General features: G+C 35.6%; 46 protein-coding genes, 2 tRNA genes, 1 pseudogene and 1 riboswitch (2 of these 50 cut by a window edge). Of the genes and pseudogenes, 23 read left to right on the forward strand and 26 right to left on the reverse strand.

What is annotated here, in order from left to right; all coding sequences use genetic code 11:
• Positions 1–1,048, reverse strand: partial view of a glycoside hydrolase family 2 TIM barrel-domain containing protein gene (locus PLJ10_01565; protein ID HOK08331.1) — the 5' portion only. It extends 2,159 nt beyond the left edge of the window; only the first 1,048 of its 3,207 coding nucleotides appear in the window; the start codon lies at positions 1,046–1,048; its stop codon lies beyond the left edge, outside the window.
• A 122-nt stretch (positions 1,049–1,170) separates the two neighbouring features.
• On the opposite strand from PLJ10_01565, the gene PLJ10_01570 reads away from it, so the two are divergent.
• The 3 genes from PLJ10_01570 to PLJ10_01580 all read left to right on the forward strand — a co-directional run bounded on the left by PLJ10_01570 (position 1,171) and on the right by PLJ10_01580 (position 4,315).
• Positions 1,171–2,184 carry a hypothetical protein gene (locus PLJ10_01570; GenBank protein ID HOK08332.1) on the forward strand — a complete coding sequence of 338 codons (1,014 nt, stop codon included), beginning with the start codon at positions 1,171–1,173 and terminating at the stop codon, positions 2,182–2,184.
• Between the two features lie 62 nt (positions 2,185–2,246).
• Positions 2,247–3,575 (forward strand): glycine--tRNA ligase, encoded by a 1,329-nt coding sequence (locus PLJ10_01575; protein ID HOK08333.1) that lies wholly within the window; start codon positions 2,247–2,249, stop codon positions 3,573–3,575.
• Positions 3,576–3,583: 8 nt separating this feature from the next.
• The gene (locus PLJ10_01580) at positions 3,584–4,315 is read left to right on the forward strand and encodes a methyltransferase domain-containing protein (protein HOK08334.1); all 732 of its coding nucleotides are present in this window, start codon (positions 3,584–3,586) and stop codon (positions 4,313–4,315) included.
• Between the two features lie 7 nt (positions 4,316–4,322).
• Here PLJ10_01580 and PLJ10_01585 read toward each other — a convergent pair whose 3' ends face one another.
• On the reverse strand, positions 4,323–5,258 hold the full coding sequence (locus PLJ10_01585; protein ID HOK08335.1) for a glutaminyl-peptide cyclotransferase: 936 nt from the start codon (positions 5,256–5,258) through the stop codon (positions 4,323–4,325).
• A gap of 76 nt (positions 5,259–5,334) precedes the next feature.
• Here PLJ10_01585 and PLJ10_01590 point away from each other — a divergent pair, with 76 nt between their 5' ends.
• Complete coding sequence (locus PLJ10_01590) at positions 5,335–6,267, forward strand: radical SAM protein (GenBank protein ID HOK08336.1); 933 nt, start codon at positions 5,335–5,337, stop codon at positions 6,265–6,267.
• Between the two features lie 21 nt (positions 6,268–6,288).
• On the opposite strand, the gene PLJ10_01595 is transcribed toward PLJ10_01590, so the two are convergent.
• Positions 6,289–8,439 carry a DUF5696 domain-containing protein gene (locus PLJ10_01595; GenBank protein HOK08337.1) on the reverse strand — a complete coding sequence of 717 codons (2,151 nt, stop codon included), beginning with the start codon at positions 8,437–8,439 and terminating at the stop codon, positions 6,289–6,291.
• A gap of 92 nt (positions 8,440–8,531) precedes the next feature.
• Here PLJ10_01595 and PLJ10_01600 point away from each other — a divergent pair, with 92 nt between their 5' ends.
• Positions 8,532–9,209: a hypothetical protein gene (locus PLJ10_01600; GenBank protein ID HOK08338.1), complete on the forward strand. Its 678-nt coding sequence runs from the start codon at positions 8,532–8,534 to the stop codon at positions 9,207–9,209.
• A complete protein-coding gene (locus PLJ10_01605) occupies positions 9,203–9,505 on the forward strand; it encodes a Dabb family protein (protein HOK08339.1) in 303 nt (100 codons plus the stop codon). The genes PLJ10_01600 and PLJ10_01605 overlap by 7 nt, the downstream gene beginning before the upstream one ends.
• 9 nt (positions 9,506–9,514) lie before the next feature.
• Here the strand turns inward: PLJ10_01605 and PLJ10_01610 are convergent, their stop codons facing one another.
• Positions 9,515–10,321 (reverse strand): SDR family oxidoreductase, encoded by an 807-nt coding sequence (locus PLJ10_01610; GenBank protein ID HOK08340.1) that lies wholly within the window; start codon positions 10,319–10,321, stop codon positions 9,515–9,517.
• A 148-nt stretch (positions 10,322–10,469) separates the two neighbouring features.
• Here PLJ10_01610 and PLJ10_01615 point away from each other — a divergent pair, with 148 nt between their 5' ends.
• Positions 10,470–13,355, forward strand: coding sequence for a hypothetical protein (locus PLJ10_01615; protein HOK08341.1), 2,886 nt, complete (start codon positions 10,470–10,472; stop codon positions 13,353–13,355).
• Between the two features lie 24 nt (positions 13,356–13,379).
• Here the strand turns inward: PLJ10_01615 and PLJ10_01620 are convergent, their stop codons facing one another.
• From PLJ10_01620 to pal, 12 genes are all read right to left on the reverse strand, one after another.
• Entirely contained in the window at positions 13,380–14,489 is a 1,110-nt protein-coding gene (locus PLJ10_01620; protein HOK08342.1) for a pyridoxal phosphate-dependent aminotransferase, read from the reverse strand.
• A gap of 17 nt (positions 14,490–14,506) precedes the next feature.
• A complete protein-coding gene (locus tag PLJ10_01625; GenBank protein ID HOK08343.1) occupies positions 14,507–16,645 on the reverse strand; it encodes a hypothetical protein in 2,139 nt (712 codons plus the stop codon).
• Between the two features lie 117 nt (positions 16,646–16,762).
• Positions 16,763–18,910 carry a ferrous iron transport protein B gene (gene feoB / locus PLJ10_01630; GenBank protein HOK08344.1) on the reverse strand — a complete coding sequence of 716 codons (2,148 nt, stop codon included), beginning with the start codon at positions 18,908–18,910 and terminating at the stop codon, positions 16,763–16,765.
• Positions 18,868–19,161: a FeoA family protein gene (locus tag PLJ10_01635; protein HOK08345.1), complete on the reverse strand. Its 294-nt coding sequence runs from the start codon at positions 19,159–19,161 to the stop codon at positions 18,868–18,870. Before PLJ10_01635 ends, feoB begins: the two co-directional genes overlap by 43 nt.
• A gap of 203 nt (positions 19,162–19,364) precedes the next feature.
• Positions 19,365–19,832 (reverse strand): metal-dependent transcriptional regulator, encoded by a 468-nt coding sequence (locus PLJ10_01640; GenBank protein ID HOK08346.1) that lies wholly within the window; start codon positions 19,830–19,832, stop codon positions 19,365–19,367.
• A gap of 72 nt (positions 19,833–19,904) precedes the next feature.
• Positions 19,905–19,981 (reverse strand) — tRNA-Asp (locus tag PLJ10_01645).
• A gap of 51 nt (positions 19,982–20,032) precedes the next feature.
• Entirely contained in the window at positions 20,033–21,502 is a 1,470-nt protein-coding gene (locus PLJ10_01650) for a UTP--glucose-1-phosphate uridylyltransferase (protein ID HOK08347.1), read from the reverse strand.
• Between the two features lies 1 nt (position 21,503).
• Positions 21,504–21,884, reverse strand: coding sequence for a hypothetical protein (locus tag PLJ10_01655; protein HOK08348.1), 381 nt, complete (start codon positions 21,882–21,884; stop codon positions 21,504–21,506).
• 4 nt (positions 21,885–21,888) lie between these two features.
• Complete coding sequence (locus PLJ10_01660; protein ID HOK08349.1) at positions 21,889–23,022, reverse strand: DUF1573 domain-containing protein; 1,134 nt, start codon at positions 23,020–23,022, stop codon at positions 21,889–21,891.
• A gap of 10 nt (positions 23,023–23,032) precedes the next feature.
• Entirely contained in the window at positions 23,033–24,043 is a 1,011-nt protein-coding gene (locus PLJ10_01665; GenBank protein HOK08350.1) for a BadF/BadG/BcrA/BcrD ATPase family protein, read from the reverse strand.
• A 95-nt stretch (positions 24,044–24,138) separates the two neighbouring features.
• Positions 24,139–25,056 (reverse strand): tol-pal system protein YbgF, encoded by a 918-nt coding sequence (gene ybgF / locus PLJ10_01670; protein HOK08351.1) that lies wholly within the window; start codon positions 25,054–25,056, stop codon positions 24,139–24,141.
• A 36-nt stretch (positions 25,057–25,092) separates the two neighbouring features.
• The gene (gene pal / locus PLJ10_01675; GenBank protein HOK08352.1) at positions 25,093–25,620 is read right to left on the reverse strand and encodes a peptidoglycan-associated lipoprotein Pal; all 528 of its coding nucleotides are present in this window, start codon (positions 25,618–25,620) and stop codon (positions 25,093–25,095) included.
• Positions 25,621–25,881: 261 nt separating this feature from the next.
• On the opposite strand from pal, the gene PLJ10_01680 reads away from it, so the two are divergent.
• Positions 25,882–26,616: an ABC transporter ATP-binding protein gene (locus PLJ10_01680; GenBank protein ID HOK08353.1), complete on the forward strand. Its 735-nt coding sequence runs from the start codon at positions 25,882–25,884 to the stop codon at positions 26,614–26,616.
• 36 nt (positions 26,617–26,652) lie between these two features.
• Positions 26,653–27,627 (forward strand): SufD family Fe-S cluster assembly protein, encoded by a 975-nt coding sequence (locus PLJ10_01685; protein HOK08354.1) that lies wholly within the window; start codon positions 26,653–26,655, stop codon positions 27,625–27,627.
• 47 nt (positions 27,628–27,674) lie between these two features.
• On the opposite strand, the gene PLJ10_01690 is transcribed toward PLJ10_01685, so the two are convergent.
• A tRNA-Leu gene (locus PLJ10_01690) sits at positions 27,675–27,760 on the reverse strand.
• A 265-nt stretch (positions 27,761–28,025) separates the two neighbouring features.
• A riboswitch (FMN riboswitch) is annotated at positions 28,026–28,141 on the forward strand.
• Positions 28,142–28,276: 135 nt separating this feature from the next.
• On the opposite strand from PLJ10_01690, the gene ribD reads away from it, so the two are divergent.
• Genes ribD through nusB form a run of 6 tightly spaced genes read left to right on the forward strand, consistent with a single transcriptional unit; the run spans position 28,277 to position 32,458 of the window.
• On the forward strand, positions 28,277–29,389 hold the full coding sequence (ribD, locus tag PLJ10_01695) for a bifunctional diaminohydroxyphosphoribosylaminopyrimidine deaminase/5-amino-6-(5-phosphoribosylamino)uracil reductase RibD (GenBank protein ID HOK08355.1): 1,113 nt from the start codon (positions 28,277–28,279) through the stop codon (positions 29,387–29,389).
• Positions 29,390–30,019 carry a riboflavin synthase gene (locus PLJ10_01700; protein ID HOK08356.1) on the forward strand — a complete coding sequence of 210 codons (630 nt, stop codon included), beginning with the start codon at positions 29,390–29,392 and terminating at the stop codon, positions 30,017–30,019.
• A gap of 30 nt (positions 30,020–30,049) precedes the next feature.
• Positions 30,050–31,240, forward strand: a complete 1,191-nt coding sequence (locus PLJ10_01705) for a bifunctional 3,4-dihydroxy-2-butanone-4-phosphate synthase/GTP cyclohydrolase II (GenBank protein ID HOK08357.1) — start codon at positions 30,050–30,052, stop codon at positions 31,238–31,240.
• Between the two features lie 32 nt (positions 31,241–31,272).
• Entirely contained in the window at positions 31,273–31,548 is a 276-nt protein-coding gene (locus PLJ10_01710) for a DUF2007 domain-containing protein (GenBank protein HOK08358.1), read from the forward strand.
• A gap of 2 nt (positions 31,549–31,550) precedes the next feature.
• Entirely contained in the window at positions 31,551–32,024 is a 474-nt protein-coding gene (gene ribE, locus PLJ10_01715; protein HOK08359.1) for a 6,7-dimethyl-8-ribityllumazine synthase, read from the forward strand.
• The gene (gene nusB / locus PLJ10_01720; GenBank protein ID HOK08360.1) at positions 32,018–32,458 is read left to right on the forward strand and encodes a transcription antitermination factor NusB; all 441 of its coding nucleotides are present in this window, start codon (positions 32,018–32,020) and stop codon (positions 32,456–32,458) included. The genes ribE and nusB overlap by 7 nt, the downstream gene beginning before the upstream one ends.
• Before the next feature lie 5 nt (positions 32,459–32,463).
• Here the strand turns inward: nusB and PLJ10_01725 are convergent, their stop codons facing one another.
• Positions 32,464–35,946 (reverse strand): hypothetical protein, encoded by a 3,483-nt coding sequence (locus PLJ10_01725; GenBank protein HOK08361.1) that lies wholly within the window; start codon positions 35,944–35,946, stop codon positions 32,464–32,466.
• Positions 35,947–36,157: 211 nt separating this feature from the next.
• Here PLJ10_01725 and PLJ10_01730 point away from each other — a divergent pair, with 211 nt between their 5' ends.
• Positions 36,158–37,702: an HDOD domain-containing protein gene (locus PLJ10_01730; GenBank protein ID HOK08362.1), complete on the forward strand. Its 1,545-nt coding sequence runs from the start codon at positions 36,158–36,160 to the stop codon at positions 37,700–37,702.
• A gap of 41 nt (positions 37,703–37,743) precedes the next feature.
• On the opposite strand, the gene PLJ10_01735 is transcribed toward PLJ10_01730, so the two are convergent.
• The gene (locus tag PLJ10_01735; protein HOK08363.1) at positions 37,744–38,502 is read right to left on the reverse strand and encodes an SPASM domain-containing protein; all 759 of its coding nucleotides are present in this window, start codon (positions 38,500–38,502) and stop codon (positions 37,744–37,746) included.
• 180 nt (positions 38,503–38,682) lie between these two features.
• Here PLJ10_01735 and carA point away from each other — a divergent pair, with 180 nt between their 5' ends.
• Entirely contained in the window at positions 38,683–39,837 is a 1,155-nt protein-coding gene (gene carA, locus PLJ10_01740; GenBank protein ID HOK08364.1) for a glutamine-hydrolyzing carbamoyl-phosphate synthase small subunit, read from the forward strand.
• A 13-nt stretch (positions 39,838–39,850) separates the two neighbouring features.
• Here the strand turns inward: carA and PLJ10_01745 are convergent, their stop codons facing one another.
• On the reverse strand, positions 39,851–42,979 hold the full coding sequence (locus PLJ10_01745) for a beta-propeller domain-containing protein (GenBank protein ID HOK08365.1): 3,129 nt from the start codon (positions 42,977–42,979) through the stop codon (positions 39,851–39,853).
• A gap of 218 nt (positions 42,980–43,197) precedes the next feature.
• Between PLJ10_01745 and PLJ10_01750 the strand changes: the two genes are divergently transcribed.
• Entirely contained in the window at positions 43,198–44,595 is a 1,398-nt protein-coding gene (locus PLJ10_01750; GenBank protein ID HOK08366.1) for a Gfo/Idh/MocA family oxidoreductase, read from the forward strand.
• A 67-nt stretch (positions 44,596–44,662) separates the two neighbouring features.
• On the opposite strand, the gene PLJ10_01755 is transcribed toward PLJ10_01750, so the two are convergent.
• The 5 genes and pseudogenes from PLJ10_01755 to PLJ10_01775 all read right to left on the reverse strand — a co-directional run bounded on the left by PLJ10_01755 (position 44,663) and on the right by PLJ10_01775 (position 49,699).
• Entirely contained in the window at positions 44,663–45,991 is a 1,329-nt protein-coding gene (locus PLJ10_01755; protein ID HOK08367.1) for a dihydroorotase, read from the reverse strand.
• A 14-nt stretch (positions 45,992–46,005) separates the two neighbouring features.
• Positions 46,006–46,959: an aspartate carbamoyltransferase catalytic subunit gene (locus PLJ10_01760; protein HOK08368.1), complete on the reverse strand. Its 954-nt coding sequence runs from the start codon at positions 46,957–46,959 to the stop codon at positions 46,006–46,008.
• Between the two features lie 93 nt (positions 46,960–47,052).
• Positions 47,053–47,601 (reverse strand): annotated as a pseudogene (gene pyrR, locus PLJ10_01765) (bifunctional pyr operon transcriptional regulator/uracil phosphoribosyltransferase PyrR).
• 88 nt (positions 47,602–47,689) lie between these two features.
• Entirely contained in the window at positions 47,690–49,123 is a 1,434-nt protein-coding gene (locus PLJ10_01770; GenBank protein ID HOK08369.1) for an RtcB family protein, read from the reverse strand.
• 57 nt (positions 49,124–49,180) lie between these two features.
• On the reverse strand, positions 49,181–49,699 hold the full coding sequence (locus PLJ10_01775; GenBank protein ID HOK08370.1) for an NUDIX domain-containing protein: 519 nt from the start codon (positions 49,697–49,699) through the stop codon (positions 49,181–49,183).
• A 114-nt stretch (positions 49,700–49,813) separates the two neighbouring features.
• Here PLJ10_01775 and PLJ10_01780 point away from each other — a divergent pair, with 114 nt between their 5' ends.
• Complete coding sequence (locus tag PLJ10_01780) at positions 49,814–51,850, forward strand: prolyl oligopeptidase family serine peptidase (GenBank protein ID HOK08371.1); 2,037 nt, start codon at positions 49,814–49,816, stop codon at positions 51,848–51,850.
• A 14-nt stretch (positions 51,851–51,864) separates the two neighbouring features.
• Positions 51,865–52,704, forward strand: coding sequence for a hypothetical protein (locus tag PLJ10_01785; protein ID HOK08372.1), 840 nt, complete (start codon positions 51,865–51,867; stop codon positions 52,702–52,704).
• 136 nt (positions 52,705–52,840) lie between these two features.
• Here PLJ10_01785 and PLJ10_01790 read toward each other — a convergent pair whose 3' ends face one another.
• Entirely contained in the window at positions 52,841–55,573 is a 2,733-nt protein-coding gene (locus tag PLJ10_01790) for a bifunctional acetate--CoA ligase family protein/GNAT family N-acetyltransferase (protein HOK08373.1), read from the reverse strand.
• Positions 55,574–55,856: 283 nt separating this feature from the next.
• On the opposite strand from PLJ10_01790, the gene PLJ10_01795 reads away from it, so the two are divergent.
• From PLJ10_01795 to PLJ10_01805, 3 genes are all read left to right on the forward strand, one after another.
• Positions 55,857–56,180, forward strand: coding sequence for an SCP2 sterol-binding domain-containing protein (locus PLJ10_01795; GenBank protein ID HOK08374.1), 324 nt, complete (start codon positions 55,857–55,859; stop codon positions 56,178–56,180).
• 62 nt (positions 56,181–56,242) lie between these two features.
• Entirely contained in the window at positions 56,243–56,974 is a 732-nt protein-coding gene (locus tag PLJ10_01800; GenBank protein ID HOK08375.1) for a hypothetical protein, read from the forward strand.
• A 191-nt stretch (positions 56,975–57,165) separates the two neighbouring features.
• Positions 57,166–57,671 carry the 5' portion of a hypothetical protein gene (locus PLJ10_01805; GenBank protein HOK08376.1) on the forward strand. The gene runs 442 nt beyond the window's last position, so only the first 506 of its 948 coding nucleotides appear in the window; it begins with the start codon at positions 57,166–57,168; the stop codon falls past the right edge of the window.

Raw genomic sequence — 57,671 nt, forward strand, 5'->3', positions numbered from 1 at the left:
CACGTTCTACTACTTTTTGCCATTTATGGTGGTTTTGAGAATATTTTAACGAGGGTGTTTCTGAAACTAAAATGCCAATCTCATCACAGAGAGTTAAGACCTTATTAGGTAGAGGTTTGCCATGGGTGAATAGAAAATTATATCCCAATTTCTTAACGATTAATAGATTCTCTCTGATTATTTTTTCTGACAATGAGTCTGTGTTTATATCTTTATAGTTCCAATCAAAGTCTAAGGCTTTTACAAAAAATGGCTTGAAGTTAAAAATGAAATAATTTTGACGAACACTAAAATCCCTCATTCCGAATTTAACCTTGGCTAAATCAGAGTTATTTTCATTTTGGTATTCTACAGTTATGTCATACAAAATCGGTGAATCTGGATCCCATAAGTCAAATTTTTTTAAGGGTATTACAATCTTTGGGAGATGATGTTTAATATCGACGCCTAATTCTGGAATTTTAACTGTGTAAGTACCTCCTTTTTGATTTGTATGGGCATTTATGATTAGCATTTTGCCCATAATATCTGACCTGACACAGACCTTTTGAATATAGAACAAATCTCTTTGCTCTAAATAGACATCCCCCCAAATCCCAGGATAATTCAACCATGAAGAATCATAGATGAATTTATGGTACGTTTCTTCAATTTTTGAAAAAGGAGACAATTTAATAGCAAGAAAATTCTTTCCTGGCTTTATATATTTTGTAATATGTATTTGAAAAGGTGAAAATGCTCCGCCTAAATGTTTACCAATATAATTGTTATTAAGCCACAGAGATGCTGAGAAGTTAACATTACTTAAATAAAGGAAAAGTAGTTTATTATCTGGTATTTCTTGAATTTCAAATTCTCTAAAGTACCATAAGGTTGTTGTTATAGGATTAAATTGAGGTGGGATAGGTTCTATTTGTGGAACTTGGATTTCTATACCGTGTCCCAAAGGTGGGGTATTAAACCATTCTTCTGCCTCACCCTGTTGATTAGGGTCAGGAACAACAGTCCAGATACCATCAAGATTAAATTTTTGTCGATTCGGAAACATCTATTATCCTCAATGATTCTCGAGAGGAATAAGAATTTTACTTTTATTTTTAGTCCCAGTTCAAATTATACTACTATCTCGAGTTAATTATATGAAGAAATGATGAACATGAAAGGAATTGTATGATTGTAGTTATGTTAACTATGATATCAATTATTAATAAAATTGCTACTGATAATTTTCAACTTCCTGAACCTGCAGATATATTTAAAAATTTTACACAAAAAAATTCAAATTACGATGTAATACTTCGCCCTGATAAAGATGAACCTGAGTGGTGGGCTGGTGCTCCATCAGTAGTTCGAGATTCCAATGGTATTTTTTGGCTTGCATGTAGAATGAGAACCGCCGAAGGACAAAGAGGTTTAAGGGGTTATGAGATTAGAATATTAAAAAGTGAAGATGGAATTCATTTCAAGACTGTTAAAAATATTTTGCGTGAACAGGTACCCGTTTCTGGTTTTGAGCGTCCAGCCATTGTGATTGATAAAAAGACAAGCAAATATAAATTATATGCATGTTCGCCTGATGAACATGGGGTATGGTCAATAATTAAGTTTGATGATGCAGATACCCCCGAGGAGTTTAAGCCTGATACAGCAAAAAAGGTAATTCAGCCTCCTGAAAAGAGATTTGAACGAGATATTCAACCTCGAGGATATAAAGACCCTTTTATTTTTATCCATGATAATTTATATCACTGTTATGTAATAGGGTATATCCGAGAAAATGAATGGATATTCCACTTTACAAGTGAGGATGGTGAAACATGGAAACCAATAGGAAATAGTATCGAGCCGATAATGAACTTGAATGGATGGCATAACTTTTTTGTGCGTCCCTCATCTATTTTACCTTTAGGAGTTGGATTCGTGTTTGTTTATGAAGGTTCAAATATGAATTGGTATGACCCTGTTTACAATATAGCAACAGGTTTAGGTTTTACTTTTGACCTTCATAATATAATAGATTTAACGCCAAACTCTCCGTTTTTGGTAAGTTTAACACCTGGGGATAAATTTGCTACATTTAGGTATTCTCATTGGTTATGGGTTAATGATGAGGTGTGGATTTATGCAGAAGTTGTTTGCCCAAATCGTACCCATGAGATAAGGCTATACAGAGTAAAGAGGTAAACATTAGAACGCAAGTTTAAAATATTATCCTGTTTATTTTAAAATATTCTTCCATTATTGTGATGATTACCCACCTACATGAAAGGAATGCGAAAGTGGAAAAAATTGTAAATCTTTGTAAAAGAAGAGGTTTAATTTTTCAGTCCAGTGAGATTTATGGAGGTATCAATGGATTTTGGGATTATGGTCCATTAGGGGTTGAACTGAAAAAGAACTTAAAAGATGATTGGTGGTATGTGTTTGTTCAAACAAGAGAAGACATGCTTGGCTTGGATGCCAGTATTATAATGCACCCAGATACTTGGGTAGCCAGTGGTCATGTTGCTGAGTTTCATGACATGTTGGTTGATTGTAAATCATGCAAGAAACGATTCCGTGCTGACCATATTGAAGGTGACCGTTGTCCAGAATGTGGTGGAGAATTAACAGAACCACGTGCATTTAACAGTATGTTAAGAACACGGATTGGGGTGAGTGATGATACCGCTGTGGATACTTATCTTCGACCTGAGACCTGCCAATCTATTTTTGTGGATTTTAAGCAAATATATAGTACCAGCCGTGTTAAAGTCCCATTTGGTATTGCACAAATAGGTAAAAGCTTTAGAAATGAAGTAAATCCACGAAACTTTATTTTTAGGAGCCGTGAATTTGAACAGATGGAAATTGAATTTTTCTGCAGGGAAGAGGAAGAAGAAAAGTGGTTTGAACGTTGGCAGGAATGGATTTGGCAATGGTATTTGGATATTGGTATTCGAGAGAATAAACTCCGCTGGTATGAACATCCAAAGGAGTCTTTAGCACATTACTCTAAGAGAACAGTTGATATCGAATATGAATTCCCATTTGGATGGGGTGAACTCCAAGGGTTAGCTAATCGTGGCAAATTTGATTTAACACAGCACTCAAACTATTCAAAAAAAGACCTTTCATATTTCGACCCTGAAAAAAATGAGAGATATATTCCCACAGTGATAGAGCCATCAGCTGGTGTGGATAGAACTATATTGGCAGTGTTGTGTGATGCTTACGATGAAGAAATGGTAGAAGGAGAATTACGTATAGTACTTCGACTCCATCCACGTCTGGCTCCTATTAAGGCAGGTATTTTTCCATTAGTTAAAAAACATGGACTGGCTGAAATTGCTACAGACCTTGAGAAAAAATTGCGTAAAAAGTTTATAACATTTTATGATGATTCTGGTGCCATCGGACGAAGATACCGCCGAATGGATGAAGTCGGAACCCCATTCTGTATTACGGTTGATTTTCAGACTAAAGAAGATGGAACCGTAACTATTCGTGAACGTGATGCAATGACACAAGTTCGACTACCTATGGAAGATGTTGCAGGTTTTATAGAAAAACACATTACTCATGAACGCACATAGTTTTTCCCATGGAATTATTTGATACATGTGCTGATAACTATGACCAATTTCGCACAGGAAGTGCTCCTTATCTTTTTACAGTTATATCTCTCTTAAAACGATTTAAAATCAATTCTTTACTCGATTTAGGTTGTGGAACAGGAAACCTTTATTATCAACTCTCTCCGCATTGGAAAGGCAAATATATTGGACTTGATATTTCATTAAAAATGCTGAGAAAGGCACAAGAAAAACGACTTCCTGCAAATTGGGTTCATGCTGATGTACATGATATTCCATGTTCTGACAATTCCTTTGATGCAATTTCAGGAATTTATGTTTTACACCTGTTAGATAGCCTTCCCAAAATGGTATCAGAATGCCGAAGGGTATTAAAACATGGTTGGGTACTTTTCGTTTCTGCTCCTCATCTTTTTATCAAAAATCACCCTTTAAATCAGTTTTTCCCCAGTTTTTCCGAAATAGATATTCAACGTTTTCCGAAAGAGGAGGATATTGTAAACATGCTTATGGAGGCAGGTTTTTATAATATTCATCAAGAATATTATATATCAGTTAGAGATTGGTTATCAGAAGAATATCTGCAAAAAATTAGTTCGAAATTTATTTCAACATTACGACTCATTCCACAAAATGAATTTGAAGAGGGACTTATTAAAATGAAAGAGGAAGTATTAAAAAATAAGTCACCAAAACGTATTCCTTGGGAAAGTGTTTTAATTGTAGGATTTTGTGATTAATAAAAACTTATCTGTTGGTATTTTGGGGTAATAATTCAATTTCAAAAAGGGTATCCCAATATTTACCCGTTATTAAAAGATGGTAGTTGTCATTACGAAATGCTATACCATTTAATACATCTGCGTGAGTGGGGTTTAATAATTGATTTTTTAATCCATATAAATTTATTTTTCCAACCACATTTCCTGTGTCTGGTTGTATAACTACTATAAAATCTTTATACCATACATTAGCACAAATATAGCCCTCAATAAACTCGAGTTCATTTAATTGAGTAATTGGATTCCCTCCTTCCTGAACAAATATCGTTTTTACAACTTTAAACGTTTCAGGCTCACGAAAAGAAAGATATGCTGACCCATCTGACATTATTAAATATTTACCATCATAGGTAAGTCCCCATCCTTCTCCCTCATAAAAGAACCCCTTTTGGAACTCAAGAGTGTCTCGAGAGTAGACAAAACAAATACCTTCTTCCCATGTTATTTGATATAGCAAATTTCCAACAAGTGCTATTCCCTCCCCAAAAATTTTACTAAATGTTTGACCATTATATTCCTGAGGTAAACTCCTTGATAGTAAGGGAACCCCTGTTTCTAATTCTACAATGCGAATAGAAGATTCTCCATATAATCCTGTGCTTTCGTAAAGTACACCATTATCCCAAATTAAACCTTGAGTAAAAGCAGAACTGTCATGTGGGTATTTAGATACAATACGATATGTTAATGTAAAAGGATACTGGGAAGGCCAAAAGGCTGATGTGATTTCATCTTCACCTTCTCCTTCAGGTGGGTGATTGGTTACTCCTTCGGGTTCTGTGTGTATTTGCCCCTCAGGAGTTAAAGTATTTACACTTTCCCCCTCTATTGGTTTTTTGTTTTCACAACAGGGAAGAAACAAAAAGCAATGTATCAGTATAATAATAATGTAACGTTTCATAGATGCTCATAAGTTATTTAGTGATTATTTAAAATGTTTTTTAGAAAAGTATAACAAAAGAAATAGAAAACAAAAAATGATTATCCCTCAAAGAATACAAATACAAACACAAACAGGGTGCAATGGCCGTTGTGTATTTTGTCCCAATGAACAATTTATAAAAGCACATCTTCCCACAGGAAGAATGCCAAAGGAACTATTTTGTTCCATCATTGATCAATTGGCAACTCTAAACCCACATCGGATTATGCCCTATTTACAAAACGAACCATTGCTGGATGAACGGTTGCCAGAATTAGTTGAATATATTCATAAAAAGATGCCCAAAGTAACAACATTAGTTGTAAGTAATGGAACACGATTGAATAATGAAATGGGAGAAAAATTAATAGAAAGTGGGTTAAAACGACTGAAAGTAAGTTTACAATCTTTAAATGATGAAGTTAATCAACAACTTATGGGTTATCCTGCAAAACCTGTCATTGAAAATATTATAATTTTTTCAAATTTATTAAAAAAGAAACAATCCGATATGGATTTTAGGGTCTCTACAATAGTTACCTCTAAGAATGAAAAAGAGATTGATGAAATGAAGAAACTCTGGGGAAAGTATGGTATCCGTCTTGTTTTATCATCGCTTGAGAATAGGGGTGGAAATATTTCTAATGTCTTAGAGTTATCTAATACCCCCGAGATGCGTTTAAGAAGAGGATGTATTCGTCCAACTCGTGATATGTGTATTCTGTTTAATGGTAAAGTTGTTTTGTGCTGTGTGGATTGGCTTAGAACGGTAATTTTGGGTGACCTTAACGAAAAATCGATAACAGAGATATGGAATTCTCCTCGTCTTCAAATGATTCGTGAAGGGTTAAATATGGAGGATTGTTGTCATTTGCCCGAAATATGTCGAAATTGTTCTGAAGCCGTAGAAAACTATAGAAAAACCCCTTCATGGTTAAAACAAATTAAAAATTCCTTTAAACAGGTATTCCAAAATCTGACAAAATAGGTCTGATTTGTTTTTTTACTTTTATTTCTCAGGATATTTAACTTCGTAAGTTTTATTATCAAAATCAACGATTATCGTTGTGCCATCGGAGTAGGTTGTTTTCTGTTTTCGGTATGTATCATCTAAAAATTCATGATTTACTAACTCGAGGAATTGACAATGCTTTGCTATAGAACAGAGTTCTTTAATACGACTAATCTCTTTTTCATCAGCACTAATGTTCAAATAAGGCATTCCTGCATTAAGAATACAGTGCAGGTATCCTGCATCTCCTTTAGGTATACCCCAACCTCCATCTTCCGTTATACTCCATGGCATAATCAAGGAATCATGATAAACCAAATTAAATAAAGGTATGGGAATGCCTATACTTTCACCATTATCCAGAGAAGGTCTTAGCCAATAAGGACCATGATGGACCAAATCAATAACCGAAACAAAATAATCTGTGGGTTCTTCAGAACTTATGATATAACCTTTAGATTTTAGGAAGCGAAATGCCTCTTTACGATATTCTCCACATTCGGAACGAGTAACAGGGGCAAACGATTCATAACTTTCCTCCAGAGGAACTACTGAAAAAACATCTAAATAAACACCCTGAATTTCAACCCCATTACTAATTAGCCAGTTATGATTTCGTTGGACATAGGAAGGCACAAATCGGGGGCTAAGAAACATTTGGGGACCTCCACACCATATACTATGTTGCTCCCTTACTTTTGCTTGATTTAATACAGCCAATTTTGGATTGAATGAGACGGCATTAAGATAAAGGTCCCTATATTGGTCATGAAGAGCAAAGATATATCCCAACTCTTTGCATGTTTTTGATAATTGTTTTAATCCTTCTAATCCTCCTGCTTCATACCCAGGGGGAATAATATCTGGATGACCGCTATCATATCCCAGGAATCCCCATCCATCTAAATGAACATAAGCACTGTCCATACCTTTGTTTTTTAACTCTCGCAATTGTTCAGCAATTTTGCTGTAAAGGACAAGTGAATGATTATTCTCAGGAATCTCCTTATTAAAATAGTGACTACTTTCTTCAAAATGATATAGAGCACCAACATGAATGACTGGAACACCAATTATCTTTTCCAAAAGTGGGCATCGGGCTATTTTTTCCTTAATCGTCACAAAATTTTTATTTTCTTTTACCCAATTTCGATATCCTTTTGCCAGTGTTGTATGATTTGCTTGTGGAAAAAAATAATATTCAATACTTCGTAGATAGCCCAATTCCCCCAAACTGGAATACCATACAGGTTGAACCCTTGTTGGCCCTCCTTCTGGATGTTGATATTCAATCCCGGCGTCATCTGAAGTTGCAAAAATTGCCAATAATCCGCTGTTTCCTTTAATGTGTCCCCACCATGGCATATACATCATTCGTGAATTTGCAGGTTCCTTCCCATAAAACTTCCCCGCATAGTTGGCTGGTAATAACATCCCTTGCATTACACACAAAACGCTTTTTTCATCAGGAGATGGGTTAAGTTGGACAGGTTTTGGAAATTGTATTTCTCTCAATTGTCTCACAATACTCGAACTCACAATATCAATAGTTAGTTTATTATCAGCAAGATAAAAAGTTATAAAGATTGTAAAATTGGGTGCAGATGGAAAATCTTTGAATTGAAGTGTGAAACCTTTTGCATATCCCATTGTTATTTCTTCACATGTGATTTCCTTTGCAGAGACTAATGATAACGTTGTCAGGGCTAATATTATGTCTCTATCATCAGAGGGATAGAACTCCCATTTTTGACCTTGATAGTCAACTATTAATTGTAAATCTTTTTTAGATAGTTGAACCCTCGTCTTTGAATTTTCCAAAATCCAGAAATCAGTATTTTCAGAGAATGTCTCTGAAGAAAGTGATGGTTTTTCAACTGCGTTTTTTAGTAGCCATTCCCGAACTTCTGTAAATTCTTTGTATATGCCTTCGAAATCCGCTTCGGTGGAAATATTGGATATTTTACTTTTGAGAGTTTCTATCTTTGCAGTTTTTTCCTGTGTTAATGTATTGTCCACAGGGATGTTATTGAGTGAATTCAAAAAATACAGATATTTCTCTTTTCTGCTTTCAATATTTTGTGCATTTACAGTAAAGACTGTGGCAAAAACTAAAAATACATAAAAAAGAAAATAGATTTTTTTCATGGTGAGTCCTTTTGTTTTTTTAGATTTGACTTTTTATAGTACGAAAATGTTTTAATAGCATCTTTATAACCATTTGGAATAAGGAAATCTATATGTATTTACATGACGCTCATGTTTCAAATGTTGTTACTTCCTTTGCTACTTTATGGTCAGGTATAATTGTAACTCTTTTTTGGTTATTTGATGGCAAACAACCATTACGCTGGTTGTTTTTCTATTTTACAATCATTATAACTGCTATTCCAACTATTATTCATCACATGTATCCTACACAGCAATTGTGGACTTCTGTAGATATTATTACTAATATCCTTTTAGTTTGGGCGTTGGAATTAGCTTTGGCAGGAGATTTTTTTAAGAATATGCATTATAAAAGATTTGTTTTAATTCTGAGTGTGATAAATTTCTTTGTCGTTTTTAAATTAGGATATGAAATATTTGCTCCACCTGAACGTGTATTTCTTAAATTAGGTGAAAAAAGTGGTTTTACTTTTGGAGAAGTTGCATTAATATTAAACGCAATTTTATCTGTTTCTATTATGACCTATTATTCAAAAACATTCACACAAAAACAAAAATATGTCCTAAAAATTTTGGTGGTTATCTTTTTATTGGGATTAATACTTGCCACAGGAAGTGATGACTTCATTAAACCTACATTTATAGGTTGGCATTCTTTATGGCATATAACAGGTGCTTTTGGATTTATTGTTTTCTGGTATTTTAATCATTTAAGATTTTCAATTGAAGGAGATATAAAAAAATGGTAGTTCATAGTGTTTATTTCTGGTTAAAAGAAGATATATGTGAGGCTAAAAAACAAGCATTTTACGAGGGATTATTAGAACTATCAAAAATACCAAGTGTAGTCAAACTCTATGTTGGAACGCCTGCCCAGACTGCAAAACGTCCTGTAATTGATGATAGTTATACCTTTGGACTTGTGGTTATTTTTAGTAATATAGAAGGACATGATGCCTACCAGAACCATGAAATACATAGAAACTTTTTGTCTGAATTCAGTTCTTTTTGGAATAAGGTGCTAATTTACGATTTTGAGTGTTAGTTAAACAGATTAATGTTTTTGCTCAATGGCTTTTCTCGCTATTCTATCTACAAGAGAAGGGCAGAACATTTTTAACCATCTACCTATTTTCCCTCTATTTGATGTAATTAATAGTCGCTGTTTTTTTAAGATGGCTTTCAAAATTAATTCTGCACATTCTTCTGCTGTCATAATTTTTGATTCTACCATTGGCGTTTGCCCAAGAGATGAACCATCTCCTTTCAATGCCCTTTTATGAATTTCCGATTTTACAAAGTCCGGTGCAACAATGGTAACATGAACACCCTTAGGTTCTACTTCAACACGTAGTGAATCAAAAAAGCCAACCATTGCGTGTTTGCTTGCAGAATAAATCGTTCTGCAGGGAACACCTGTTAAGCCTGCAACACTGGAAATAGCTACAATATGTCCCCCCGTTTTGTATAAATAGGGGAGAGCATAGTATGTGCAATATACAGAACCATAAAAATTTGTTTCCATAATTTCCTTTAGTATCATTAAATCCTGAATCTCATCAAATTGACACCACATTGTTCTACCCGCATTATTTACAAGAATATCTAATTTGCCAAAATGGGCTATGGTTTTAGAGATTAGATTCGAACAATCATCCTTTTTGGAAACATCTGCTTTAATAATTTTTACTGAATTATTATCATTTTTAACTTCCTCTGCCAATTCATTTAGTCGTAACTCATTTCTGGCTGATATGACTATTTTTGCACCTTCTCTTGAAAATACCTTTGCCAAAGCACGGCCTATCCCTTCCGAAGCACCTGTAATAAGCACTACTTTATCTTTAAACTTTAAATCCATAATTTCCCTTCTCCTTTATAATGTGCTATTATTATATAGATATTATTTATATTAGAGTAATTCAAGTTTTTTAGTAATCGCAAAATCACATGAATGAAATAAAGTTTTGGGATATATAATCTAATTAAAATGAATGAAAGGAACTGTTATGAAAAAAATTATAGTTTTGTGGATTTGTTTGTTATTAATAACTTTTACAAATGTTTTTTCAAGTAGTTCTAATATAAAATCTCTGTCCGACCTACCAAATCCAGTTCCTCGAATTGCTATTGTTGGTGATAGTTGGGGAATGTTTATGTGGTGGTTCCGTTCTTTTCAGAAAGCCCTTGTCGAATTAGGTTATGAAGAATACTGTGAAGTTGCTAATGAATCTGTTGTCGGAGGAGGAAAAACATTCCAATTTGTTAATGTCGAACAATTTCCTGCGGCAGAACAGATTAGGAATGCGGTTGTGCAAATGCTAACTGATTATCCAACAATAGATATTGTTGTCATCTCCTTAGGTGGTAATGATGCCCTTTATGGAACCGAATTTGTATTACCAGATGACCCGTATAGAGAATTGAGATTTCAATGTCCAGGGCATCCAGATAATAAGAATGAAATTCTTGCAAATAAGATAGTCAATCAAGATATGGATAATCTGATTGACCTTATTTTATCTGTTCGCCCTGACATTCGTGTTTTACTGACTTCTTACGATTTCGGTGGCGATACAAAACGAAGTGAATGCGATTTGTTAACCCAGCAGTTAGGAATTATGGTTCTGGATATTTATAAGCAAAGGTTAGCAGACCGTAAAGGGGACCGCGTCCACTTTATTAGTAACTATGGGCTTATGCAATTTATGTATGGTGTTTTTGAATATGAGGTTGATTCCGATAATGACCCAATTTGGGGAACAGAACAGTTGGTTTATCCTGCAGGTTATGTAAAGCCTGGTTTCTCCCCAGATGATTATCCTCCTCTGAGACTTCCCGACCCGTATGATGTTTGGACTTTCCCTTGGACAGATGAGAACAGCAATGAATTAAATGTGCCAGGTTTCCCTGAATATTTTAACCCACTTCATTCCTTGTTAGATAGAAATATGCACTTAACCGAAGAGGGATATTATTTCATGGCACGGAGAATGGTTGACCGTGTTATAAAATACTGGCTTGATTATCCCAAAGTTTTTGGAATTCACCCCGTACATAATGAAAAAGGAGAGACATATCAGTTTGAAGTTATATTCTCGAAAGAGGTGACAGGTGTTGACCCAACAGATTTTGAAATAGCAACCGCAGAAATAGAAGTAGGTGGAAAAAGTTTAGATATTAGTCAGGCTCAAATTATTTCAATAGTCCCAGACTCGGGTTATAGTAAAACCTATACAGTTACGGTTGATTTGAACCCTAACTTAAACCCGAAAAAAGGCACCCTGACAGAGGTTGTCCATATTCATGTTTTAGATGATGATAGCATTGTAGATTCTGAAGGAACACCTCTCGGAGGACCCAATACTCCGACATGGACGGACAACGGGAAATTTACGTATTACGGTCCTTTTGCCTTTGCGGATTTAATGAAGCCTGAAGAAGATAATTTTGAGCAGGTTCAAAAATATTTATCTGTCTTAACCAAACCCTATCTTCCTTTTATCAATTTTGCTGTTTCTTTTGATGAAGACAAATTGGATATAAATGGGAATTTATTCCCATTAGTCCAGCAATTGTTAAATGATGAAGATGTTGACCCAGAATCATTATATATCAAAGGAAATGGCATGCTCGATAGTTATGAATTTGCTCTATTAGAACGCTGTATAAAAGATGATAGTATTGATTTAAGTGCTAACGGTGGTATATCTCATACATTAGTTGCAAATGCATGGACGCAGAATCTTGCTCGTATTCGTAATGATTTAGGTGGAGCAATTACTCCCGAGCATGACAATATGGTTTTGAGAGTGTTTGCAGGGTTAGATTCTCTTTTCTGTGCTTATTTAACTTTCGGTGAGATGAATACAGTGGGTACTATTTCTGCCGCTTCCGTAGCACTTACATCAGAAAGTGTTTCTCAGTTTTTACCCGGTTTGACATTCACACCTATAGATTCAAAAAATTATCAGTTGTTGACGAATTACTTAGGAGCAAAAGATATTAATGGGAATGGCATATTATCTCCATCTGAGTTTGCCGATGCCGATAAAGATGGATTTACCAATGCTCAGGAATATCTTTACTTTGAATGTGATGGCAAGCAAGCCTTTGTAAATTCGGCTCTTGACCCGAACATAAAACCTCCACAATTCCCACCTCCAAGAAATTTTACAGTAAACGAAGGAACAAATCTCCGTTTATATGTTCCAGAACTACTTCATGTATATTTGACAACCTATGAGTGGTATAAGGACGGTGTTTTGCTAACAGCTAACGAACGCATCAAAGGAACGTCAAAACGAACCGTGAATATTGAAGGATTGACCTTAGAAGATTCGGGAACTTATATGTGTTATTACTGTGAAAACGACCCCAATAATTATGTGGTTAAATCGTATGGACCTATAACAGTAAATGTTCAGCCCGAAGTTCAAGAAGGCGAAGGCTCGGGAACAGAAGGCGAAGGTTCGGTAACAGAGGGAGAAGGTCTCATAGAAGGAGAAGGGGTAATTGAAGGGAGTTTAGAGGGGGTAGAAGAAGGAATAGTGGAAGGGATAGAAGAGGGAGAAGGTGAAGGACAGGAAGTTCAGCAACCTCATTCTTTGGATACGGATGGAGACTTTAAAGTTGAGTTGACTGAATTACTGCGAGTTATACAATTTTATAATTATAGAGAGTATAGTTGTGCTCCGTCATGGCTTACAACAGAAGATGGCTATGTCCCTGGAAATAGAGGAGATCGTTCCTGTCAGCCTCATGCATCAGATTACAATCCACAGGATTGGAGTATTTCTTTTGAAGAAATCTTGCGTGCTATTCAGATCTTTAACTCGCCATCTTATTATTGGTGTCCTGGTCAGGGCAAAGATAATTTCTGTGTAAAAGATTAGATCTCAATTTACGAAATAGTAATTTTATAAAAACTGCTTTGCTAATTTGTTGAGTTCCTCTACACCGCGTTTGATAGTTTCGTCTGGAGCGGCAAAAGAAATACGGAAGTGAGTTTTTTTGTCAGAGAAAACGCTACCAGGAATAATTAGAATATTATTCTCAATTGCTTTTTTCACAAATTCATCTCCATCACCACCTGGAGCCTTTGGAAATATATAAAAGGCACCCTTAGGTTTTACTACTTCAAAAGTATCTTTTAATCCTTCATAAATCAAATCTCTCTTCTTACGGTATGCTTCTATTTTTTGTGTCATATCAGACTTTAACGCTTGAACGGCTGATTTTTGGGCAAATGAAGGGGCACAAACGAAGGTGTATTGTTGCAGGGTGTTCATCTGTTGAATAATATCTTCGGGTCCTGCAGCGTATCCTACACGCCAGCCTGTCATACCCGCATTTTTAGAAAAACCATTAAGTAATATTACCTGGTCATACATACCTGCAATTGTAGAAGGTTGTTCATCGTACAGTAATGATTCATATATTTCGTCTGTTATTACTAATAATTTGTGTTTTTTTGCTAATTCTGCAATCTTTGCTAAATCCTCTTTTGGAATTGTTATCCCTGTAGGATTGGATGGACTATTTAAAATCAAAATTTTTGTCTTACTTGTTATAGAAGGTTCTATTTTTTCGGCTGTTAAGTGAAAATCGGGATAAGTATCTACAGATACAGGTTTTCCCCCCAACAGATTAACTAAGTGTTTATACATAACAAAGTAAGGATCAGCAAAAACGACTTCATCTCCAGGATTTACTGTGGCTAACAAAGCAAGGAAAAGCCCACCCGATACCCCACATGTTATCATTACATTTGATATTTTTACCCCAAATTTATTTTGATAATACTCCTGTACTGCTTCTCGTAATTCCTCAATACCCCATGTCTGTGTATATGAATTAAAACCACTTTTAATCGCATTTATAGCGACTTCTTTACAGACTTCATCTACATCATAATCAGGTTGTCCGATACTTAAATTAATTGGATTTTTCATCTTTCCCGCTAATGCAAATACTTTACGAATTCCACTGGCATCAATACGGCTCATTCGTTCTGCGATATAACTCATACATATACTCCTTTGATTTACTTTTGTATTTTGTTTATAAGTTCATTTATTTCCTGTATCTCCTCAGACGTAGGATTACTTTCTTTTGCTTTTTCAAGCCATAATTTTGCCTGTTCTTGATAGCCATTTTCAATTGCTATATTACATAAAAACATATATCTTTTACTTATTGAATAGGAAATTTTATCTGCATAATTTTGTGCAGAAGAAAAGTTACTATTGATAACACATTCCCGAACCAATTTTTCCCAAAGTTGGTTATCGTCACCTAAGAAATTTCCCCATCTTTCAATAAATTCTGTGGACTTATCTAATTTCCCATATATTTTTCCAAGTTTTATTAGAAAATCCTTGTTATTTTGTTCCTTTTGAAATCCAGCAGATAACCACGCCTTAGCCAATGAAAGTAATCCTTTTTGTTCATAATAATCTGCTATCATTAAGTAAGGCGGGGTAAATGAATCTCCACTTTTTGACAAAGGAACAGGAATATTATTAAATAGTATTTTTAGTTTCTCATATTGTTTTAACAAATCCTCTTTAGTTTTATCGTCTAACATATCAGAATCCTGTTGTAATACTTCCCATGCCTGTTCATAGTTGGATAGTCCCTTTGCAATCTTTAGGAAATTTAATTTTTCCTTTTGATTTAAATTTTTCTCAATTAAATATAAATGCATATATGAGTTATAAATGTGTATTAGGTCGTCTGGATTATTATTACCTGCCTTTATCTCGCTCTCAATTATTTTTATTTGTTGTCTTATGTTTTCTTTTTCAAAAGGATTCAAACTAATAGCCCTTTTTATATATTGTCTGGCATCGTCATAACGGTTGTTTTCCAAACATAGCAATGAAATTCCTCTTAACGCCTCTGTATTGTCAGGTTGTAATTCTAATAGTGCATTCCATGCTTGCCCTGCTTTATCAATGTACATATCTTTTTTAGGTATTTCTTTACGGGCTTTTTTAGTCAAGATTCGTGCTAAATATTTCCAAGTTTCTGGATTTGAAGGGTAATTTCCTGCACAAGCCAACCATAATCTTTCTGGGTCACGAAGCTCGTAAGTTAATTGAAAGCTGAATAACGTAAGGGCAAACAAAATAATGATGAGAAAAATAGTGGTAAAATAGCTAATAATTTTCTTTTCTTCAAAAATATTTTGGAAAACAAAAAAACAAAGAATAACCGAACTTAAAATTAAAAAATAACTACTATTACACATGCTTAAATCAACTCTTTGGAAAACAGGGTAAATAATGACACTCAAAACCAATACTAAACATGAAAGAAAAGGCATGGTCTTGGAATTCCGATAAAAATAAAATCCTAATATGAACAAGAAGCAAAGTATCATTACAGTAATGGGTATACTTAGAAAAGACTCTATTCCAAAATACTGTAATGGGAAAAAAGAAGTTGGGAAGAGAGTTAATATAAAAAATCCACTAATAGTATTAAAATAGTTGAATGGAAGAGTCGCTTCAAATAAATCTCTATGATAGTTATAGTTATATAAGGCAAAGAATATAAATGTAGAAAACAAAACACCGAACAGTATTACACCCGAATAAACGATAGTATGTTGAATAGACTCATTTTTTGATTTGTATAAGTATGAATAATATAGGACAGGAATAATCATTACAATGCCAATAAAATGACTGAATACTGACAAAATAATTAAGATAATTGAATAAAACATGACAGATAAATAAGCTGAGGTATCCTCATCCCTTGTATATAAAAGAGCAAATAAAATTAATGCAAAGAATGAAGAAAGTAAGCCCCCACGATTAATAAGGAACGAAGTCGAATATATATTTAGCGGATGAACAAGGAATAAGCATGAAAGTAATAAAGCCAAAATTAAAGAAGTTATAGTTCTACTTTTACGGGCTAAAAGATTAAAAAGGAGAAGGGTGTTTAATGTATGTAATAACCAATTGATAATGTAATGAAAGGAGGTTATGGAAGAAATTTTTTGGAAAAGAATAAAAGTAATGTATGTAAAAGGAATGTGTGGTTGGGTTTTGTAAAAATCAATATTTTCGTCAATATGTTTTGGAATTTCTCTAAATATATCTTCATCTTTACCAATAAAATCCTTTTGCCACGTTCCAGAAAATAATAAAAGGCTAATAAAAAATAACAAACAACACCCTATTAATAAGATTATATTAGACAGGGGTGTTATTTTAGTGTTATTTTGTGGTTGTTGTTGATTCATTTTTCTAAATTTAGTATATCTATTTTTTTGAGAAGTAAGGGATTATGTTCCCAATGATAATAAATACCCAATATGAAAAACAATCAATGAAACTAAAAAAGCAATAGAGGTTGAGAAAAATAAAGAAAAAATAGGCCAGCGAATACTCCTTGTTTCTCTTCCAATAGTAACTAATGTTGCTATACAAGGGGAATAGAGCATTACAAATACCATCATAGTAAACGCACGTAGCGGATACCAATCATTACTGGTAGATATAATTGTAGAAAGTGATTCTGGTTCATCGTCATTTTCTTCGTTGTCTATGCTATAAACTGTTGCCAAACTACCGACAATGACTTCTTTAGCTGCCATTCCACCAATAAGAGCGATATTTACTTTCCAGTCGAATCCTATATGTTTTGTTAGGGGTTCTATAGTTTTACCTAAAACACCCGCAATACTATGTTCAATTTTATTTCCTGTTTGTGTTGCGACCCGTTGATGTGGAAGAGGCATATAAAACAATGCCCACATAATAATATTTACTGCTAAAATTAAAGTTCCTGCTTTTCGAATATACATCCATGTACGTCCCCATGTATGTCTAAAAACGCTTCTGAACACTGGGATATGATATGGAGGTAGTTCCAATACAAATGGAGTTTGTTCTCCATGTATGATAAAGCGACTAAGCACAAAGGCACTGATAAGAGCCACAACCCAAGAAAGTAACCATAAAATTAGCATAACGAGGGTGCGATATTGCTGGAAAAAAGCACCTATCAGCAAAGCATAAACAGGCAATTTCGCACCGCAACTCATGAAAGGAACAACAAGCATAGTTACAATTTTATCTTTCCGTTCATGGAGCGTTCTGGTTGCAAGAATTCCAGGTACAGCACAACCACCAGCCCCAAGTCCACCAGAAATTATTAAGGCTAATATAGACCTACCTTGTAATCCAAAAGTGCGCATAAGGCGGTCTAATATAAAAGCTATCCGTGCAACATACCCAGTGTCCTCTAAACTGGATATTAAGAAAAATAGTACAAAAATAAGCGGGATAAAACTTAATACTGCTCCTACACCACCAATAATGCCATCTGTTATCAAAGAATGGATGGCTGGATATTTAGGTTCAAGAAATGTAAACTGCACGGAAATAATTTTAAATATTTCTTCAAATAATTCAATAGGACTAACCCATCCTGTTGGTAAAGGCAACCATTTCCACTCCTGAGTTGTTTTGAAAACAATAAAAAATAAAGAACCAACCACCCCTAATAAAAGAAAAGGTCCTACAATACGATTACACACAATATTGTCTATCTGGTCTGTTATGTTCTGCTTTGCTTCTCCAGTGTAACTTACACATTCCCTAATTGCACCCGAAGCAAAACCATATCTCCTTTGAGAAATAACTACTGAGGAGTCTTCGTTTTCATGTTGTTCTATTTCCTTAATCCCTTTTTCTACTTCCTTATGTATTTCTTTTAATTCACTCTCAGAAATAAAAGTGTCCAAGTAATGAGTGACTTCAAAGTCCTTTTCCAATAACTTTATAGCGAACCAACGTGATTTCGTTTTTTCTTCGTTAGGAAGGAATTCGGAGATAATTTCGGATAAAGATTCAACAACAGAGTCGACTTCATGTCCGTAAATCACTGGTTTAGGTAAAATGGATGTATTGTTAGTTATAAAAGAATAAATAATCTGCTTTAGTTCAGCAATTCCTTCCCCTTGGTTTGCTACGGTTGGAATTACAGGGATATTCAGAATGCGAGACAATTGCTTATGGTCAATAAGGATACCCCGTTTTCGTGCTATATCACTCATATTTAAGGCTATAATGAAAGGCTTTCCCAATTCTATTATTTGAGTCGTTAAATAAAGATTCCGTTCCAGATTTAATGAATCAACAACATTGATAATTAAATCTATATCTGATTTTAAAATTTGATTCCTTGCAATCTTTTCCTCTTCTGTGTATGGTGTCAGCGAATAAATTCCAGGTAAATCTTCAATCAGGATTTTTATTCCATTAATCTCAAATGAACCTAACTTCCGTTCTACGGTAACCCCAGGATAATTACTTACTTCTTGTAGTCCCCCAGTTATCTCATTAAAAATAGAACTTTTCCCCGAGTTTGGATTTCCGACAATAATTATTCGTGGTTGTTTTGAAGAGGCTCGACGAGAATATGCCATGCATCTTTTCTCCGTAACGCGAGGAAATATCCTTTCAGTTCAATTTCTATTGGGTCTCCTAATGGAGCCTCTCGGCTAACTTTTACTTCTGTTCCAGGTGTTAAGCCCAAGTCTAATAACCTTTTTCTATATGTCGGGGGACCGCCTCTTATCCCTATCACTTTAGCAAGTTGTCCCTCTTTTAAATCACTAAGTCTTGGAGTATATCCTTGTAGTTTATGTTTACACGGATTATTGGATGATGGTTCCATTTTTATTCACGCTCTCCTTTAATATAGCACCTATTTTCACTTCAGAAGGGAATTTTTGACATGTACACTTTATTGTTTGAATATATGGACATTCTTGACATTGATAGGGATTACATTCTATACATCTACTCTTTAAATTTCGTCTAATTATGGTATATAAATAAATCGAAGCCATTACTAATGCGCATGTGATAATTAAATACTCAATCATTTATGGTTTCCCCAATATTTTTAGTTGAATTTTGCATGCCAAAGGATGAAGGTGATGAATTGTCCTCTATGAATCGAGTCATTTTTTTAGCAACCTTATCTAAAATAAGATGTTCAATAAGGCATGCTTGCTTTGTAGCGGTTTCTTTGTCTAATTGAAGATATGAATAAAAAAAATGGCACAACATATTGAAATTACTATTTACTTCTGCTAATTGTTTTTTACCGCGATTAGTTAATTCAAGATAACGGTGAGGCAATTTTTCGACAACCCAATTTAAATCTTTTAAGTGTGACAATGCTATACACACGGCACTTCTTGACACCCCTAATAAAGAAGCCACATCAGTTGCTCTTGCAAAACCATTTCTTTCATTTAAATCTTGAATTGCCCAAAGATAGTGAATTCGGGAATGCGTCAGCTTTTTTGATTTAGGATATTTTAATCGATGTATTTCCATGTTATTCTTTATTGTTAAGTATATTTAACAAACTAACAAAAAAAATATAAGAATAATTTCAAGATACAAAAATGGCGGAGACGACGAGACTTGAACTCGCGACCTCTGCCGTGACAGGGCAGCGTTCTAACCAACTGAACTACGTCTCCGCTTGGCTATTATTATAATATATCCTACATTTTCTATTCAACTAATGAAATTTATGAAGTGCCTGCTATGCTGTTGCCATCTTTATCTATTGCTATACCAGATGGGGATATATTCCATTTATAGTGCTTACTCTTTTCAATGAATTCAGTCTCTGTTAAAGCAAAAGCAGGACTTATTTCGATAAAAAAGGTTTCGTTATTCTGCATCATGTTTTGGATTTGATAGCCTGCTTTTTCGAGCCATTGTCCCCAAAAAGCATTCATGCTTTTTCTCGCCTCTACTACGCTGTTTTTCCCATCATACTGTTTTATTGGTGTGTATTCGCCTAACCTTCCAATTTCTACTGCGACAGGAGCATGGCTTGTATAACGTAATGCATCGAATATAAATGTTTCAAACTTGTAGCCATTTGGTTGGGATGGTTTTAATAAATGACCATTCTCATCAATATAAGGTATTTTTTTATGTGCCTTATGCCATGGAAAATCCTTAAATTTATTGTATACTTTTTTTACAAATTCAAGAGAGATAATATGCATTGCAGGGTTTCCTGCAAAAAACTTTATACTCCCGTCAATGTCTAATTCGAGTAATTGTGGGTAAATATCCAGTTCAGAATATTCAATAACCCGATATACACCATCGCAAAGACAGTGAACGCCTACAGGTTCCCTGAGGTCTGATTTTCGGATAATTTTGGAGGACATCTCTGCGTTATTCAAAACATGGTAGCCTATAAAACGTGGGTCTGCAACCTTTACAGCCCAATTATCCACCTGAAAGTAACTTAAGATTTCCACCCCTCTACCTTTTGCGTCATCAATAACATCTTGTTCAATAATAGTCTGTATTGTGCCCCCATGTCCATTTGGATTCATTGCTATTGAATATGGAGAATCCAGAATAAATTTTCCAGTCTCATCGAGACAAGGCACCATAGGTTGAACAGGGAAATAAACATTTTTAGGATTTAATCCAAAGTAATTATTTTTTTCGAAAAATGCTGTTGTTTCTTTTTTATTCCATTCGCTAACCATGATATACAGAGGTATATCACAGTTATATTTCTTCTGCAAATTAATAACCTTTTCTACATGATATTGAAAGAGAGATTTACCCGTAATCGGACCGATGGGATAGGTCCCTTTAGGACCATCAAATCCTAATCGTGTTCCCTGCCCACCTGCGACAAGAAATAGACCTACTTTACCATTTCGTAGTGTCTCTTCTCCACATTCGTATGCTTCACGCTCTTTTGAATTTTCCGAGTCCATTAATGGGATTATCGGTATTGGAATAATCTGGCTAAATACTTCTGGTTCTGGAGTTGTCAAAATCCATTTATTTGCAAGATTTGCCATTAACTCAAAATCGATTTTCGCTAATTGGTTTATTAAATGGTTCCGCTGTGAATTGTTTAAGTTCTCCCAGAACTTAAAAACATGCTCTTGCCCAAATTTGAAAACGTTGTCTCGTATTTCCTTTTCTTTTTCTGGTGCAATGATTAATTGAGTATTCATTTTACCAATATGGACTCCATGCTTTACCGTATTTATTCATTTCTTGTCGTTGTTTATAATTTGGGAGCAAACCAGGTTTGCACCCTTCTGTGATTTCATATTTTGAACCACATCCATCACATATTCCATAATCAAAACCAGGTTGTTCTAATGGTTCTTCACACCTCGGACAGACAGGTTGAAACCGTTTATAAACCTCCTGAAGATTAGGAAATTCTAATCCACAACATGGACATGTTGTCATGTGTGATATTCGACGCCATGCCCGTGAGAACATTCGGTCTCCATTGCAAATGCGACAGTAAATCTGTCTGCCTGGAATAGGTCTGACCTCTTCCTTCGTCGGTTTCTTTTCAGAATTTCCCCAACCAAATAACGGCATATTTCTATTCCTGAACTCCTAATGTAAGTGTTTTTAACAATACATGTTCATTATATTCTTTTCCATTAACACGGAGTTTCAAGTCAAGCACTCCAGAGGTGCCTTTTTCTATCCCTTTAGGCATAACTTCTATTTTGAGTCCCGTTGTATTAGAGAGAATATTTTGAATAGTAAAAATATCAGGGATAAATTGATGTGAAATAACCTCTATCGTTTCCGTTTCTGTTTCTGGCAAAATTTCGATTATATTCTTCATCGGGATATTTGATGGTGTAGGCATGATATTTAACGGTTTCGGAAATGGATAGTTTATTTTATAGGGTGCAATTACTGAACCTTTGACTTTTAATGGGACTTCTGGAAATCGGTCAATATTTGTGCTTAAAAAGAATTCTCGTGTAAATTCACCTGGGGAAAGTTTCGGAGTTGTTTTTATGGTTAGCATGTATTCAATTGGCTCTTCTGATTTTATCTTTACCAAATCAGGAATCAAATCACTCTCTATGTTTTCTGGAAGATTCCTTTCATATATTTTAAAAATCTCTAATGGTTTCTTCATGAACTTTTGCGTTATATGAATCTTTTGTTCTAATAATGTTCCCTTTTGAAAATTACCAAACTGAACTTCTTCCGGTTCAAAAATAAATTCTGGCTCAATATGAGCCTTTACTTTAAGTTCTAACACTGGGTTTTTGTAATCGTTTGAGAAAATGGTGAGTGTCTTTTCTGAATAAAATCCCACAACACGAGATGGATAGATTGTAATAAGAATATATCCTTCGCCATTAGGAGGTATTACATTTTGTCCTGCAGGAATGGTACCCTGTGTGCAGGCACAGGATGTGCGAATATCTTTCAAACTTAATACCGCCTTACCTCTATTAAAGACTTTTAACTTTTTTGTCGTTTCTACATCGTTAGGAACAGTTCCCATATCAAAAATAGAACCTGTTTCTAACTCAATTTGGGCAGTTTCACCTTGATTTGAACCCAGAGGTGGTAAAGAAGGTTGATACGGACTTTCAATCTGATTTTCTTCCGACCTTTGTTGTTGCGATTTTACAACAATGAACAAAACAAAGAGACAACATAGAAAAAGAACAGAAAAAACAATATATTGCGTTCTAAAAATTTTCATAAGGAAACATTCAAAGCGATTTTAAGATTATTTTATACTTCTTTTCAAACGTTTCTAATCCAATCTCCAATTGTTGGTAAATGTCCTCATTAATAGGGAAATCAAGTTCCATCCCTAATAAGAGAGCACCAACCACTGGTTCATATATAGGCATAACTGGAACTGCAAGCGGACATTCACGATGTATAACGGTTGTCATAGCATCTTTTAATACAGGGCTTATCCCCTTAAAAACACTTCCCGCCATAACCACATCAAAGGCATATCTTGTCATGTCTAAAATTCGGGCACACGCATTAACCATTTCCCCTAAATAGCGACCTCCCCATTCCAAAATATCCGATGCAGTAGCATCCCCTTCATAGGCAGCATCAAAAACAAGCTTTGCCATCGGCTCTAAATCAAGATATGTCAGATTCCTCTTATACATTCGATAAAACAGTTCATCAACATCTTTACAACCTGATTTTTCCAAAAACTTATCTACTAATTTGGTGTAACCTATAATCTTATCTCGGTATCTCCAAACCGCACGTAATCCTTCCTGCCCTATACTTGACCCACTTACCTTATCTCCAAACTCCTCACTTATTCCGCCAACTCTCGCTTCTTTTCCCTCTTTATTCTTACCAGCACATACACAGCCTGTTCCACATGCGATTACAATACCGAATGGTTTTTTTGTTCCACCACGAAGCCCAGCCATCGAATCATTTCGAAAACATCGTGGTATATCCCCAAACATAGGCGTAAATATTTCATTTTCTAACATAACATAATCTTCTGGAATATCTGCCCCTGCTATTCCCATACCTATTCCGTTTATATCCGAAAGCGTTAATCCTGCTTCTGTTAATGCGGATGTTATGGCTTTATTTATTTCTTCTTTTGCTGATTCCACTCCATAAGCTTCATAATTCCCAGCTCCAGCTCTGCCAAAACCTAATATTTTTCCTGTTTCGTCTCCTATTAATACAAATGTTTTTGTGCCACCTGCATCGATACCTAAATAATACCTCATAGTTAATTCCTCTTATTTTTTAGTTGCTTTACACAAGAAACGCGCAGATACAAAATATTTTACCTGCGCGTAGTTATAATACTGAAAAACAATTCTTATTGGGGAGATTTTTGTAACTTTTCCAGGTCTGCTCTTGCCTGGTCCGCGGCAGGAGAAGTTGGATATTTTTCAATAACCTCTTTTAATAACTGTACTGCTTTCTCTGTTTGGCCTAATCTGGAATAGGCTACAGCCTCATTCTGTAAAGCAATGGGGACTTTACTATGGTTTGGAAAGTTATTCTTTAATGTCTCAAAATCTTGAATTGCGTCTTGATATCGATTTAGGTTAAACAAACATTTTGCTTTCCAGAACAAAGCGTTAGGAGTTGTCTCCTGAGTAGGAAACGTTTTAATGTGTTTGTCAAATCTTGCCAATGCTTCTTCATACTTTTCATTTGCAAAGAGATTTTGTGCCTCTTGATAGTCCTTTTGAGCATCTTGGACAGGCGGTGTCGTTGAAGTTGTTACAGGTTCTACAGTAGTGGGTGTCGCTGTTTTAGGTTGTGTCGTCTGTTGTTGCTGTTGAGCCTGAGGAGGTGGAGGAGGAGGCAATGTTTGAATTGGAGGTGCTTGTGCTGAACTTGGTGGTAAAATGTCTACATTTGCAACAACCTCTTTTGAAGGGCTTACTCCTGATGGAGGTGGAGTACCCCCTACAGATAGATTTAAATGACGATAAAGAGTGGATTTTAGTTCACTTAATTCTTTATTTAACTGATTTAACTTTATCTGATTTTCTTCTATTGTCGACTTCAAATCCTTCATTATTTGGTCATTATTCTCTAACTTTACAGAAAGGTCTGCAAATGTAGTATTAATTCCGTCAAACCCCTTGTCCAATTTAGTTACACGGCGGTGCATATCATAAATTACTGTTTCAACTTGCTTACCACCTGTAGTTCCGCATGATGTTGATAAATATAAAACAATGACAATTAGAGCATAAGATATACACCGCCATGTTGTATTCATAAATAATCTCCTAATATGTTTTTAATTATAAAACTTTTACTGGGCACGATTAAACTCTACACGACGATTTTTTGCCCATGCAGATTCATCATGTCCTGGGTCTGCTGGATATTCTTCACCATAACTAATTGTAACTAATCTTGATGCAGGGATACCTAACTTAATGAGATAGTCGCGAACCGCAAGTGCTCTACGTTCTCCCAAAGCAAGGTTATACTCTTGCGTTCCACGTTCATCACAATGTCCCGCTAATTGGATAATGACATTCGGCACTTGCTTAATTTTTTCCGCATTCTTTTGCAATGTTGCAATAGCGTCTGGTCTTAATGCAGAACTATCAAAATCAAAGTATACAGTTTCTAACCCGTATTTACTGCCAGGAGTAAACAATAAACTTTCAAGATCCAACTCAGGTTGTCCCTCTCCACTCGGTTTCTCAGCAGTCGGTGTTTCAATTCCTGTATCAATAGGAGGGGTCTTCTTATGTTTACAACCCATTGCAAAAACTAATGTTACCGCTAAAATTAATGTGATAATTGTGTAATAAACGTTGTTTTTAATCATGTGATAATCTCCTTTTGTTGTTTAGTTTATTTGGAAACAAATATAATTCTTTCCTCTTTACACAATCTTATTTTCTGAGGAAGGTATCATTATTATAGACTAAAATCGAATAGAAATACAAGTCTTTTAGTCTTTGTTATTTATAATCATATAAACGTTGAAAAAGTTTTAAAAAACAAAAAATTTTTTGTTTTGTGTTATTTAATTGAAGTTCGATAATATTATTCAGATTAAATTAAAAAAATAACATTGGAAAATTTTATGAGCAAAAGTATCCTCCAAATTGAAAATCTTTACCTGAAGTTCCATGATAAGGAAATTTTAAGAGGTATTAATATTGAGATATGGGAAGGCCATATCCATGCCATAATAGGTCCAAATGGTGCAGGGAAGTCAACTCTTGTTTCTACTATTATGGGTTTGCCTGGATACAATCCAGAAAAAGGAAAAATATTTTTTCTGGGAGAGGATATAACCAATACTCCTATTTATGATAGAGCCAAAAAAGGCTTAACATTGGCGTGGCAAGAACCTGCACGTTTTGAAGGTCTTTCCGTAAAGAAATTTATTCTAACAGGAGCAAAAAATAAATGTCATAAAAAAGCAGAAGAAGTCCTTGAAATGGTTGGATTAGAGCCAGGAAAATATCTTGACAGAGCGGTTGATAAAACATTAAGTGGCGGAGAAAGAAAAAGAATTGAATTGGCATCTATTATCGCTATGGAACCAAAACTTATTCTGCTTGACGAACCCGATTCAGGAATAGATATTGATGCATTACAAAAAATATTTACACTCTTACAACAATTAAAACAGCAAGGCATAACTGTGGCACTAATTACTCATAGCCTTTCTGTATTAAAACAGGCAGACCATGCATTCTTAATGTGTTGTGGTAAAGTCTTAGATAAAGGAAATGTAGATAGAATCGCTTCTTATTTCCAAAATAAATGTATTCCTTGTAATCATGGAAAATTACAAGATGAATCGATATAGATAATTCTAAAACTGAATATAGGTAGGAAATCCAAAATGACAAAGTCTGAATTAGTAATGGATATGTTAAAATCATTAGGAATAAATTTAAACCATGTATTTGCTGAAGATGTAGCTAAAATTCAGGTTCATCAAAATAAAGTTGTTGGTCTTCACCTTGTCCCCGGACTTAAAGTAACCGCAGATGAGTTAAGTGATGGGATTGAAGCACAAATTATTATTGAAAAAGGTAAAAAAATTGATAAACCAATTCATATTTGCTTTGGGGTTCTACCCGAGGAAGGACTACAACGTGTAAAATTACATATTTGTGCTGAAGAAGATTCAAAAGCAATGATTCTTGCTCATTGTACGTTCCCAAATGCTCGTAAAGTAAAACATATGATGGAAGCGGATATAGAAATCCAACCCAATGCCAGATATGCCTATTTCGAACGGCATATCCATGGTCCCGAAGGTGGTGTCAATGTTCTACCTAATGCAAAAATTTGTGTAGGTGAAAAAGCAGAATTCTCCACAGAATTCGAATTAATTAAAGGTTCCGCTGGAAATATTGAATTTAATTATGAAGTGACTGGAAAAGCACATAGCAAAACTGAAATGACGGCCAGAATTTCTGGCTCTCATCAAGATACAATTAAATTGCACGAAACAGCTTATTTGATGGGGGAACATTCCGCTGGTGTGATTGTGTCTCATATCGCATTAAGACACCAGGCAAAAGCTGAAGTTGAAAATACCTTAGTGGCAGAAGGACCTTATTCACGAGGACATGTAGATTGCAAAGAAATTGTTGTAGGTGACTCTTGGGCAAAGGCTGTTCCTATTGTATTAGTAAAACATCCCACCGCACATGTTACACATGAAGCGGCAATTGGCAGTGTGGATGCTAAACAATTAGTAACTCTAATGGCACATGGACTAAATGAAGAAGAAGCAACAGATGTTATTATTGATGGATTGTTAAATAAAAAACAGTCCTGGCAAAAAATACTGAGTGAAAATATATAACGTTTATTTCTTCTGCTGTCTCTAAATTTGTTACCCCAAAAAATAAGTGCCGGGAGAGGGAGTCGAACCCTCACGAGGGGTAAGCCTCGTCGGATTTTGAGTCCGATGCGTCTGCCAATTTCGCCATCCCGGCATTAATTTGTCTAATTATAGAAAAAATAAAAATAAATTTCAAATTTTATATAAAAACACCTTCTTTAAAGTAGTATTATAGATATTTATAGAATTGTATATGTTATTATATATATTTATATATTTTTACATAATAATATATATTTTATTATAGCATTATTCATAATAATATATCTGTTTTTAATCTATGTGCTAAAAAAAATTTTAAAAAAGGACTTGACGTTTTAGGGGCTTTTATGGTAGAATAATTTTATAAAATTAAATAATACAACCTTCAGGGCAGGGTGAAATTCCCGACCGGCGGTGATAGCCCGCGAGCAGAAATGCAGATTCGGTGAGACTCCGAAGCCGACGGTATAGTCCGGATGAAAGAAGCGTTGTTAAAAAAATGAATACTGATTAGTCGCAATGGGAATTCTTTGCAGCGGCCATTTGCGGCTTTTTCCAGAAGCCCTGATAGGTTTATCCTATCAGGGCTTTTTCGTTAATCGGTAATTGAAGAAAGAAGTATATATCTATGATAGCAACAGAGATAAATAAAGACTATTACTATATGCAAAAAGCATTAGAACTTGCGGAAAGAGCAAGAGGAGCTACCTCTCCAAATCCGATGGTAGGTTGTGTTATAGTAAAGAATGGTAAAATTATTGGTGAAGGGTACCATAAAAAAGCAGGGGATGCTCATGCGGAAATTGTAGCATTAAATAGTGCAAAAGAAGATACGAAACACTCTACCTTCTATATAACCCTTGAACCATGCAATCATTATGGTAAGACACCTCCATGTGCTCCGAGTATTGTAGAAGCCCGTCCTCATAGAGTGGTTATTGCAATGAAAGACCCTAATCCTCTTGTTGCGGGCAAAGGCATTGAACTACTTAAAAGTTCAGGAATTGAGGTAGAAGTAGGTATATTAGAAGAATCTGCCCGAAAATTAAATGAGATATATATCAAGTACATAACTGATAAGGTTCCTTTTGTTATAGCAAAATGGGCAATGACAATGGACGGTAAAATTGCCACAGTGACAGGAGATTCAAAATATATAAGCTGTGCAGAATCATTGAAGAAGACACATGAAATAAGAAACAGTGTCGATGCCATCTTGGTTGGTGGACATACTGTTCTTAGGGATAATCCATCATTAACCGTTCGTTTTTGTGACGTAAAACATAAATCCCCAATTCGAATTATCTTGGATACGAAAGAAGGATTGCGGGATAACTTATTTGTTCTTACAGATAAAAAAGCACCAACTTGGATTATTACTCCCTATAACCGCGAGTATGTCAATGCAGATAAAACTATAAAAATTACTAATGAAGAAGATAAATTAGTTTCACTTACAGGATTAATAAAAGAACTGGGAAAATATGAGATTACATCGTTACTTATTGAAGGTGGAGGGAAAACGTTGTCATCAGCATTCTCTGAGGGAATAATAGACAAAATATATTGCTTTATTTGTCCTCATATCTTTGGTGGAGCAGAGGCTATTACCCCTGTTATGGGGCGAGGAATTGCTAAAAATGTAGATGAATCTATTAAATTAAAAATAGAGAAGACAACTCATATAGGCACAGATATTTGCATTGAGGCTTATGTTATAAAACAAAAAGGTGTTTCTTAAATGTTTACAGGAATTATTGAAGAAATAGGAACTATTGTAAAACAAACAAATGAGAAGATAACTATTGAAGCGAAGAAAATCCTTTCTGATGTGTCAATAGGTGCAAGTATCGCAGTAAATGGAGTTTGTCTTACCGTTACTGAGTATACTTCCACAGCATTTTCAGCCCAACTTTCACCTGAAACAAGGAAAAGAACAACATTATCTAATCTTTATATCCATCAGAAAGTTAATTTAGAACGTGCTATGAGTATAAACAGTCGTTTTGGTGGCCATATTGTACTGGGTCACGTAGATGGTATTGGTACCGTCCAAAAAGTTGTAGACCAGGGAGATTTTTCACTATGGTATTTTAAAGTTCCTGAGAATTTAACAAAATATATTATCCCTAAGGGGTCAATTGCTGTTGATGGTATAAGTCTAACAGTGGTTGAACTTTTGCAAGATACTTTCTCAGTAGCGATAATCCCTTCAACAAAATTAAATACCAATTTACAATTTTTATCGTCCGGTGATAAAGTCAACTTAGAAACCGATATTATCGGAAAATATATTGAGAAACTCTTAACCCCATATCGTTCTCAATCGAACATTTCTGAAAGTTTCCTAAAAGAACATGGTTTTATATAACAACAATAAAACATATAAAAGGTAATAAACATGCTATCACCCTTAGAAGACATTATCAAAGACTTACAAGAAGGAAAAATGATAATTCTTATCGACGATGAAGACCGTGAGAATGAAGGTGACCTGGTTATGGCAGCCGAAAAAGTAACACCAGAAGCCATCAATTTTATGGCAAAATACGGGAGAGGGCTGATTTGTGTCCCTATGTTGCGGGAACGACTTATAGAATTGGACTTGCCACCTATGACTACCAATAACACATCCCCATTTTCTACAGCATTTCATATATCGTTTGACTCTGCCCATGGTATTACAACGGGAATTAGTGCTTATGACCGTGCTTATAGTATTCGACTGGTAGCAAACCCATCTACGAAAGCAGAAGATTTAGTTCGACCAGGACATCTTTTCCCATTGTGTGCGAAGGAAGGGGGTGTCCTTGTTCGTGCAGGACAAACAGAAGGCTCTATTGACCTGTTAAAAATGGCAGGAATGACCCCTGTGTCTGTAATTTGTGAAATTATGAAGGATGACGGTACGATGGCACGTTTACCTGACCTTGAAAGATTTGCGGAAGAGCATGGTTTAAAGATTTGCTCAATTGAACAAATTATCCGATACCGTCGTGCTAACGAAAAATTAATTCAACGGGTCGCTGAAGCAAAACTACCAACTCTTTACGGAAACTTTAAGATTATAATTTATGAAAGCAAGATAGATACATATCAACATATTGCTCTGGTAAAAGGTGATGTGTCAACAGGTGAACCTGTTTTAGTGCGAGTCCATTCAGAGTGTTTTACAGGTGATGTATTGGGCTCCTTGAGGTGTGATTGCAGAAGCCAATTGCAAGAAGCAATGAAAATGATTGAAAAAGAGGGGAGAGGGGTTATCGTTTATATGCGACAAGAAGGACGTGGAATAGGTTTGGCAAACAAAATTAAAGCGTATGCGTTGCAAGACCAAGGTTTAGACACTGTAGAAGCAAATAAACATCTTGGTTTTGACCCTGACCCAAGAGAGTATGGACTTGGTGCTCAAATTTTAGCAGATTTGGGTGTAAAAGAAATGAAACTTATAACAAATAACCCAATCAAAAGAGCAGGTTTAGAAGGATATAACTTAAAAGTTGTTGAACGTGTCCCTCTTGTAATACCTCCAAATGAGTATAATAAAGAGTATCTCATGACGAAAAAAGAAAAGTTAGGACATATTCTATAAAAACAAATAAAATAAACTTAAAAGGAAAAAATATGAATGAAGAACATGACTTAAAAGTTGTCGCTCGGTGCACGACAGACACTGAAGCAGAATTAATTATTAATCTACTCAATGAAAATGGGATAGAGGCATTTATAGACTCAAACCTCCCTCATTCTGTCTGGCCTGTGGTTGATGATGCGTTAGTAGTTGTTCGTGATACGGATTTTGAACAGGCAAAACAAATTATTGCGGAATATCAAGAAAACGAAACAATAGATATAGATGATGAAAATAAAGATAATCACATCAATGAAAAAGGAGAATAAACATGCCTAAGATTATCCAAGGTAATTTAATTCCCAAGAACAAAAAATTTGGTATTGTAGCATCTCGTTTTAACGAGTTTATTGTTCAAAAATTGTTAGACGGAGCTCTGGATGTCTTAAAACGTCACGGTATTTCTGATGAAGACATTACAGTCGTTTGGGTGCCTGGGTCATTTGAAATACCAGTAATCACTAAGAAAATGGCTCAAATAGGTAAATTTGATGCGATTATCGCATTGGGTTGTGTTATTCGTGGAGGCACACCACACTTTGAATACATTGCAGCAGAAACTACTAAAGGGATAGGACAGGTCTCTTTAGATACAGGAATACCCGTAATTTTTGGGGTACTAACCACAGATAGTATTGAACAAGCCATCGAAAGAGCAGGTACAAAAGCTGGGAATAAAGGAGCCCATTCCGCTTTAGCAGCCCTTGAAATGGTTTCACTAATGGAGCAGTTAAATTCATGCTAATCGTAAAACAGAGGCGAAAAGCAAGAATTGCAGCTCTACAATTCCTGTTCAGTTTAGAATTTCATCCGCTTGAAGGAGAAGAGGAACTTAAATATTTTTGGAAACATAACCCAAATAACAAAACTGCCCGTGTCTATGCTGAAAAAATAATTAAAGGTGTTCTAAATAACAAAGAACAGATCGATGAAATTATAAAAGAAGCACTGGAAAAATGGTCATTAGACAGGGTTGGATATATCGAACGTGTTATCGTAAGAATTGCAACATACGAAGGTGGAATAGAGAAGTGTGTTTCCCCTAAAACAGCCATTTCTGAAGCAATTGAACTTGCTCGTATGTTTGGGAGCGAAGATGCTCCAAAATTTGTAAATGGTGTCTTAGATAGGCTATTTCAATCACAAGGATGGTTGAAAAAAAAGGAAGTAAAAGAATAATAAAATTAACCACCTACTTGTGGAGTTATTTCACACTTAGGGAGAGCAGACCTTAACTGTAAGAGCCCTTCATTTGAAATCCCTGTATTTGCCAAATGTAGCCGTTTTAAGTTTTTCATATTCCGTATTCTACCAATACTGAGATTTGTAATCTTCGCCTGCTGAATCCATAAATCTTCTATCAGTGGAAATGAATCAAAGACCTCAAACCCTTTGTCTGTTATGTTAGTACTGTAAAGTTTTACCTCCCTTAAATTCCTCAAATTTTTGAGTTTCAAAAAGCCATTATCTGTAATGCTTGTTTGGACAAGTTGCAAACTCTTTAATCCAGTCAAATGAGCAATATAACCAATTTTTTCATCATTTACTCCATATCCCACCATAGATATTGCTTGTAGGTCATTAGGATTTAGATTCGATAGCCATGGTATTTCTTTTACACTATCGATTTCCATCTGTAGTTTAACTTCTGTATTCTTAGGTATACTGATAGTCCCCTTGGCATCAGTAAACGGTTTCCACTCTGTCTGGGTTTGCCCCCACGGCCGTGTTAAAATACGTCCTAATGACCTGTTTTCTGGAAATTGAATCGTTCGCTCGGGCAAAGGTGTGTCTTCAGGTAAATCTTCAACGATATTTTTGCAAATGATATTCAAATTGGGATATGCCTCTTTTATTTTGTTTAATTTCCCTTCATATACATCATTGTCAATATAAATGGCTGAGAATTTTTGGTTTGATAACCATGTCCAAATTTCCTCTTGTTGTGGGAGAATTTCAAGTGTTAACGTATTAATTTTATTTAATGTGTCTTGATTCACTTCCTTAAGCCGTGGGAGTAACTCATCACTTGTTCTCAATTGAATAATCCATTGAGATTCGATTTCAAATTTTCCTTTTGCTTCACCTAAATATTTCCATTTTGTTTTGTCAGGTTCATTTTCTAATTGATAATACAAAGTCCCCAAGGGAATGTTTGTTGAAAATATCAATAATCCTTTTTCAACGTTTGGAGGAGTTGCAGGTTTTGCTTCCTCCTTAACTTCAACTTTTGTTTGTTCTTGAGGAGGTGATGGGGGAATAGTCGGTTGGGCTGGTTCATCTTTTGTAGTAGAAACATTCGTATTTCCTTGTGTAGTTGTTTCTGTTGTAGGTATGGGTTTTTCTGCGGGACTTCTAAGGAAATAAAAACCGATTCCGCCTATAAGAGCAACAACTACTATCAAAACACCTATAATGGGAATTAGAAAAGTATTTCTACCTGTTTTTATAGGTACACTGATGCTAATACCCGCAGGTATAGCGTCTGGAATATCTTCTAAACTACTCGGTTCAGGTTTCATTATTTTAGAAGGAGTTTCGTTTATATCAGGTGTAGAATAAAGTTGTCGTTGTTTTAATTGTTCTAATTCCTGTCGTAATGCTTGTCTTGAAGTTAGCAACATGGAGGTTTGAGCACGAAGAGCCTCCATCTCACTCATTAATTCTTCTAATTGTTTTTCTTTTTTCAATTTCTCTTCATTAATTCGTGCAATTTCTTGTTCTCGTTCTGATAAGGTATGTTGTAGAGAGTTAAGCTGTTCCTTTGCCTTTTCTAATTCGACATTCTTTTCATTCTCTCTATTTTTTAATGACTGAATTTCCTGCTCAAGGATTTCCTGATGTGTCTGTGCTGAATGTGTTTTTTGATGTAAAGAAACTAATTCCTCTTGTAGTTTTGCAAGGAGTGCCTCTTTTTCTGTTCGCTTCTTTATTTCCTCTTTAATAGCATTTTCTTTCTCATTCAGTGAGTCAGATAACTGTTGTAATTTGTCTTGTAACTCAATAAATTCTTTTTCCTTTGATGAGAGTTTCCTTCGGAATAACGTCAGTTCTTCTTCAATTTTATTTTCAGAATTTGTTGCCTCATGTGCTTTTTCTCGAACCGCATTTAATTCTTCTTGTAATTTCAGAATTTGTGCAATATATTGTTCCTGAGCTCGTTGTGATTCCTGAACAGCAATTTCCCTTACTCTTAGTTCTTCCTGTAATTCTTTAACTTTATTTTGTGCTTCTGCCAACGCATTGGTTTTTTCTTGCTCCCCTTGTCGAAGAAGTTCTAATTCTTGAACCATCATCTGTTCTGTTTTTGTATAATGGTCTGCTTTAGAACGAAGTTGTTCCAATTCTTGCTGTATCTGTTGAAGATTTTCAGCAGTCATCATACTCCGTTTTTCAGCGTTTTGAAGAAGAGCCTCTCGTTCTGCCAACATTTGTTGAACTTTTTCTAATTCACCCCGTGTTGTGTCCAAAGCCTCTTCTTTTTTATGTGTTGTTTGTCGTAATAATTCTATTTCCTTTTGAAGTTGTTGTTCCGCTTCCAATGCCTGTTTAGCCTGAGATTGGGTCAAACGCATCTCTTCGCGAAGTCGTTCCGCTTCCTTTTTATTCTCTAATGATTGCTGTTCTAATTTTTGAACCAGCTGTTCTTTTTCCTGTAATTGTTGCTGTAGTTGTTGGAGTGCTCCTCGAGTTTGTTCCAATTCCTTCGATTTTTCCTGCTCTACCTTACGTAATTCATTTATTTGTTCTTGCAGCTCAGCATGAGATTTTTCCGCATCTTTGGCTTGTTCATGAAGTTTGCCTAATTCTTGTTGTAAGGATTGAACCTGTTTTTCTCGTTCTTTCTTTTCAATTTCCAGTGACGCAATTTCAGCCTCACGAGATTTTAATGTTGCCTTTAGTTCTTGTAGTTGATTTTGTGCTTTTTGTAAGGCTTCCTCCTTATTTCGGCTTAATTCTTGAAGTTGTTTTAACTCTGCAAGCAAGTTTGCATGAGATTGTGCAGTTTCTTCCGCTTTCTGATGAAGAGTGTTTAATTCTGATTCCATCAATGCTATTGTCTTTTCACGCTGTGCACGTTCTAAAGCCGCATTCTGAACCTCCTGCTCTTTATCCTCCAATGATTTCTTTAGATTTTTAAGTTCCTCTTGTGCCCTCATCAACTCTTCATTTTTCTTTTGTTCCTGCTCCTTTAACCGTTCTAATTCCTTCGCTAATGCCTTACGTACTGCCTCCGCTTCTTCCGATTTCTCTTCAAGGTGAATTAATTGACTTTTTAATTCCCTAATTTGTTGTTGTAGTATAACCTTTTCATCAACCTCCTTTTTTTGTTTATCAATCTCTTCTTTAATTTGATCTAAACGACTTTTGTAATTTGCAATTAATTCACGGAAATATTTCCGTTCCTCTTCATCATAGTGGGCATTAAACCAAGATATCCTCTCTTCAAAGTCCGCAATTAATATCTCTAATTCTTTAATTAATGTCGATACTTCATCCCAGTTTTCAATGGCTAACGCTATTTCCGATTTCAGTAAAAGGACATTGATAAAATTATTAAATTCGGATGGAAGATTATTTATGATTTCATTGGCACGATAAAAATCATGACGGATGAGTAATTCATTAGCTCTTTTTACGGTTGATTCTAATTCTTCTAAAAGCATTGAACATTCCTTTTGTTATGTCAATCATATAATTATTATTAATATAATATTTTGTCAATAATATTCTCAAAAATTTTGTTTTCTTATATCAATAGTGTATCATATATGTACTTAAAAATTGAATAAAATAGTTTAAATTAAATATTCTATGTTGTATAATGTATAATGAACTATATAAAATAAATAAAATTCCATCACCGGGAATGAATAGGTGAGTGAACAACCTTACGAAATAATAACGTGTAAGTGTGGGCAGAGAATGCGGGTTCCTACTTCTGCTCAAGGTAAAGCTTTTAAATGTGTTCGTTGTGGTAATATTGTTTTTTATGGTCAAACGCCAGAGAGTACAAGCCAACCTGGCTTTAGTGTATCTAAAAGTGTATCAACAGGAGAATTTACTGGAAATTTATCTCAATGGTTAATTAGTTCAGGAATTGTTACTCCTGAAGATATGGAAGAGGCGTTAGATATTCAGAAAAAACAGGGAGGGTATTTATTAAAGATTTTATATCAAAATTCAAAATTGCCAGAAGAAATGTTATTTGAAATACTATCCCGTACTTCAGGTGTTCCCAAGATAGACATTCTCCGTATATTTATTGACAAAGAAATTGTAGATTTAGTTCCCAAAAAATTGTGTGAAGATAGGTTTGTTTTTCCCGTTGATCGTTTAGGAAGAAATTTGACCTTAGCAATGGCATGCCCTATAGATAAAGAGACAATTTTTTTAGTAGAGCAATTAACTCAACTTAGAATAAAACCGACATTAGCAAAAGTTAGTGAGATAGAGGAAACAATAAAGAAATATCATAAAGAGAATGTTACAAACATACCATTGTCAATGCCACAAGGTTCTGTATCAGGTGCAGGAATTAAAGAAAGCAAGATAATAAAAACAAAACCGTCTGTAACTGAATCGCAACCAGCATCAGTTCTACAATTTCCAGAAGAAACAGCAGATAGAGAAAGAAAATTTGTAGAGCCTGTTTTAGACACCTTAGAATATCTTCCGTTCCCTCCGACGGCTGAACTTGCTTTGAGTATGGTTTTGGAAGATTCAGAACCAAATTTGGATGATTTATGCTCCATCTTTTTAGATGACCCATCATTAGCGACCGCTTTACTACGTTGGGTAAATAATCCTGTCATTGCCGAAGAAAAGAAAATTGGTAATATTTGGACAGCAGTAGCATTATTAGGACCTTATGGCGTACAAATTATGTTGAACCATATGAAAGAAGCACACCAACCTATTTCCGAGTATCCTGTGCTTCCAATTAGTGGTAGGTCTAAACTCTGTGCTAAACTTGCAGAAGAATTGGCAAAAAGTTGTCAGAAGGTAAATCCATCCCTTGCATATACTACCGCATTGATTCATCAAATAGGAGCCATTGTGTTATATATCGTAGGGCAGGAAGAGTATAAAAGGCTTATGCGAGATGCACTTCCCGAAATACGAATAAGACGTGAAATGGAATATTTTACTATTAACCACGCAGTTGCCTCATCCCTTTTAGCCAACCGTTGGAAGTTTCCAGAAATTATAGTTCATGCGTTATGTCATTACTTAGAACCATTTAAAGCTCCAGGTAAAGCAAAGGACTTAGCCCATATCCTATTTGTTGCATCTATCGCAGGCTTACATAGTGAAGAATCAGTCCGAGATGAAATAATTCAACAAGCATTAAAATTAAGAGAAAAAAGCATCCAATATCTTGGACTCGATGTTAGGGCGGTCGTTAAATCCTTAGGCTAAATTAATTAACAAAATTGTGTTTACCTACCCTATATATTATTCTACGTATTATTTTGTAAGTATCGCCTGAGTAAGGAAGGACATCCATCACACCCTGTATTTACCTTATGAATAGATTCTTCTACACGGTGAGGGAGGTTCGGGTCTTCAACAATTTCACAAAACGTGCGTTCATGTATATTGCCCAGGCGATATTCTTTCTTTCCTGCAACTAACCCACATGTATAAATAGTTCCTGTATCATCCACATATAAAAGTTTTGAAGCACCTTCACAATTGGGTTTATCACCGTATTCCTGAGGGTCTGCAATCCCTAAATGAAACCCCAAATCCTTTAACTTCTTAAATTTTTCAAATACCTTCTTTTTAACAAAAATTTGTGTTAGTTCTTTTCTGAGACTTTTGAGAGTAGAAATTTCGTTCTCCGTAATCTCTTGCCTGCACAAAAACAATCCTACTTTGAGATTATGTGTGTCTTGTGCCCATTGACATATTTCAATGGCCTCTTTCATTTTATCTAATGGAGTATCGACAGTAAGTACTAACCATGTTGCTCCTCCTGCTACCGCTTCATCAACAACATTCAACCAATCCTCTAATGATAGTCCACATGTTTGGCTATTGTTTCTTTGCGATCTAATACCTGCTCCAGAAACCCGCAACCAGAGATATGAAATATCCTTGGGAGCCGTTTCGACTAATTTAGAACATCTTCTGACTTTTTTTAACAAGCTTTTTGGAAAGCCGACTAATTCCAGTGTGATATCCAAATTTTTTGGAGGTCTATTTCTTTGACTCATATCCGATAACTTTAACTCCTTTGTTTTAATCTTATTTTGTTCACACAAGCATTGAACAAAAATATTATATAAATAATTCCAAAAAATAGAATTCGAAATAAAAAATGTTTATTATTTATAATAACTCAATTTTATTAATACCTATTATATAAAAAAACGATGATAAGGAAACAATAGAATATGAAAATAGAAAAAGAAGCAATTCTTGCTCTCGAAGATGGGTCTATTTTTATAGGTCGTTCGGTTGGTAGCGAAGGTGAAACCACAGGTGAACTCGTCTTTAACACAAGTATGACAGGTTATCAAGAGATACTTACAGACCCTTCTTATGCAGGACAGATAATAACAATGACATATACACATATAGGAAATTATGGTTGTAATCCTGAAGATGTAGAGTCCCGAACTGTTTTTGCACGTGGTTTTGTAATGCGTGAATGCTGTTTTAATCCAAGTTCATGGCGGGCTACGATGTCACTACCAGAATTCTTCAGGAAATATAATGTCGTTGCTATTGACCAGGTAGATACACGTAAAATTACAAGAATATTGAGAACAAAAGGCAATCAAAAGGCAATTATAAGCACAGTCGACTTAAATCCAGATTCGCTTATTCAAAAGGCAAAAAATGCCCCTGATATGGCTGGAAGTGATTATGTAAAAGAAGCAACGATTACTCAACCTTATGAATGGGAACCACCTGAACATCCTAAATACCGCGTTGTTGTTATGGATTTCGGAGTTAAATATAACATTTTAAGATTGCTAAGAGACCATAATTGCATTGTAGTTGTTGTTCCATCGACCACACCAGTTGAACAGATACTTAACTACCAACCCGACGGCGTTGTATTGTCAAATGGTCCTGGAGACCCCTCTGCCTTGACATATATATATCCGATTGTCCAAAAACTTATTGAGAAAAACATCCCTATAATGGGGATTTGCTTAGGCCATCAAATTATCGGACATGCATTAGGCGGCAAAACCTTTAAACTTAAATTTGGACATCGAGGTGCTAATCAACCAGTTATGAATATGGAAAATAGAAGGGTGGAGATTACATCTCAGAATCATGGTTTTGCGGTAGACCCTGATTCTTTAGATTTAAATAAAGTTGTGATTTCTCATGTGCATCTTAATGATATGACCTGTTCTGGACTTTCACATAAAGAATTACCTGTCTTTAGTGTCCAGTACCATCCCGAAGCATCACCAGGACCGCATGATAGTCGCTATTTGTTCCAAACGTTTACCAAACTCATGGATGAATACAAAGAGAAACGTAACTATGGAAAATCATCCCCACCTTTAGAAACAATGAGTGCCTCGTAATCACTTTATTTGCTTAGTCAGTCAAAGGAACAAATAAATACCCTGAATAACCACAGATAAGATAAACTCCTTTTGTCCCAATCCTGAATTTCATCGGGTAAGAAGGTAGAGCAGTAAGAGTATTTAATTCAGGTTGTATATTATACCCTGTGTTCATTGTTAGCATTGATGCACCATCAATCAAAAGATAAATTTGCTTGTCATTTATACTGAGGAAATCACCCCATACATCACCTATCTCTGTTTTTGTCCTATGTGTAAATGTACCATCAGCTTCTATATCCATTTTTTCTAACACAAGTGTATTATTCGATATTAAGGAAAGTAGATAAGGAGGCTGAATTTTGAGGGTTGCCCACGAGTATGTCATTTTTACTGAATCGATAATGGAAACAGGTTCATTTTCTTCCCAAACAATGCTACGAATCCATAGCTCATAGTTATAGTAATAATCCATCTCTTGTCCATACTGCCAATCTTTCAAGAAAAGAATATTCCCCGTTTCATTTGAAGATGCAAATATGCCAGGAACGTTTTTCGTCTCGCTTACCGCTAATGTCTTCAGATTTATTTCAGTGAGGTAGTAAGCGATTACAGGATAATAATTATCAATATATGTAATATCCTTAATATATTTCTGAGTTGTTAGAAAGAGTTTTCCTCCTCCTTCGGATAGTGAAACGACATTATTGTAGCCAATGCCTACTGTTTTGAATTCCTCTATATTTTGAAGTGGTATTACAGCAAATCCTTCATAAGGTTGAATTTCATTGCCTAAAATAATGTCATATACATTACCCCAACCTCTAAGAATTAAGGTATCTCCACAAATCATTACTGGTTTGTTTTCGGAAGAGGGATACCACCGATAATAATACCGCATAATTGATTTTCCTGCATTAGACATTACCTCCATTGCAGGAACTCCACTTCTCGAATCCTCAACAAGCACTTCAGGTATGTAATCACATCCTAAACACCAATTTCTATACCAGGAATAATACGGAACCAAGTTTATTTTTATATCTTTTTGTATAGCCAGCGTATTCTCTTCATTTTTCTGAATAGATACCAAACGATAATATGATTCATATTCATAATTTTCTTTGTAATTCCATTCATTAAGTATCAAGAGAATATTGTTATCTTGTTTGAATGAATCTATTAATTGTCCAGCTGTTGTTATGGGAATAGAATCAATCACATTAAAGTCATCTACTAAACGGATTTCTATGGTCTGGTTTTCATTGTGTTGAACTATCTCAATACGTGCTTCACTATCTCCATCTTCAAGAACATCCGCTACATATTCTGCAAGTGTAATTAGAGTAGGTGTCAATTCAGGTGCATTTGTCTTATCACACTTTATTTCATGGATAAAGTCAGAGGTAATGGCATAATAATAATCACTATACTCAATAGTTCTTGATACCTGTCCTTTCATCTCTACAGCACCTAAAGGCACTAATTTTCTTGATTCCACATCCCAACGAATAAATTGCAATTGCTCCTTATATTCATTTCCATTCCACCCGCTAAAAGGAACAACTATCAAATCATCAAAAATTCGAAATGCCTTCACATCGTTAAAAGCAGAAGACCATACCCAACCCTCACCAATAGATACTACTGAGACTTCCTGTGGAACTTTGGGGTCAGAAACATCAAACCAACTTACCTTGACACGACGTTGCCCGTCAGTATCATCTACGCCTAATCCAATAAGCTGATTGCCAATAGGTTCAATGTATGTAGACCATCCAGGAACTTTTAATTGTCCTTTAACCTGTGGATTAGTTGGGTCTGAAATATCTACTACAAAAAGTGGATCAATAGTAAAGTAGGTAACAAGATATGCCAATGGACCCGCAAAACGTGTCGCATACAAAGTTTCACCTTGTGCATCGGGTATTGTAATTTGGGATGTTTGTACTATATTTGTTGGGTCAGAAATATTAAAAATAGTTAAGTATGTATGTCTTTCTGGCCAAGATGTATTAGAGACAACCCGCAAATAACCATCCCATTCATCTAACTTAAATCTATCTACAATGTTCCCTGGTACATCTACTGGTTTGTAATTTAAAATTTCCCCATTTGGGTCTGTAATGTCTATGTATGTAATTTGTGTGTTATTACTTTCCCAAAGTGGTGCGGCAACATATATAGCATTAACAGATGCTTGAATTACTGTGCCATAGCCTGGAAATTGTATTTGGTCTGTGATGGTCGGATTATTTATTTGTGTCAAATCTACACTGGTAATCCAGCACGTACTCCCTGAATTTACAGTCCAGTCAGAAGTTGTGGGACTCTCTGTTCCACTTCCAATCTCACTTTCCTCCCCTCTTTCTTCCATTGCTACATAATAATATTGGTAATTTGATGTTACTGCGTATAAAATATTTCCTAACATTCGGCTATCAATAAAATCACCAGGTAATGATAAAGAAGATTCGACAGACGGTTTTTCAATATCTTGAATATTTACAATATATAATTGAGAGCCAGTAGTTTTTTTAACGACACCATTTTCAATAGTGTGACGAATGGTATAACCAATAAGGACATAAGCACGACCATCTTTAATATACAAATCTCTGGGGTAGCCATAAATAGGAACATTTGAAACAACAGATTTCTCGTTTAAATCAACAATCGTAAGACCACGATATTGATTTAGCACAAACAGATAATTATCTCTCATTCTAAATACATCAGGCTCAACTAATTCCCTTGTTGTAGGGCTACTACCCCCTTCTGTTCCATTCTCTTCTGATTCATCTACAGATGTCGGTTTATTTCCATAGTCTACTTCTGTATCACGAGTATTGTATAGTAATGCACTTGTAAATTTTGTAGTACTATTATTTTCTCCTTCACTTGCCCCTTCGCCTTCTACTACACCTTCTTGAGCCCCTTCGGTTGTTCCTTCGGAGCTTGGCTGTCCTTCTTTTGTTTCTTCTTGCTGTCCTTCTGTTGCACCTTCTGTTGCTCCTTCAGAAGTTGTTGGATTTCCTAAATATTGGGAATTCCCAGATTCTGATGGGATATTACTGTTGGGTTTACTTGTGTTATTACAAGAAACGACCAAAACTACCATGAATAAAACCAAACTATAAATAAAATATTTATTTCTCATATATTTATCCTTATCGTTAAATATCTCTTTATTAATTATCTAACCACATTTATATATTATACACTTATCACGGAAAAATGTAAACAAAAATATAGTTGAATATTTAAAATTTAAAAATTGTGAATGTAGGTCTATTTGTATTAATATTATATACCTTCTTGTGAATGTAAGTATTTCCAAAAAAACTATTCAATATAAATTAAGAAGGAGTTTTATCCATGAAAGAAAAAAACAAAAAGGAAGTCAGTCGTAGAGATTTTATTGAAAAAACAGCAAAAATTACCGCAGGATTAGCGGTAGGTTCTACATTAACAAAAGTAGCCAATGCTCAGGTATATAAGTCCATTCTTCCATCAAAGGTATTAGGTGCAAACGAAAAAATTCGAACAGGACACATTGGTACAGGAGGTATGGGACGTTCTAATCTCGGTTTCGTCCTACAACGAGACGATATTCAGCCGATTGCGTTATGCGATTTATATCCAAAGAATCTTGAACGTGGTGCACAAATGGTTCGACAAAAATTTTCAGATTTTACAATGCACCACGATTTCCGAGAAGTTATTGATAACAAAGATGTTGATGCTGTTGTGATAGCTACTCCAGACCATTGGCATTGCCTTTGCGTTTTATATTCTGCCGATGCAAAGAAACATATTTATTGTGAAAAACCATTGTCAACAACTATTCAAGAAGGTCGAAAAATGGTTGAGGCTGTCCGCAGAAATGGTGTAATTTTTCAAGGTGGAACAATGCAACGAAGTGGAGAACATTTTAAAGAAGCGGTAGAGTTAGTAAAAAGTGGTTATATTGGTAAAGTTGCCCATGTAGAAACATTTAACCACGAAGATAAACCCATCGAAGGAATCGGCTTGGGAGATGACGACCGTGCTAAATGGGAAAAAGAAGGCTTAGATTGGGATTTCCATCAAGGATGGGTTGAGCATCGTCCATTTAATACCAATCGTTGGATTTATCATTTCCGCTGGTTCCTTGAATATTCTGGCGGTAAAATCACCGATTGGGGTGCACATCTAATTGACATTGCTTTGTGGGGTATGGGCGAAGAAAAACAACCTAAATCTGTCAGTGCCATCGGTGGAAAATATGTTTTGACTGATAACAGGACAACACCGGATACCCTTGAAGCGGTATGGGAATTTGATGATTATATCCTTACATTCTCAAATCGTGTATACAACCAATATCTACCTAAAGGATATTCTGACCATGGTATTTTATTCCATGGAACATTGGGTACTCTTAAAGTTGACCGTGGTGGTTACGAAGTTTTTCCTGTGCCTAATAACGATGGTTGTGAGCCCAAGAAATCAGGACCATCTCAATTAAATGAACCACATTGGCAAAACTTTGTAGATTCCATTCGTGAACATAAAGACCCCATTGTTACTGTCGAAACACTTCATAACACAACTCGTGTTTGCCATATGGGAACATGTGCTTATGTCGCAGGTGCAAGATTGAGATGGGACCCTGTAAATGAGAGATTTATAGGTGATGATGACGCCACCAAGAAGGCAAATGAATGGGCTTACCGTCCTTACCTGAATGGATGGAGTTTAACACCTCCCTACGATAGACAACAAAAAGCATAAAATATAATATTTTTGTCCTACACGTCCGACATGTCCGCCCCGTCTGATAGTTTTAAAGTTCAAAAAATTATTCTACTTCTGGAAGAAACGTAGGAGAAATTACAACCCCTTTCGGGAGAGTTGAGGTTCTGTCATAATATAAAATTTTTCCACAACAAAACGTGTATTTCACTTTACCGCACAATTTCATCCCGATAAAAGGTGAATTAGAACTTTTAGAGTAAAAACAGCTATTTGTTACAACCCATTCTTCATTCGGGTCAAAGATGGTAATATCTGCTGGGGAACCAATAGATAGACTCCCCGCATTTATCTTTATTATCCCAGCAGGATTTTTTGTTAGTAATCGTATAGCATGTTCCATTGATATATGCCCACCTTTTACAAGACCTGTAATTACACAGCCTAATAAAGTTTCAAGCCCAATAACCCCAAAAGGAGCCTCTTGAAAAGGAACATTCTTCTCAGTACTTGTATGGGGTGCGTGGTCTGTAGCGATACAATCAATGGTTCCATCCTTTAACCCTTCAATAATTGCCTCAACATCCGACTTATCCCGTAATGGTGGGTTCATTTTCATATTTGTATTATAATTTTCCAGATTTTCTTCTGTTAGCATCCAATAATGAGGGCATGTTTCCGCAGTAACTTTGATACCTTCCCTTTTTGCCTCACGGATAATTTCCACTCCACGTTTTGTAGTTACATGTTGAATATGTATAGGTGCATCTGCTAATTTTGCTAACCGAATATTTCGTTCAATCCTTGTCTCTTCTGCTTCTCTGGGTATTCCAGGTATCCCAAGTTTAGTGGATACAAATCCTTCATTCATCGCTCCACCTTCACTTAGAGAGGCATCTTCACAATGGGCTAAATAAAGCAATCCTACCATCCGTGAATATTCCAAAACATACCTCAATACCGCCGAAGATTCTATATCATCCCCATCGTCTGTAACCGCAACAGCCCCAGAATCAAGCAGGTCTGCCATTTCTGTTAATTCTTTGCCTTCACGTCCTTTTGTTGCACATGCTGATGGATAGATATGAACTCCATCAAGGTCTTGTGCACGACGAACCACCAATTCTACCATCCCAGCATTATCAATAGGTGGCATTGTATTGGGCATCGTTACGACAGATGTAACACCGCCATGAACTGCCGCTCTCGCACCACTGGCAATAGTTTCCTTAGACTCAAACCCTGGTTCCCGAAAGTGGACATGTAAATCGACAAATCCAGGCGAAACAACCATTCCATCAGCATCAATAAAAACATCACCTTCAAGGTTACTTCCAATTACGGTAATTACTCCATGTTCAAATCCCAAATCGGACTTCTCTGACATCCCTGTTTCTGGGTTAATAACCCAACCATTTCTAATAACAATTCTCATAAATATTCTCCAAATTAAAGAGATTGACTATTAGCCAATAAATGCATTACTGCCATACGTACTGCAACTCCATGGCTTACTTGATGTAAAATCAAACTTCTCTTACTATCCGCTATATTCGTAGCCAATTCCACATCACGATTAATAGGTCCCGGATGCATCACAATGGCATGCTCCGGTGCATAACGAATCGTCTCATTATCAATCCGGTATAATCGGATATACTCCCGAATACTTGGAAACAAACCTCGTGTTTGACGTTCCAATTGAATTCGCAATGCATAGATAATATCTGTGTCAACTAATGCTTCTTTGAGATTAGTTGTTATCCTTACTCCTAATTGCTCAAAACTTTTGGGTAATAATGTTTGGGGTCCACACAACGTTATATTGGCTCCCAATTTCAGTAAAGCCCAAATGTTACTCCGTGCAACCCGACTATGTGCTATATCTCCAATTATTGAAATCCGAACCCCTTCCAACGTTGCTTTGGGGTCCTTCCGATGGCTTCGAATGAATTCCCTCATTGTAAAAACATCCAGAAGTCCTTGTGTAGGATGTTCATGTTGCCCATCTCCTGCATTTATTACATGAGAAGTGTGAGAATCTGCAAGTAATTTTGGTACCCCTGAACAACGATGTCGAACAACAAGAATATCTGTTTTCATGGCTTCTATGTTATATAAAGTATCGTGCAATGTTTCTCCCTTCTTTTCGCTTGAACTTGACGCAGATAAGGAAAGTGTGTCAGCACTTAATCGCTTCGCTGCAAGGTCAAACGAAACAAAAGTCCGTGTACTTGGTTCGTGAAACCAATGAACAACAACTCTCCCTTGTAAAAGTGGTACCTTTTTTATACCCGTTTTACGCGACATTACTTCTAAAAAGGCTGGAACCATATCTAAAATGGAGAGTATTTCCTCCTTTGATAAAAATTGCAACCCTAATAAATCTTTATGCTTCCATATTTTCAAAGCAGGATGGTCAGCACTAAATACTTGTTCCCCCTCAGAAACTTCGCTTAATACATTTTCCGCAGGTGCTTTATGTTCCTCAACCTTAACCATGTCTTTCCCATCCGTTTCCTTGAGTAAAACTGAGATCCACAAATTGGATGGAATTGCTTCTGTCTCAGGTTTCCAAGCACAGTAAGAAGGTTGAATGGGCACTTCTCTGCCTCCGCGGTCAATTAAACAGGCAAGTAGTATTTTTTTCGGTCGACCATAATACATAATCTCGTCCATCGCCGCACGAATTGTTCTTCCAGCGGCAAGCACATCATCAACCAAAATAATCGTTCTATAGTTAATGTCAAATGAAAAATGTGTTGTGCCCCGAACCTGAACTGTCCCTCGTCCAATTCGCAAGTCATCACGATACAACGTTGTTGCAACAGCCCCTACTGGTGGTAATACATTAGATAGTTTAAATATTTCCTGTGCAATTCTCTGAGCCAGAGGATACCCTCTCCGCAAAATACCTATTAAAGCAAGTTCCTGCACATCATTTTCATTTACAATTTCACGAGCCAAAAAGTGAACTAATTTTTGAATATCGTCTTCTTTAAATAATATTTTTCCTGCACAAATTGAGGCATTATTACTTTCCATAAGTTTTACCTTTTTAATTAATGGTAAAGGATGTTTGATAAATTTTACCAATCAGACATATGTTGTACAAAATAAAAAACCAGACAAATCAATCTTCAGGTTTTTCACCAGCAGGAGCCATCTTAACAATTCGCGGATAAAACACTGCCACTGGTACCACAAGGTCACTTTGTTCTTCCATCACTTTATCTATATTCTTATAGACCAAAGGAATTTCATCTACCCCCGCTGTTAATACTGTAATCCGTCGCTCCTTTAATAGAGATTCCACTTTTTTCCATGATAACGTCTTTTTAGCTTGAGCACGACTCATAACACGTCCAGCCCCATGGGCAGCAGAACGCAATGAATCCTCATTTCCTAATCCCCTAACGATATAAGCAGGACTTGCCATAGACCCTGGAATAATACCTAACTGACCTTGTTCTGCAGGTGTAGCACCTTTACGATGAACAATAACCTCACGACCATCATGAATTTCCTTCCATGCAAAATTATGGTGATTTTCAACACTCCACAAAATAGGCACACCAAGATTCTTACTTATATGTGTATGGATACATTCATGGTTCGCCTGGGCATATTTCCCCATCAACTGCATAGCCTCCCAGTATTCTTGCCCAGTGTGTGAGTCTAAAGATAACCACGCAAGATGTTGAAACTGTTTCGGTAGTTCTGGATGTCGTTGTCTTGCAATCTTACTGTAATATTCACATACCAAAGAACCTGTTCCACGACTACCACTATGGGTTAGAAGTGCCAAATATTTTCCCTTAGCAAGCGGAAGTTCATCTGTGATAACCTCCAAAATTCCAAATTCAACAAAATGATTTCCACTACCACTGGTACCTAATTGGTCCCATGCCTTATCCTTATGCTCACGAGTTACAGGGGAAATATTCCAGTCCAAATCCATGACAGGATGCTGTCTCCGTGGCTTGAATGTAGAACCTACTCCAAATCGTGTTTCCTGTTCAATGGCTTTTTTTAGTCGTGTAGGTTCTTCATCAATAATTTTAGGATGCAACTCGAAAACACTTAGTTTTACCCTGCAGGCAATATCTACACCGACTGCAAACGGGATAACAGCATTATCAGTGGCTAATACTCCTCCGATAGGCAAACCATAACCAACATGAGCATCAGGCATAAGAGCCCCACGTACCGATACAGGAAGCGAGCAAGCATTACGTATCTGTTGGATAGATTCCTCGTCAATTTCTGTGCCCCATATCTTAAAAGGTGCTTTGGTTGGTTTTGAAAAATCATCAGAAAATAGTTCTTTAGTATGAGAAATAACCGTCTGTTGAAATTCAGGCATACTTTGATAAACAGACCGTGCTAATTCACCCCAGAGAGAGTTATTCACAAATGTGCCTGGATTACGAATAATAACTCGCAACATCCGTTTTGCCTCTTTTTTAGACATCCCATCTTTTATCGCTTTGTTAAAAGATTGCAGAGCCAACTCTCTTATTGATTTCGTTGTATATCCTGTCTGAATTAATTCTTTTTCTTTCATATCAAAAATCAGCCTTGTAGTGAAAAATAAAACTTACCTATTAAAATAACGATATAACTACAAACTTTGAATATAGAGGTTTAATAGTTCTCTATGAGCTGTAAATGCCAGCTGTGGAAGTTGGTCATGTAAAAAAAATTGTGCCTCTGAAACGTCACTACCCGCCTTAATTTCTCCTTTCCAACGGTTAACGACAAAACCCAATACTAAAATAGTACCCGTTTGTTGACTTGGTTGTGCGGAAATCCCTAAAAGTTGAATTTGTTCCGCAATAAGACCTGTTTCTTCATACAATTCCCGTACTGCCGATTCCTCCGTAGTCTCCCCAAGTTCCATGTACCCTCCTGGAAGAGTCCATTGACCAAAAGCAGGATAGATTGCCCGTTTTGTAAGAAGTAAATCCTTACCTGTTCTTGTTACAAAACAACATGTCGCAGGAGTCGGATTGTGATAATAAAACCTTTGACAGGAACTACAAAAAGGACGTGGCTTCTCCCCATCATCTGTAAGTATCAATGCATTCCCACAGACGGCACAAAAACGCCATGGAAACGGCTCAATAAAATGTATTGGCATAATCCAATCCTTCTGCCTATTTACAAAATAAATTTAGATTATATTAATATATTATAATTCTTTTTTAATTGTGCCATTTTATTTTTTTTTAACGATAATAAAAAGGAAGAAACAATGTCATATTTAAAAACATTTTGTATCGGTTGGATAGTGTACTGTTTTGTAGTTATGTTTGTAAATGCAGACGAATTGGATTGGAAAGTCCTCTCAAAATATGATAGCGCTATTAAACCAAATGAAATGATGAAAACATACCTAAATCAACAAGCCGAAGAATACTTAAAAAAATCAAAAGACGAATCTTCTTATTTCCCTGAAAAGGAAAGTATAGAATCATACAAAAAAGAAAAGAGAGAATTACTATGGAACCTATTAGGAGGTAGACCTGAACCTACTCCTCTTAATCCCAAAATAATTCGCACAGGACAAAAGAAAACATATCGATATGAGGTTTTACACTTTGAAAGTCGCCCTAATTTCTATGTTACGTCCGTTCTATATCTACCATTATCTCCACCACCTTACTCAGCAGTTCTCATTCCTTGTGGGCATTCCTTAGAAGCAAAAGGTTATAAAGAATACCAAAAATTAGGAATTCTTTTAGCACAAAATGGAATTTCCGCTTTAATTTATGACCCCCCAGGACAAGGTGAGAGAATCACATTTATCAAAGATAATGGAGAACCTGATATTTGGGGAACGACAGAACATACTGTTCTCGGGTTAGGCTGTATTCTTTTAGGAACGAACTATGCACAATATGAGATATGGGACGGGATTAGAGCCGTTGATTATATTCAGAGTCGAAATGACATCCGAAAAGAAAAAATAGGTTGTAGTGGTAACTCAGGAGGTGGTACCCAAACTGCATATCTTATGGCTATCGAGCCACGAATTTATGCCTCTGCTCCATCTTGTTATCTTACATCGTGGGAACGGTTATTAAACACTATTGGTCCCCAAGATGCAGAACAAAATATTTTTTCACAAATTAAGTATGGTCTTGACCATTCTATGTATCTGTTTTTACATGCTCCAAATCCTGTGCTTATATGCTGTGCCACCAGAGACTTTTTTGATATATCAGGAACATGGAACACGTTCCGAGAAGCAAAACGATTATATACAAAATTAGGTGTAAATCCCTTATGTGATTTAATCGAGATTAACGAGGAACATGGGCTTAAAAAAATAACACGTGAAGAAATTGTAGAACGGATGTTATGGTGGTTAGATGGTATCCATAAAGAAGTAGAAGAGCAAATCGACGATTCAGAAATACTTAATAAAGATGAATATCAAGTATGTTCAGAAGGCAATGTGAAAACCATTCCTAATAACCGTTCCATTTTAGATATAAATAGGGAGCAAGAAAAAGTATTCTCAAAAGAGAGAGAACAATTTTGGAACACCTCAACATTAGAGCAAAAACAAGCAAAAGTTTCTGAATTAATCAATGCTCCTTTATGGAAAGATGTGTCTCAACCTGAGATAATCGAGTTTTCAAAATGTAAGTCAAAAGAATTCCCAAACGCAGTATCTATTATCCCTTTTATAATAAAACCAGAAGAAAAAATAGTATTACCTGGCATTCTTTTCGAATCTACTAAATCACCCGAGAGAGTTATTATTTATACAAACCCAGAGGGTAAACAATCCGAACCTGACCGAATCAATGACTGGTTAAAACAAAAAATAAATGTTTTTGCTGTGGACTTAAGAGGTTCAGGAGAAACACTACCAACTCCAAGCAATAATGATATAACAAGAACTGTGGGTCTTGGATGGGAAGATGTCTTCCGTGCTTATCTTATCGGAAAATCCTATGTCGGGATGCGAGTTGTAGATTATTTCTCAATAATTAAATATGTAAAAACAAAATACAAAGATAATGTCAAGATAAACATTGATGCATCAGGTGTTTTATGTGTTCCCGCTATTCATGCAGTATTTTTACTTTTACCGAATGAGATTTCAATGACGTTGCGAGGTTTAACATCATGGAAACAAATTATTGATAATCCAAGAATACAAGGACAAATTACAAATGCAGTTCATGACGCCTTAAAATGGTATGATATACCCCAATTAATATCAACAATAGATAGTACAAGGATAAATATCCTTGCTTCTGAAGTTCCAACCTTTTAATGAAGTGATTATAAATGTCTAAAAAACATTCAAATATAATACAGGCACTATTTATATTTTTTTCTCTTATTTTTTTATTAAATAATAAAGCAACTTCCAACGAACAGGCTAACGAAGAAAAAATGTCATGTGAATTAACATCAGAAGAATTTGAGAATAGCCGTTGGTTCTGGTTCGTTAGTTTGGTGAATCCATACCCAAAAATGGAAAGTGAAAAACCTGTTAAAGAATTGTTTGACCCTATCATGGAATTTTTTGCCCCAGACCAGAAACCTGTAAAAACCGTGAGCGATTTTAGGGATGACCATTTAATTTGGGCACCTCATGCAGGATTTGGTTACCAGATAAATTCAAAATGGACGGTAACAGCACAGGGTGGGGGAGAAGGAGGAAAAATTCGAACAAAACAAACTCATCCTTCAATATTATTAATGCCATTACATACAGACTTTGAAATTCAACGAGGTGCTTTTTATCTTGGGTCTGGTGTTCACTATTCACCATGGGGGGCACCAGAGCACCGAGATTTTAGTTCGTGGAAAGAACGAATTAAAGCCACTCGTCCATACCTTTCTACTTCTCTCACATATACCTACGCTACTTATGATGCTAAAGTTAAAGTAAAATTCCGACCGTTTCTGTATTTGGTAGATTTAGATTTATCAGATGAATGGCATACAGTTAGTTTAGATACCAATATTGGTTTTGAGGTTCCACTTAATAAAAGAGATGAATTTGTATTTTCATTTGGCTATTCGAAGTTTGCCCAACTTAATGAAGATTTCGATAGTTTTACATTTACAGTCGAATTTAAACGCTACCTTCAAAAGAAAAAGACACAAAAACAAGACTAATTAAAGCCTATTCATCCAGAATAGTTAAAATGAAACCCATTAACCCAACACGTGACAAAACACTTTTGCCTGCATTTAACATCTCAGTTCACGAAATTAAAAACATGATATTTTTCGGAAAATTGGGAAAATAAAATCAATTTAAAATCAGTTCCGCTATAAACTCCTGCCCCGTCGGTTTTTTTAAAACAAAACCTAACTTAGCACATACCCTCAACATAGCCCGATTTTCAGGTAATATTGTCCCATATAAACGATGAACACCTTCAGTACGAGCAATTTGTATTAAACGTCTCAACATTTCTGTTCCTAAACCATGACCTTGAAACAGGTCACTAATCATCAACGCAAATTCTGCATCTTGTGTCCCATAAATTTTTACTATCCTACCCACTCCTAATATTGCATTTTCACCTGTTTCCTTATTTTTCTCTACCGCAACTAATGCAATACTACGGTCATAATCTACAAAACATATTTCTGTAAGACGTTCATGTTGGGTACGGACATGAAGTGGCTGGAGTTGAAAATATCTAAAATAAACTGTGTTATCACTTAGTGTTTCATGAAAACGAATCATTAAACTTTCATCTTCAGGACGTATAGGCCTAAGAATAATTTCATTGCCCTTTCGTGATGTCCAACTAAAAGTATATTCATTAGGATATGGCCTTATAGCCAATTTTGGAAAAGACTCTATCGGTGTATCTATCGGATAAAGCAAAATAGAGGCATTCAACGCTACAATTCGTTTCGGTGAAATAACTATCGGATTTAGTTCCATTCCCTGAATTAATCGCTGTTCACAGATAAGATAACTAAATTGGACAAGTAAACGTTCTAACTCCTCCAAATTAAAGCCTTTACAAATTTTACCTTCCTTTAATGATTTATAAATGTTTGTATCTTCTATCATTCTACGGGCTAATGTCGTATTTAAGGGTGGTAACCCTGTCGCTCTATCCTCAAAGATAGATAACATTTTTCCACCTGAACAAAAATATATATAAGGACCAAATAGCGGGTCTACATGGCTTCCAATGCAAATCTCAATCCCATCTCTTGGAACTAATGGTTGCACCGCTATCCCTGGGAATGCACATGCTTCTTTCCCATCCGTAACGAAATCAAGTAAAGAACGAAATGCTTTACGAACCGCTTTTTCATCATGCAAATTAAGTAGAACACCACCCGGGTCCGCAGATACTTTCCCCGAAAGAAGAACTCGACGCAAAACTACTGGATAACCTATGTTCTTAGCAATATGAACTGCTTCTGTTTCATCATGAGCAATATGAGTCTCAATTAGGTTAATTCCATAACTTGCCAGAACATCCCGTGTAGCTGATGGAGGTAAAATGCTTTGACCCTGACGTACTGCATATTCGATGGTATTTTTGGCAAGAATTTTATTTGAAAGATGTTCACTGGTTTCCTCATGCGCACTTGGAGTTTCATAAAGTCCCTTTAATTGATAAGAGTAATGCCACATCGAAAGGAAAATTCTCGCCGCAATATCAGGATAATCCAATGTAGGTATTCCCGCATTATTCAATGCCTGTTGCCCATCCTCCACTTTATAACCACCCATCCAGCTCGCAAGGATAGGCTTTTTCATCGGATTTTTCACCTTGATTAATTCTTCGGCTGTTTCTAATGGCTTGGTCATAACTTGAGGCGTTAAGATAACTAAAAGTCCGTCCGCATTCTCGTCTTTCAAAACAATCTCCGCTGATTGTGCATATCGTTTAGGGTCTGCATTCGCTAATAAATCAATCGGATTGTCATGATTCCAATAAGGTGGCAAAATCTGATTTAACTCTTCCATGGTCTTTTCAGATAGCGAAGCTATTTTCCCACCCATAGATACAAGAGCATCTGTAGCTAAAATACTTGGTCCAGCCGCATTACTAATTATGGCAAGTCGATTCCCTTTAGGTCGCGGTTGTTTCCCTAACACAATAGCCATATCAAATAACTGTTGAATATTATCCACACGCAATACACCACATCTTTTTAAAGCCGCTGAAAATACCTCATCACTACATTGCTCTCCACCCACATAATAAGGTGTATTTCTTGCTAATTTCGCACCTAATTCCGTTCTACCCCCCTTTAATAAAATGATGGGTTTATGCAAAGCAACCTCACGTGCCGCAGAAAGAAAAGAACGAACATCACCCAACGCTTGCATGTATATAACAATACTTTTCGTATAAGGGTCATCACCTAAATAATAAATTAAATCAGCCCAATTTACATCCACCATCGTCCCAAAAGAAACAAATTTACTAAAACCCACCTTTACATGAAAACTCCAATCTAAAATAGCCGCTCCAACCGCACCGCTCTGAGTAATAAAACCTACAGTCCCTTTTGATGCTATATGAGGTGCAAACGCTGAATTCAACCCTATAATGGGATTCATAATTCCTAAACTATTCGGACCAATGACTCGGATTTTGTTCGGATAAATAATATTCTTAATTTCTTCTTCAAGTGCTTTCCCTGCTTCTCCTGTTTCACTAAAACCCGCCGAAATAATGATACATCCTTTTACTGAGCAACGAATACATTCCTTAATAATATTAGGAACAGTTTGAGCAGGTGTTATGATAATCGCAAGATCTATAGGTTCTGGAATAGAACCAATATCTGGATAAGCCAACATCCCTAAAACCTGATGACGATTAGGATTTACCGCATATACCGTCCCCCCAAACGGATTACTAATCAGATTCCACAACACTGTCCGTCCCACGCTATCCAGTTTGTCTGTTGCACCAATCACTGCTACAGCACGGGGCATAAAAAAAGCATCCAATGGATGTCGTATTTCTTCATCTACACGAATCGGTTGTATCGACATAAATATAAACCCAAGTCGTTTATTTATTTTATTTTACGTTAACATAATCCATTATTCAAATCAACACATTTTCCCTGCGTCCTCAGCAACAATCTAACCCAGTCCTTACCATCCTTTTTGTCTGACCTATCCGACCTATCCAACTTGTCCGTCTCGTCCGATTCCTATAATACGCACCTATCTATTTGAAATCCAATATCTACATAAGTTACATTTATATGTTGTAAATGCTGTGAGCGAGTCTCACAGTTAAAACTTAACCCATACTGAGGGAGGTTTAACTATGTCCCAAGTAGCAGAATTTTTCAATCAACTCACATCAAAAGTAGACCCCGCTAAAATTAAGGGTATGAATGTGACCTATCAATTCGTGATTACAGGCGAAGGTGGTGGAGAATGGGCAGTTGCAGTTAGTAACGAGCAACTGACCGTTACTGAAGGTAAAGCAGAAAAAGCCAATATCACTTTGACCATTTCTGCATCCGATTTCCTTGACTTAGTCGCTGGAAAACTCAATGGACAAACAGCATTCTTGACAGGAAAACTAAAGATTCAAGGTGATATGACACTCGCTCTAAAATTACAATCCGTTTTTAATCTCGGCTAAAATTTTTTAAGGCAGGAAATACTTACCGTTAAGTATTTCCTGCCACAATGTATGTGTATTTAATGACAAGAAAAAAAAGTAGATTTAATTTTATTTCGTTTTGTTTCGTTCTTGTTAGTATATACAGTATCGATTGTAAAAAGAACAGCGATATTCTAATCTCAGACCACACGTTTGTTTTTGAAAAGAATCCCATCTCCATTCAGTACTTAAAACCTAACAACAAAGATAATACAAAAAACATTAATTTTGTAATTTTTGATGAATCTACCACTGATATAGAAAATTATAAATCAGTAATTAACGACTTTTTATTCTCAGGATATGAGATTACAATATTGAAATCTGATTGGAAAACAATCCTAAACACTATCTTATCCTCTCCTGATTCTAAAAACAAAGACTATATTCAACTCTGTGAACTCATTAATAATCTCCATGAAAAAAAGAATAAAAATATTGTAATAGCCTGGGATGAATTAGTTAACTTTGCAAGTCTGTTTCAGATAAATACAAATTGTGCTGATGGATTAATAATTATCTCACCCTCTCTGAATATTAAGATAGATAAAAATGTCGATAAATTATTTTCAAATCCGATGTTAATTATAACAGGAGAATATGACGAAAAATCTTATAATCTATCTTTAAAACTCCAACAACAAAACCGCTCATTATGTGAAATAAGAACGTATCCTACTGATGAACACGGCTTGGACGTATTACTATATTCTGAACATGCAAAAGAACAAATTAAACTTTGGATAGATACAATCACAAAGACTGTAAACTAACTGTTTAATCGATGTGTAAAATTAAAAAGTTTATATTTATTATTTTATTATTTATTTCCTTTACCTCCTCACCTTTATTTTCACAATCAGAATTAAAAACCATTACCACAAACTTTAATTCCCAGAGAGGAACAATACTCATTCAATCTGAACTACCAACTTCCAATTGTTTCTTTCTATTGGATACAGGTGTGTCTATTCCTGTAATCGATAATAACTGCCAAAACAATATAATTAAAGATGAGTATAAAGTAAGTGCAGGTAATCCTTTGATAAAAAATGTAAATTTAAATAGTGCCTCGTTTCCTGTCTATCATGGTGATATTCTTTTGTCTAACCTTTCAAATATATCAAATAAATTGGGAGTATGTTTGTGTGGAATAATACCTATCTATTTCCCTGGATATGAAATTTATATAGATTTTGGAAATGAAAAAATTACATGGAGATTGATATCCACTGAAAGAAAAAGAGAAAAGGAAAAAGTATTTTATGAGAAGTTATATTTTTCCCCAGAACAGCCTATTCCTCAAGTCCCTGTGACATTAAACTCTAAAATTTCTCTTTTAGCAAATATCGATTTTGTCCGAAGTGAAAATATAGGTATACCTATGAACATAGTCAATGAAAAAAAAATAACTAATGGCAAAAATAAATTTGCCCGTTATAAAGATGGAAAAGTCGTTCAATATTTCAG

The organism is Candidatus Hydrogenedens sp. (genome assembly GCA_035361075.1).
GTDB lineage: Bacteria > Hydrogenedentota > Hydrogenedentia > Hydrogenedentales > Hydrogenedentaceae > Hydrogenedens.

What these genes read in the sequence shown, in the direction of transcription:
- PLJ10_01570 (HOK08332.1), top strand. Translation starts at nt 1,171, where the DNA reads ATGATTGTAGTTATGTTAACTATGATATCAATTATTAATAAAATTGCT.
- PLJ10_01575 (HOK08333.1), top strand. Translation starts at nt 2,247, where the DNA reads ATGATTACCCACCTACATGAAAGGAATGCGAAAGTGGAAAAAATTGTA.
- PLJ10_01580 (HOK08334.1), top strand. Translation starts at nt 3,584, where the DNA reads ATGGAATTATTTGATACATGTGCTGATAACTATGACCAATTTCGCACA.
- PLJ10_01585 (HOK08335.1), bottom strand. Translation starts at nt 5,258, where the DNA reads ATGAAACGTTACATTATTATTATACTGATACATTGCTTTTTGTTTCTT.
- PLJ10_01590 (HOK08336.1), top strand. Translation starts at nt 5,335, where the DNA reads ATGATTATCCCTCAAAGAATACAAATACAAACACAAACAGGGTGCAAT.
- PLJ10_01595 (HOK08337.1), bottom strand. Translation starts at nt 8,439, where the DNA reads ATGAAAAAAATCTATTTTCTTTTTTATGTATTTTTAGTTTTTGCCACA.
- PLJ10_01600 (HOK08338.1), top strand. Translation starts at nt 8,532, where the DNA reads ATGTATTTACATGACGCTCATGTTTCAAATGTTGTTACTTCCTTTGCT.
- PLJ10_01605 (HOK08339.1), top strand. Translation starts at nt 9,203, where the DNA reads ATGGTAGTTCATAGTGTTTATTTCTGGTTAAAAGAAGATATATGTGAG.
- PLJ10_01610 (HOK08340.1), bottom strand. Translation starts at nt 10,321, where the DNA reads ATGGATTTAAAGTTTAAAGATAAAGTAGTGCTTATTACAGGTGCTTCG.
- PLJ10_01615 (HOK08341.1), top strand. Translation starts at nt 10,470, where the DNA reads ATGAAAAAAATTATAGTTTTGTGGATTTGTTTGTTATTAATAACTTTT.
- PLJ10_01620 (HOK08342.1), bottom strand. Translation starts at nt 14,489, where the DNA reads ATGAGTTATATCGCAGAACGAATGAGCCGTATTGATGCCAGTGGAATT.
- feoB (HOK08344.1), bottom strand. Translation starts at nt 18,910, where the DNA reads ATGGCATATTCTCGTCGAGCCTCTTCAAAACAACCACGAATAATTATT.
- PLJ10_01635 (HOK08345.1), bottom strand. Translation starts at nt 19,161, where the DNA reads ATGGAACCATCATCCAATAATCCGTGTAAACATAAACTACAAGGATAT.
- PLJ10_01640 (HOK08346.1), bottom strand. Translation starts at nt 19,832, where the DNA reads ATGGAAATACATCGATTAAAATATCCTAAATCAAAAAAGCTGACGCAT.
- PLJ10_01650 (HOK08347.1), bottom strand. Translation starts at nt 21,502, where the DNA reads ATGAATACTCAATTAATCATTGCACCAGAAAAAGAAAAGGAAATACGA.
- PLJ10_01655 (HOK08348.1), bottom strand. Translation starts at nt 21,884, where the DNA reads ATGCCGTTATTTGGTTGGGGAAATTCTGAAAAGAAACCGACGAAGGAA.
- PLJ10_01660 (HOK08349.1), bottom strand. Translation starts at nt 23,022, where the DNA reads ATGAAAATTTTTAGAACGCAATATATTGTTTTTTCTGTTCTTTTTCTA.
- PLJ10_01665 (HOK08350.1), bottom strand. Translation starts at nt 24,043, where the DNA reads ATGAGGTATTATTTAGGTATCGATGCAGGTGGCACAAAAACATTTGTA.
- ybgF (HOK08351.1), bottom strand. Translation starts at nt 25,056, where the DNA reads ATGAATACAACATGGCGGTGTATATCTTATGCTCTAATTGTCATTGTT.
- pal (HOK08352.1), bottom strand. Translation starts at nt 25,620, where the DNA reads ATGATTAAAAACAACGTTTATTACACAATTATCACATTAATTTTAGCG.
- PLJ10_01680 (HOK08353.1), top strand. Translation starts at nt 25,882, where the DNA reads ATGAGCAAAAGTATCCTCCAAATTGAAAATCTTTACCTGAAGTTCCAT.
- PLJ10_01685 (HOK08354.1), top strand. Translation starts at nt 26,653, where the DNA reads ATGACAAAGTCTGAATTAGTAATGGATATGTTAAAATCATTAGGAATA.
- ribD (HOK08355.1), top strand. Translation starts at nt 28,277, where the DNA reads ATGATAGCAACAGAGATAAATAAAGACTATTACTATATGCAAAAAGCA.
- PLJ10_01700 (HOK08356.1), top strand. Translation starts at nt 29,390, where the DNA reads ATGTTTACAGGAATTATTGAAGAAATAGGAACTATTGTAAAACAAACA.
- PLJ10_01705 (HOK08357.1), top strand. Translation starts at nt 30,050, where the DNA reads ATGCTATCACCCTTAGAAGACATTATCAAAGACTTACAAGAAGGAAAA.
- PLJ10_01710 (HOK08358.1), top strand. Translation starts at nt 31,273, where the DNA reads ATGAATGAAGAACATGACTTAAAAGTTGTCGCTCGGTGCACGACAGAC.
- ribE (HOK08359.1), top strand. Translation starts at nt 31,551, where the DNA reads ATGCCTAAGATTATCCAAGGTAATTTAATTCCCAAGAACAAAAAATTT.
- nusB (HOK08360.1), top strand. Translation starts at nt 32,018, where the DNA reads ATGCTAATCGTAAAACAGAGGCGAAAAGCAAGAATTGCAGCTCTACAA.
- PLJ10_01725 (HOK08361.1), bottom strand. Translation starts at nt 35,946, where the DNA reads ATGCTTTTAGAAGAATTAGAATCAACCGTAAAAAGAGCTAATGAATTA.
- PLJ10_01735 (HOK08363.1), bottom strand. Translation starts at nt 38,502, where the DNA reads ATGAGTCAAAGAAATAGACCTCCAAAAAATTTGGATATCACACTGGAA.
- carA (HOK08364.1), top strand. Translation starts at nt 38,683, where the DNA reads ATGAAAATAGAAAAAGAAGCAATTCTTGCTCTCGAAGATGGGTCTATT.
- PLJ10_01745 (HOK08365.1), bottom strand. Translation starts at nt 42,979, where the DNA reads ATGAGAAATAAATATTTTATTTATAGTTTGGTTTTATTCATGGTAGTT.
- PLJ10_01750 (HOK08366.1), top strand. Translation starts at nt 43,198, where the DNA reads ATGAAAGAAAAAAACAAAAAGGAAGTCAGTCGTAGAGATTTTATTGAA.
- PLJ10_01755 (HOK08367.1), bottom strand. Translation starts at nt 45,991, where the DNA reads ATGAGAATTGTTATTAGAAATGGTTGGGTTATTAACCCAGAAACAGGG.
- PLJ10_01770 (HOK08369.1), bottom strand. Translation starts at nt 49,123, where the DNA reads ATGAAAGAAAAAGAATTAATTCAGACAGGATATACAACGAAATCAATA.
- PLJ10_01775 (HOK08370.1), bottom strand. Translation starts at nt 49,699, where the DNA reads ATGCCAATACATTTTATTGAGCCGTTTCCATGGCGTTTTTGTGCCGTC.
- PLJ10_01780 (HOK08371.1), top strand. Translation starts at nt 49,814, where the DNA reads ATGTCATATTTAAAAACATTTTGTATCGGTTGGATAGTGTACTGTTTT.
- PLJ10_01785 (HOK08372.1), top strand. Translation starts at nt 51,865, where the DNA reads ATGTCTAAAAAACATTCAAATATAATACAGGCACTATTTATATTTTTT.
- PLJ10_01790 (HOK08373.1), bottom strand. Translation starts at nt 55,573, where the DNA reads ATGTCGATACAACCGATTCGTGTAGATGAAGAAATACGACATCCATTG.
- PLJ10_01795 (HOK08374.1), top strand. Translation starts at nt 55,857, where the DNA reads ATGTCCCAAGTAGCAGAATTTTTCAATCAACTCACATCAAAAGTAGAC.
- PLJ10_01800 (HOK08375.1), top strand. Translation starts at nt 56,243, where the DNA reads ATGACAAGAAAAAAAAGTAGATTTAATTTTATTTCGTTTTGTTTCGTT.